Origin of the sequence: Streptococcus jiangjianxini (assembly GCF_040225085.1) — a bacterium.
Classification (GTDB): Bacteria; Bacillota; Bacilli; order Lactobacillales; family Streptococcaceae; genus Streptococcus; species Streptococcus jiangjianxini.
In genome coordinates this window covers 1-50,719 of the sequence record NZ_JBEHGL010000017.1, presented here as the reverse complement: position 1 = coordinate 50,719, position 50,719 = coordinate 1, and the positions used below count along the sequence as shown (strand labels likewise).

The window sequence follows — 50,719 nt, the reverse complement described above, 5'->3', positions numbered from 1 at the left end:
GTTCCAGAAGGTTATGAATTGAACAGCTACCGTACAGCAGCATTTGACCTAGCTAATACAGATCATCACGAAGACTTTATCGCTGTTGATAAAGTTCAAAAATCTGACAAGCCAGGTGAAGATCAACCAAAAGAGGAAAAACCAGAAGCACCAAAAGCAGATGATACTCAAAAAGAAGAACAAGGTAAAGATGGTTCTAATGCTTCAGATAAGGGAGCTAAAAAAGCTGCTGATAAATCAGAAGTAAAAGCATCAGCTGCTAAAGCAACAGCTTCTTCTGAAAAAGCAGAAGCATCAAAAGCTGCGAATAACGATCAATTGCCAAGTACTGGTGAAAAATCATCATCAACAGCAGTTGTAGCAGGTTCAGCTATTGCACTTGCTTCACTAGGTTTTGCAGCATCACGTCGTCGTAAAAAAACTAAAGACTTTTAACCCTGTCTTATAGAAAATTATTTCAGTCTCCATTTTATACAGACACGGGAAAGCTAATAGCTCTCTCGTGTTTTTGGTAAATGAAAAAGATAGGGGAGGTGAGAGACTACGAAGCGACCATATATAATTCATACCTAGAAAATAGAAAGGTTGTGATGGTATAGATAAAAAAAGAAAAAATTTAAAAAAAGAGAGCATATTAATTGTTTTATCGACATAATAGTGTATAATAACAATATAAATTAAATGAAATGTGGTCAGTTTTAGAAATGCTATTACAAAAGCATAGAGAACGTTTTCTTTGTTTGAGTGATGCCGCTAAAAAAGTAATTTACACACTCACTTAATTTATAAGTGGTCACTTTGACCATTTCTCGAGAAAGTTGTTGTTTTGTTAATATGATACTTTTAATAGTATCTTGCTTAATTCCCACAGGGAAGTGAATAGAAAGGTTTTATATTATGTCATTATTATGGTCACTTATCGTCGGAGCGCTTATTGGTGCGATTGCTGGAGCCCTTACTAAAAAAGGTGGCTCAATGGGTTGGATTGCTAATATTTTAGCTGGTATTGCCGGTTCTTGGGTTGGTCAAGCCTTATTTGGTTCTTGGGGTCCTAGCTTGGCTGGTATGGCACTTGTCCCATCAATCCTTGGAGCAGTGATTGTTGTTATCGTTGTATCATTCGTACTTTCAAAAACTAAATAATCATTCATAAAGGAGGAGTCATGGCAAAAGGATGGAAAATTCTATATAGCCTTGTCGGGATTGTGCTTCTTACGGTGTTGGGAAATGTTATTTTTCTTAATCAGCGTATCTTGCGCCTTCCAGCTCTATCTTGGGTACCTGTAAACTTTCGTGCACATAGCATTTGGAGAGAGTTCTTGGCGCAGTATTTCTTATGGGCTGCGATTGTACTCTTTATCCTGGTGCTTATTGGGATTGTAGTCATAATCTTTTTCCCTCGTCGTTACAGTGAAGTAGAACTTGCCGACGATAAAGGAAAATTGAAACTCAAGAAGTCAGCAATTGAAGGTTATGTTAAGAGTCTCGTCGAATCAGAAGGCTTAATGAAAAATCCTAAGGTGACAGCAAGTCTTTACAAGAAAAAATTCAAGGTGGATGTCAGAGGTCAGGTTGTTCCTCGTTCAAATGTCATTACGAATACAGAAAAACTTAAGAAAGATTTGGAAGTTGGACTTAAAGCATTCTTTGGCGTGGAACATGATGTTGATTTTAGTGTCAAAGTCAAAGATGTTATCGAAGAGAAGACAATCAAAAGTGGTCGTGTAGAGTAGGAGTGAAGCATGGAAATATTTGAAAAGTACAAATACCCCATCATTGGTGGAGGGGCAGCTTTCTTCTTAGCACTTCTACTAGTGACATTCGGATTTTTTAAAACATTATTCATTTTAATTCTGGTTGCGGCAGGTAGCTTTGCTGGTTACTTTGCACAAGAAACAGGACTAATCGACCGTTTCTTAGAAAATTTTAAATAATAACAAAGTCATTATTCTTTTAAATAGAGAGAGGTATATTATGGTAGAAAATCATTCAATTAACAACAATCCAGTGGATCCAAAAGCTATTCGTGGTCAGCTAACTTATGAAGATAAAGTTATTGAAAAAATTGTAGGCCTTGCTGTTGAACACGTGAATGGCTTGCTTGCTATCAATGGTGGTTTCTTCTCAAACATCAAAGAAAAATTAGTCAACACTAATAATGTGACAGATGGTGTCAATGTTGAAGTTGGTACAAAACAAGTTGCTGTTGACTTAGATGCTGTTGTTGAGTATCAGCAACACGTGCCAACTATTTTTGATCAAATCAAAAGAGTTGTTGAAGAAGAAATTACTAAAATGACTGACCTTGAAGTTGTTGAAGTTAACGTTAACGTTGTAGACATTAAAACACGTGCACAATTTGAAGCTGATTCAGTAAGCCTTCAAGATCGTGTTTCAAGTGGCGCACAAGCAACTAGTCAGTTTGTTTCAAACCAATACGACAACGCTAAAGGTGCTGTAAGCAATGGTGTTGATCGTGTTCAAGAACAAACTGAGCCACGTGTAAAATAATAAAAGATAACTCTAGGATAATATTAGGAGGAAAGAAGATGTCTGAAGAAAAATTTGATGCTAAAGTAGATAAAGTTTCTGGTGGAGTTAAAGAAGGTCTTGGAAAAGTGACCGGAGATAAACGTACAGAATCTGAAGGTAAAGTCGAAAAAGCAGCTGGTGAGATCAAAGAAAAAATCGCTGATGCTAAAGATACTGTAAAAGGTGCTATTGACGGCCTTAAATCAAAAAATAACAAGTAGGAATAGGTAGTATTATGACTGAAATTAAAAGTACAGTAACTTATGATGAAAAAGTAATTCAAAAAATTATTGGTCATGCTCTTGAAAACATCGATGGATTGTTATCTGTTAGCGGAGGATTCTTCTCAAACGTCAAAGATAAGTTAGTTAATTCTGAAGATGTAACAACTGGCGTTAATGTTGAAGTTGGTAAAGAAGAAGTAGCTACTGATCTTGATGTTATCGTTGAATACGGCAAAGACATTCCGGCTATTGCGGATGGTATTAAAGAGATTATCTCTCAAAATGTTGAAGTGATGACTCATTTGAAAGTTATTGAAGTTAACATCAATGTTGTTGACATTATGACTCGCGAGGAGTTTGAAGAAGCTTCTGTGACTGTTCAAGATCGTGTTGAAGCTGGTTATGCTAAGACCAAGGAAGCAACAGCAGCTGGTTATGAACGTGCTAAAGAAGCTACTGCTGCAGGTTACGAACGTACTAAGGAAGCTGCTCAAAGTGCAGGTGAATACATTTCAGAAAAATCTGTTGAAGCACGCGATTATGCGTCAGAAAAAGCTACTCAAGCTAAAGAATTTACTGCTGAAAAGACGGCTGAAGCTAAACAATACGCTTCAGAGCAAGCAGGAAAAGCTAAAGAAGCAATGTCAACTGAGCCTGAAGGGGTTACTTACACGGCTTCAGTGGATAGCGACGTTGTTGTTGCAGACTAATAACAAAAGAATAACTAATTTGACTTAACATTAAATTGGTGGCGGAAGGTTGGGAGAAATCCTGATCTTTTGTTTTGTATTGTGAAGTGATAAGCGAAGTCATAGATTGATGGATATGGTAAGTTACAGTATTTCCAGAAAATGGTAAGATCGTAGATTTATCCCTATTGTCAAGACTTGTATAAGGTGGTAAAATCAAGTCGGAGGTATCATGATGAGGAGAGTCAGTTCAGAAGTAAGGAGTTCCAAGTATCAGCAAGTTGCCGTTGCCGTTGCTAAACGAATTGCGGATGGTGATTATGAAGTTGGTGAGAAATTAAAATCAAGGTCTACATTAGCAAGTACCTTTAATGTCTCTCCAGAAACTGCACGTAAGGGTTTAAATATTTTAGCTGATATGCATATTGTCAGTTTAAAACATGGTAGTGGTGCGATCGTCTTATCGAAAGAGAAGGCTGAAGACTTCTTGAAAAATTATGAAACGACGCATTCTATCGCGATGATAAAAAATAAAATCCGTGAAAACATTAAAAAGCAAGTAGATGAATTAGAGGATCTTGCTGACCTGGTTGATGAATACTTGTTACAAAGCCAATCCGTCAGTCGTAAATATCCCTTTACACCATATGAGATCATCTTAACTGAAGAAGCTAGTCATTTGGGTGAATCTATTCGCGATTTAAATATTTGGCACCAAACTGGTGCAACTATTGTTGGTATTGAACAGCACGGAACCCTCGTATTATCACCAAGTCCTTACGCTGTTTTAGAAGCAGGAGATCATATCTTTTTTGTCGGAGATGATCTTGCTTATTCGCGTTTGAAAAATTTATTTAATATAAACGTCGGATTATAGATTACCCTTAAAACCAGATTTATCTGGTTTTTTACTTGCTTTCGTATCCTAGTTGTATTAAAATACTAATATCAACAGAAGGAGAGATTTTCCGGTTATGGAAACATTTAAATCAAATAATCATTCCCTTTTAAAAGATATTGCTAGTATTTTTAAAGGAAGAGCGGTCTCTTCAAAAGCTGAGGGAGAACGTATTGCGGTTATCAATATCGTTGATATAAATGATGGCCTTGTTGATTATACTAATTTGAAAACATACGATGAGGATGAGCGTTTAGTTTCTAAATACTATTTAAAGGCAGGAGATGTTTTGGTTTCTTCAAAAGGTACTCAGCTGAAACTTGCTGTATTTGACCAACAATCTGGCCCAGTTGTAGCTTCATCTAATTTCACCATTATCAGACCATCAGCTAAAGTTAGAGGATACTATCTCAAATTATTCTTTGAAACAGCTGCTGGTCAAGAATTATTAAAAGCAACTGACCGCGGGAAAGCTGTCATGAATCTATCAACCAAGGAAATTGGAGATATCCTTATCCCCTTGTTGCCCATTGTCAAACAGGATTATGCTATTGGTCGCTATTTACGAGGGCAAGCTGATTTTCAACGTAAGTTTGAGCGTGCTAATCAAGAATGGCAATATATTCAAGAAGAAGTGAAGCGCACACTATTTCCCTAATAAATAAGAAAGCACTGAATATCATTGCTTTTTTTGTTATAATAGGACCAAATGATTGAGGAGTTTGAGATGAACGAAATAAAATGTCCCCATTGTCAAACGGTGTTTACCATAAATGAAACAGAGTATAGTCAATTATTAGAGCAGGTAAGAACTAAAGAATTTGAACATGACCTTCTAGAAAGACTTGCGTCAGAAAGACAATTGATTGAAGAACAGTCTAAAAATGCATTACAATCTGAGTTAGGAAAAAAAGAAAGAGAAATTGCGACTTTAGAGCATAGACTAGAGACATTCGAAAGCCAGCAAGCTGTCGAATTGCAGAATGTAATGACTCAGAAGAATGACGAGATCAATAATTTAAAACAAAAAATCGATAAACTAGTAGCCGATAACGCTCTGACCTTGGCTCAAGCCTTATCACAAAAAGATAAAGAAAATCAAGAGTTACAATCAAAAATCGACCTTCTTGGTTTGGAAAAAGACAAGGAAAAACAAGAAGCCTTAACTAAACTCCAACAAGAAAAAGACCAGATTACTAACCAACTCTTACTTCAGGAACAAAAGCAGGAGTTGGCTAAACAATCTTTGCTAAGCCGTCATCAAACAGAACTAGCACAAAAGGATGAACTTATCGCCTACTACAAAGACTTTAAAGCAAAACAATCAACTAAGATGATTGGAGAAAGCTTGGAGCAACATTGTGAGTATGAGTTTAACCGTCTTCGTATGACAGCCTTTCCAAATGCACAATTTGGAAAAGACAATGATGCTAAAACAGGATCAAAAGGTGATTATATTTACCGGGAATTCGATGACAATGGTATTGAGATCATTTCGATCATGTTTGAGATGAAAAACGAGGGTGATGAAACAGCCTCTAAAAAGAAAAATGACCACTTCTTTAAGGAATTGAACAAAGATCGACAAGAAAAAAATTGTGAATACGCTATTTTGGTTTCGCTTTTAGAAATGGATAACGATCTTTACAACAATGGTATCGTGGACGTTTCCTACGAGTATCCTAAAATGTATGTTGTTCGTCCACAATTTTTTATTCCGATCATTACCTTACTGCGTAATGCAGCACTCAATTCGTTACAGTATAAGCAAGAATTAGCCTTAGTAAAAGAACAACATATTGATATCACCCATTTTGAAGAAGACTTAGATGTCTTTAAAAATGCTTTTGCTAAGAATTACCAATCAGCCAGTAAGAATTTCCAAAAGGCTATTGATGAAATTGACAAATCCATCAAACGAATGGAAGCCGTTAAGGCAGCTTTAACGACAAGTGAGAATCAGTTGCGATTAGCGAATAATAAATTGGAAGATGTTTCTGTCAAAAAATTAACGCGGAAAAATCCAACGATGCGAAAGCAATTTGACGAATTTAAAAAAGATAATATTTGAATACTAAAAAGAGGTTTGCGGTGCACAATACAATAGACTTAAAAAAAACAGTTGCTGACATCATAAAAGATCACCCAGAACTTCAGGAGATTCTAGTAGAACTAGGTTTTAAACCTCTGGCAAATCCTGCGATGTTGAACACTGTTGGTAAGGTAACAAGTTTAAAATCTGGAGCAAAATTAGCTCATATCCCGATTGAAAAGATTAAAGAAACATTACTGATGCATGGGTATGATATAGAGGAATAACGTATGGACAATAATCGTATTGAGATACTAAAAGAAATTTTACTTGAACTTCATCAGGGTGCCAGTGCTGAATCCGTTCAGGAGCGTTTTAACGAGCATTTTACAGGAGTTTCAGCTTTAGAAATTTCAATGATGGAGCATGAGCTAATGTCTTCTGATACAGGGATAACGTTTGAGGATATTATGGGCTTATGTAACGTCCATGCTAACCTTTTTAAAGGTGCTGTCCAAGATGTGGAAGTAGCAGATGCTGACCAAGAGGGGCACCCTGTCTATGTTTTTAAACAGGAAAACCTAGCTCTGCGAGCTGCGATGCTTCGCATCCGCCGTATCTTGGATCATTTAACGAAACCTGAGCATGCAAAACTTTTTGATCAATTATCTAAGGGTTTAAAGCACCAGATGAGACTCCTAGGTCAATTTGATAGGCATTATACTCGGAAAGAAGAACTTTTTTTCCCAATTATGGAGCGATATGGTCATGATGCCCCACCTAAGGTAATGTGGGGGGTTGATGATGATATTCGAGACTTGTTTGCAGAAGCCAAGAATGCCGCTGACTCTTTACCAGAGGCGTCCATTGAACTGATTAAAGAAAAATTTGAAGCATTTGCAAGTGAATTCGAAGAAATGATTTTCAAAGAAGAATCTATCTTATTGATGATTCTATTGGAGACTTTTACGCAAGATGATTGGCTGGCTATTGCTAAAGATAGCGACAAGTATGGTTATGCTATTATTAAGCCAACCCAAGAATGGCAACCGCACCGTGAGGAATTTCTACAAACAAGCAAGCAGACCACAGATGATACGAATACTGAAAACCTTCCTGAGTATTCAGATACTAAAATTATAGAAACTGATACTGGCGTCTTCTCAATCACCTTTACACCAAAGAAAGAAAAAACGAAGGTTGATAGAACGACACCGCAGGCTTTTGGGAATGGCTATTTATCGGTTGACCAAGCTAATCTAATACTTAATCATTTACCTATGGAAATCACTTTTGTCAATAAAGAGGATATTTTCCAATATTATAATGATTATGCGTCAGCTGAAGATATGATATTTAAACGCAATCCTAGTCAAATTGGTCGTCATGTTGAACTGTGCCATCCTCCTAGAGTTTTGGAAAAAGTAAAAAAAGTTATGGAACTTCTCAAGTCTGGGCAAAAAGATAAAGTAACCATGTGGTTTAAGTCTGACAAAAGAGATATTTTTGTACATATTACCTATGCGGCCGTACGTAACGCTCATGGAGAATTCGAGGGTATTTTAGAATATGTTCAAGAGATCCAAGATTTCAGAGCCATAGATACAGATTTTAACAGAGATATTTTATAACTAAAGGCAATAAGGGTGAGAGCAAGTCGTTCTATTAATTAGCGGTTCTTGTGTCTCACTCTTTTTTTGCTTTATGATATAATAGCTATTATGATTAACGGAATTATCAACTTAAAGAAAGAGGCTGGAATGACCAGTCACGATGCAGTTTTTAAACTTCGTAAACTATTGCATGAAAAAAAGATAGGTCATGGTGGAACCTTGGATCCTGATGTCACAGGAGTTTTACCAATAGCGGTAGGAAAGGCAACCCGTGTGATTGAATTCATGACCGAAGCAGGAAAGGTCTATGAAGGTGACATAACATTTGGCTTCTCCACAACGACAGAAGATGCCAGTGGGGAAATGGTTGAGCGAACACCAATCACTAAGGATCTAACGGAAGAAGCTATTGATGCTGCGATGCGAACTTTGACTGGATCGATAACTCAAGTTCCTCCTATGTACTCAGCTGTAAAGGTTAATGGCAAAAAATTATATGAGTATGCTAGAGCGGGTGAAACGGTTGATCGCCCTGAACGCCATGTTGTGATTAAAGAATTTGTGAGAACTTCTCCTTTAGAGTTTGATGACGAATGGGTCAGATTTTCTTTCAAAGTTGCTTGTAGTAAAGGAACTTATGTGAGAACTCTTGCAGTTGATCTTGGAAAACGCCTCGGCTTTGCTAGTCACATGTCGCGACTAGAACGTACAGCATCTGCTGGTTTGAAACTCTCTGAAGCATACTGTTTAAAAGATATTCAAGAAATGATTGAGAAAGAAGATTTGAGCTTTCTGTTACCGATTGAATATGGGGTATCTGATTTACCTTCAGTCGAATTAAGCGATGATGATGTTGCTAATATTCGGTTTGGCAGGTTTATCAAGTTAGACAGTCAAGAGGCGACACTGGCAGCTTATTATAATGCCAAGGTTGTAGCTATTTTAGAAAAACGAGAAGATTTGTACAAACCAAGAAAAGTACTACTATCATGAAAATAAAAACGATACATTCTTATCAAGAAATTAATGAAGCTAAAAAAACAGTGCTTGTTTTAGGATATTTCGATGGCCTACATCAAGGGCACAAAGCACTGTTTGAACAGGCTAAAAAAATTGCTAATCAAAAAGACCTAAAGGTAATCGTATTAACTTTTGTTGAGTCTCCTAAATTGGCTTTTAGTCGATACACTCCTGATTTGTTGCTCCATATTACCTCGCCCCAAAAACGTTATGAAAAATTTGAAGAGTATGGTGTTGACACCTTATATTTAACTGATTTTACGAGTGATTTCGCCAAAGTAACCTCTGATCAATTTATTGATACTTATATTAGGCAGTTAAATCCAGATTCTATTGTTGTTGGCTTTGATTATCATTTTGGTCATAATCGAACAAATGCTGATTACCTTTCTAGAAATTTTGAAGGTAATGTCGTGACGGTAGCAGAAGTAACAGATGGTAAGCAGAAAATTAGTTCTACACTGATTCGAGAATTAATTCAAGAAGGTAATGTCCGTGAGGCCAATAAATTGCTTGGATATGAGTTTTCGACCAGAGGAATTGTTGTTCATGGTGACGCTCGTGGTCGAACGATTGGCTTTCCGACTGCTAATCTAGCACCTACCGATAGAACCCATATCCCGTCTGATGGTGTCTATGTGACAGATGTCTTAGTCAAGGGGAAACGATACCGCTCGATGACCAGTATTGGAAAAAATGTAACCTTTGGTGGGACGGAGATGCGCTTAGAAGTCAATATTTTTGATTTTTCAGGTGATATATACGGCGAAGAAATTGAAATATTCTGGTTGGAAAAGATTCGTGAAATGGAAAAATTCAATGGCATCGATGATTTAGTTGACCAATTGAAAAGTGATCAAGAAATTGCGATAAATTGGCAAAAAGCATAGCCAATCTACTTATTTTTTTGTATAATAAAAAATAAGTAGATTGATTAATGAGGCAGTATATGATTACTTTATTTTTATCACCAAGTTGTACCAGTTGTCGTAAAGCACGCGCTTGGTTAGAAAAGCATGACGTTGAATACGAAGAACACAACATTATCACAAGTCCTCTGACTCAAGACGGATTAATGTCTATTTTGTCATTCACTGAAAATGGCACAGAAGATATTATTTCAACGCGATCCAAAGTCTTTCAAAAATTAGATGTCGATGTGGATGACTTATCCGTTTCAGAATTGATTGATCTTATTGCTTCAAATCCTAGTCTGTTACGTCGACCAATTATCATGGATGCCAAACGCATGCAGATTGGTTTTAACGAGGATGAAATCCGTGCGTTTCTCCCTCGGGACTATCGCAAGCAAGAACTTCGCCAAGCGACTATTCGTGCTGAAATCGAGGGACAACATGCGCAATAACAATTATTCATACCCGCTTGATTTATCCTGGAGTACTGAAGAAATGACTTCAGTACTTCATTTTTTTAATCAAGTTGAAAAAGCGTACGAGAGTAAGGTCAGTGTGACAGTCTTACTAGAAGCTTATAAAGAGTTTAAAAAGGTTGTTCCTTCAAAAGGTGAGGAGAAACGTTTAGATAAAGATTTTGAGCAAGTCAGTGGCTACTCAACGTATCGAGCTGTGCAGGCAGCAAAATCGCAGACTGAAGGGTGGTTGAAGCTTGGAAAGTAAATTTTTATTTGCAAAATCCCTAATTAAGGAAGCTGGGTTATTTATTAAAGAAGCAATGCATCAGGATTTTGATATAGAAGAGAAGGCTGATGAGACTGATTTGGTCACCAGTTTAGATAAGCAATGTCAGGAACTAATGATTAAGGCTATCCTAAGAGCCTATCCAGATGATCATTTTCTTGCAGAAGAAGACGATGTTACTCATCCGATTTCTGACGGCAACGTTTGGGTTCTTGATCCAATTGATGGCACTGTTAATTTTATCGCCCAACAAGACCATTTTGCCATTATGATTGCCTATTATGAGAAGGGCATTGGTCAGTTTGGTCTGATTTTAGATGTCATGAAAGATGTTCTTTACTCAGGTGGCGGTCAATTTGATGTTTATGCGAATGATGTTAAGCTTGAAACCTATCACCATCGTTCTTTTAAGAGAAGTCTAGTTGGTGTGAATGCTCAAATGTATTTAGAAAACACGAATGGTCTCCGAGAATTCACTAAAACTGCTCTTGGTGTACGTGTTTACGGTGGCGCTGGCATCAGTATGGCTCAAGTGATGTCTGGAAAATTGCTAGCTTATTTCTCTCACATTGCTCCTTGGGATTACGCAGCGGCATCCATTATGGGCGAGAAACTAGGTTATTGTTTGTTGACAGTGACTGGGCAGAAAGCCGACTTTAAAAATCGACAGAAGGTCATGTTCGTCCCAAAAGAAGAATTGTCAGCCATTCAAAAATTGGTACATTAAATTAGATTAAGAAGAAGAGCCTCCAAAGGCTTTTTTTATAGGGCAATAGTTAGGAATTTGTTATAATATGACTATGGAATTACCAAAAGAATTTATCAAAAAATACCAAGAACTGCTCGGACATGAAGCTCAGCCTTTTTTAGAATCATTTGACAAAACGGCTATCTCAGCTTTTCGGACGAATCCCTTAAAGGAAGAGCAGATTGTGTTTGATGCCCCCATACCTGACACCCCATGGGGGCATTATGGAAAAATATCTGGAAAATCTGTTGAGCATGTGACAGGCCTAGTATACTCACAAGAGCCGGCTGCTCAAATGGTTGGCCAAGTTGCCAGTCCTAAATCAGATATGAAAGTTTTGGATTTAGCAGCCGCTCCAGGGGGAAAGACAACTCATTTGCTAAGTTATTTAAATAATACTGGACTTTTAGTCAGCAATGAAATAAGCACTAAACGAAGCAAAATTCTGGCTGAGAATGTGGAGCGATTTGGTGCCAGAAATGTCATTGTGACTAATGAATCGGCCGAACGATTAGCGAAGGTTTTTCCAAGTTATTTTGACTTAATTGTTTTTGATGGGCCTTGCTCTGGTGAAGGCATGTTCCGAAAAGATCCTGATGCGATGACTTATTGGCATGCTGGTTACCCAAATGAATTAGCTAATTTGCAAAAATCCATTTTAGCTGAGGCTATAACAATGCTGGCACCAGGAGGTGAGTTGGTTTATTCAACTTGCACATGGGCGCCAGAGGAAAACGAAGGTGTTGTTTCTTGGCTTTTAGAGAGTTTTGACAATTTGGAATTAACTCCGATTAAGCCAATAAACGGGATGACTAATAGTGAAATCATCCCAGGGACAGTTCGTATGTATCCTCATCGCTTTAAAGGAGAAGGGCAATTTATCGCTAAATTTAAAAATCTACGAAGCGAACCCAATAAGCCAAAAACAAAAAGTAAGAAACTATCAAAAACAACCTCAAGCGCTTTAACGAAAACACAAGTTGACCTTTGGAATCGCTTTTCAAGCGAGCACTTAACGACTGAGCTGGTTGGCTCTTACGAAACATTTGGTGATAATCTTTATCTGTTACCAGAAGGTTTACCAGACCTATCAAAGGTAAGAATTGCCAGAAATGGTCTTCATTTAGGAACATTTAAGAAGAATAGATTTGAGCCATCTTTTGCTTTAGGCGTGGCCTTAAAACCATCTGAGGTAGTACAGAATATAGAAATTAATATAGAACAGTTTAAGATTTATGTTTCTGGAAATCAGGTGCTTTTAGATCAAAACTACATTAATGGATGGTACCAAGTCGTTATAAATGGGAATGGTTTAGGATTTGCCAAAGTTGTTGGAAATCAGTTGAAAAACTATTACCCGAAAGGTTTACGGTTTCAATACTAACTGTTATTGAATACAATTTGATTCAAAAAGAAAGTCAGTTGATGGACTTCTTGATATAATAAATTTGTGCTATAGAGTTATCTGACAATATTAGAAAGATGCTTTTAGTACACCTTAAATTGATTTCGTTCTTCGGAGGAAAAAAAATGAAAAAGAAAAAGCTACTCACACTTGTGGGAATGCTTGCTGTAGTATTATTGTTCCTTTCTGGTTGTGCTAAGTGGATTGATAAAGGGGAAACGTCAACAGCAGTTGGCTCAACCGCCCTACAGCCACTTGTAGAGGCAGCGTCAGATGAGTTTAGTAAGCAAAATATTGGTAAGACCATCAATGTTCAAGGTGGGGGCTCTGGTACAGGACTTTCCCAGGTTCAATCAGGTGCCGTTCAAATTGGTAACAGTGACTTGTTTGCTGAGGAGAAAGATGGCATTGATGCCTCTAAGCTTGTAGATCATCGTGTAGCGGTTGCTGGCCTCGCTGTTATTGTTAATAAAGAAGTGTCAGTTGATAATTTGACAACAGAACAGTTACGTGATATTTTTTCCGGAAAGATTTCCAACTGGAGTGAAGTAGGTGGAAAAGATTTAAATATTTCTATTATTAACCGTGCAGCCAGTTCGGGATCACGTGCCACCTTTGATAGTGTTATCATGGGTGATGCTACTGCCAAGAAAAGTCAAGAACAGGACTCAAATGGTATGGTAAAATCCATTGTTTCTCAAACGCCCGGAGCCATTTCATACCTGGCCTTTGCCTATCTAGATGATAGTGTTAAAACAATGAAACTTAATGGATTTGAACCGTCTGCTAAAAATGTGGCTTCTAATGACTGGCCAATTTGGTCATATGAACACATGTATACAAAAGGTGAGCCGAAGGCTCTAACGAAAGAATTTTTAGACTTCATGTTGTCTGAAGAGGTTCAAGCCAATATCGTTACCGGAATGGGATACATTTCTATGAACGATATGAAAGTTGAGAAAACAGCTGATGGTAAAGTCTCACCAAAATAAAGGAGTAGAAATGAAGAATCAGGAATTGGCTAAGAAATTAGTCGCACCTTCAAAAAACTCTCGTCTTGAGAAGTTTGGTAAGACCATTACTTTTCTATGTCTTGCTTTAATTGTTTTTATCGTTGCGATGATTTTGATTTTTGTCGCTCAAAAAGGACTTTCAACATTCTTTGTTGATCGCATTAATGTCTTCAAATTTTTATTTGGTTCAGATTGGCAACCTAGTGTAAAGGGTCCAGATGGTAAACCTCTCATGGGAGCTCTGCCGATGATTATGGGATCTTTTATCGTAACCATTTTGTCAGCCTTGATTGCAACACCTTTTGCCATTGGAGCAGCAGTCTTTATGACAGAGGTTTCTCCTAAGTATGGTAGAAAAATCCTTCAACCAGCTGTTGAATTATTGGTTGGTATTCCATCTGTGGTTTATGGATTTATTGGTTTGCAAATCGTTGTACCATTTGTTCGTTCCATTTTTGGAGGAACAGGGTTTGGTATCTTGTCAGGGGTCTTTGTTCTTTTTGTTATGATTCTCCCAACGGTGACCTTTATGACAACTGACAGTCTTCGAGCTGTCCCTCGTCATTATCGTGAAGCTAGTATGGCTATGGGAGCCACACGTTGGCAAACCATTTGGCGTGTTGTTTTAAATGCCGCCCGCCCAGGTATTTTTACGGCTGTAATCTTCGGAATGGCACGCGCCTTTGGTGAAGCATTAGCTATCCAAATGGTTGTTGGTAACTCTGCTGTTATTCCAACGTCATTGACAACACCAGCAGCCACTCTAACATCAGTTTTAACAATGGGAATCGGTAATACTGTCATGGGAACAGTTCAAAATAACGTTCTCTGGTCGCTTGCCTTGGTCTTGCTCTTGATGAGTCTTGCCTTCAACACCCTCGTTAAATTCATTACAAGAGAGAGAAAGAGAAACTATGAACGCTAAAAAAATGGATAAATTAGCAACTGGTGTTCTCTACACCATTGCAGCGATTATCGTCGCAATCTTGGCATCGCTCATCCTCTTTATTTTGGTTCGCGGTCTGCCTCATATCAGTTGGTCCTTCTTGACTGGTAAATCTTCTTCATACGAAGCAGGTGGTGGTATTGGGATTCAATTATACAACTCCTTGTTCCTACTTGTGACCACCTTGATTATTTCAGTTCCTTTGTCAATGGGGGCAGGAATCTATCTTTCAGAATATGCTAAAAAAGGTCGGTTGACGAATTTCATTCGCACCTGTATCGAAATTTTATCTTCATTGCCATCAGTGGTTGTTGGTTTGTTTGGCTACTTGATCTTTGTTGTACAGTTTGAATATGGTTTTTCAATCATTTCTGGTGCCCTTGCCTTGACAGTCTTCAATCTTCCCCAAATGACGCGTACGGTTGAAGATAGTTTGCGTACGGTTCATCATACACAACGTGAGGCTGGTCTAGCGCTAGGCTTATCACGCTGGGAAACTGTTTTGCATGTTGTTGTCCCAGAAGCACTACCAGGGATTGTAACAGGGATTGTTTTGGCTTCAGGACGTATTTTTGGAGAAGCAGCAGCCTTGATCTACACAGCTGGTCAATCAGCTCCAGCCCTTGACTGGTCAAACTGGAATCCTCTAAGTGTAACCAGCCCGATCTCACCTTTCCGTCAGTCTGAAACATTAGCTGTTCATATTTGGAAAGTTAACAGTGAAGGAACCATTCCTGATGCTACTCTTGTATCAGCAGGATCAGCAGCAGTTTTATTAATCTTTATTTTGATTTTCAACCTGTCTGCTCGCTTTATTGGTAAGAAATTACACGAAAAACTAACATCAGCAACCTAATAAGGAGTTTATATGCCTGAGTATAATTGGGATGAAAGACATATCATCACTTTTCCTGAAGATAACCTCATTTTATCTACCAATGACTTGCATGTTTATTATGGTAAAAATGAAGCTATCAAAGGAATTGATATGCAATTCGAAAAAAATAAAATTACAGCTTTGATTGGCCCATCAGGATGTGGCAAGTCTACCTTTTTGCGTAGTTTAAATCGTATGAATGATACCATTGATATTGCTAAAGTGACAGGTGAAATCATGTATCAAGGCATTGATGTCAACGCACCTGAAATCAATGTCTATGAAATGCGTAAGCACATTGGGATGGTTTTCCAACGTCCAAATCCATTTGCAAAATCAATTTATAATAACATCACTTTTGCTCATGAACGTGCTGGTATTCGAGATAAAAAAGTGTTGGATGAAATTGTTGAAACCTCTCTAAAACAAGTTGGTCTATGGGATAAGGTAAAAGATGATCTTCATAAATCAGCTTTTACACTGTCAGGTGGACAGCAACAGCGTTTGTGTATTGCTCGCGCGATTTCTGTAAAACCTGAAATCCTTTTGATGGATGAGCCGGCATCAAATTTGGACCCAATTGCAACCATGCAACTGGAAGAAACTATGTTTGAGTTGAAGAAAAATTACTCTATCATTATCGTAACACACAACATGCAACAAGCTGCACGTGCTAGTGATTACACAGCTTTTTTCTATCTAGGTGATTTGATTGAATATGACAAAACCAAAACCATTTTCCAAAATGCTAAGTTACAGTCAACCAGCGATTATGTTTCAGGACGTTTTGGGTAGGAAGGAGAACGAATGACAAAACCAATTTTACAAGTCCGCGATTTGTCGGTATATTATGGTAAAAAGAAAGCTTTGAATAATGTGTCACTCGATATTTTTCCAAATGAAATCACAACCCTGATTGGTCCATCTGGCTCAGGTAAGTCCACTCTTCTTAGAGCCATTAACCGTATGGGAGATTTGAATCCAGAGTGGTCTTTAACAGGTTCTATTAGCTATGATGGTCAAAATATCTATAGTCCTAGAACAGATACTGTAGATTTGCGCAAAGAGATTGGGATGGTATTCCAACAACCGAATCCATTTCCAATGTCAATTTATGAAAACGTTGTTTATGGTTTACGTATCAAGGGTGTCAAAGATAAAGCGATTCTTGATGAAGCCGTGGAAAAATCTTTGATAGGTGCCTCTATCTGGAATGAAGTTAAAGATCGTCTTAATGATTCTGCGCTTGGTTTGTCTGGTGGTCAACAGCAGCGTGTTTGTGTAGCACGTGTCTTAGCAACTAGCCCACGCATTATTCTCTTAGATGAGCCAACATCGGCCTTGGATCCTATTTCCGCAGGGAAAATTGAAGAGACCTTGTATGGACTAAAAAGAGACTATACGATGGTTGTTGTGACACGTTCCATGCAGCAAGCATCACGAATTTCAGACCGTACCGGTTTCTTCCTTGATGGTCATTTAATTGAGTTTGAAAATACTAAAACCATGTTTATGAAGCCAAAACATAAAGAAACAGAAGACTATATTACTGGTAAATTTGGATAATCCAAATCAAAGAAAGAGGTAGCCTATGTTACGCACACAATTTGAAGAAGAATTAGATAAACTGCACAATCAATTTTATGCTATGGGAACAGAAGTCTTGGCGCAGATTAACAAAAGTGTCCGCGCCTTTGTTAGCCATGACCGTGACTTAGCTCAAGAAGTGATTGATGAAGATGAAGTGGTTAATAATTACGAAACCAAACTTGAAAAAAAATCACTTGAAATTATCGCTCTGCAACAACCAGTTTCACAAGATTTGCGAACAGTTATTACTGTTTTAAAAGCTTCTAACGACGTTGAGCGCATGGGCGATCATGCTTCTGCTATTGCAAAAGCAACGATTCGAATGAAGGGCGAGGAGCGCGTTCCTCACGTAGAAGCAGAAATTAGTAAGATGGGGAAAGCTGTTAAACGCATGTTAGAAGATGCCTTTAACGCTTATATCAATGGTGATGAAGCTGCTGCTCGCGAAGTTGCTGCTAAAGACGAAGAAATTGATGAATACTTCAGAACAATCCAGCATCAAGCAGTGGAAGGTATCAGAGAAAATCCTGAAGCAGCTTTTGCTGGCAAAGAGTATTTTCAAGTTCTCATGTATTTAGAACGTATTGGTGACTATGCTCGTAATATTTGCGAGTGGGTAGTCTATCTTAAAACTGGCAAGATTATCGAATTATAAGTCACTTTATGATATAATTAGGGGTGTTGGATTCAGCATCCTTTTCTTATTTTTTGGTTTTTACAACTAGTCTTAAGAGACAATCAAACCAATTAACACTCTTTGAAGATCAAAAGCAGACGTTGCTGACTTGATGAACGTCAGTTCTATCTCCGTCGGCGGCGCCTAGTCTAATTTCGATTTTCATTGAGTATAAAAAGTACTTAGGGAAATTCCCAGCTAATATTAAGGAGTATTATGAAAGTAGTTAAACACTTGATTGAAACGTTTATTCCAGAAAACTATAATCTTTTTCTTGATTTGAATCGTCAGGAAAAACAATTTTCAGGTAATGTTGCTATCACAGGAGAAGCGCTAGATAATCAGATTGCCTTGCATCAAAAAGGATTGCACATCGAATCTGTAAAACTAGATAATGAAACACTTACTTTTGAGATTGACCACGATAACGAATGTGTTCGTATTGATTCACCTGATACAGGTATGATGACACTTGTCATTGAATTTTCGGGCAAAATCACTGATAATATGACTGGTATTTACCCTTCTTATTACACTGAAGGTGGTGTCAAAAAAGAAGTTATTTCGACGCAGTTTGAAAGTCACTTTGCTCGAGAAGCTTTTCCGTGTATTGATGAACCTGAGGCAAAAGCGACATTTGATCTCTCCTTAAAATTTGATCAAGAAGAAGGAGAGAGAGCTCTCTCTAATATGCCTGAATCAAATCCTGAACTTCGTCAAGAAACAGGTGTCTGGAGCTTTGAAACCACACCAAGAATGTCTTCTTATTTGTTGGCTTTCGGTTTTGGAGACCTTCAAGGAAAAACACAAAAATCTAAAAATGGCACTGAAGTTGGAGTCTTCTCAACCAAGGCTCATCCTTTAAAATCACTTGATTTTGCGCTAGATATTGCGGTTCGTGTCATTGATTTCTATGAAGATTATTTTGGTGTTTCTTACCCAATCCCATTGTCATACCATCTAGCCCTTCCTGATTTTTCTGCGGGAGCTATGGAGAACTGGGGACTTGTTACTTACCGTGAAGTTTATCTTTTGGTGGATGAAAATTCTACGGCATCAAGTCGTCAACAAGTTGCGCTTGTTGTTGCTCATGAGTTAGCTCACCAATGGTTCGGAAATCTTGTAACGATGAAATGGTGGGATGATCTATGGTTAAACGAAAGTTTTGCCAATATGATGGAATACGTTTCTATCGATGCTATCGAACCTTCATGGAATATTTTTGAAGATTTCCAAACATCTGGTGTTCCACATGCCCTCAAACGCGATGCGACTGATGGGGTACAGTCAGTACATATTGAAGTAAAACATCCTGATGAAATTAATACCTTGTTTGATTCAGCTATTGTTTATGCCAAAGGAAGTCGTCTCATGCATATGTTGCGTCGTTGGCTTGGTGACGATGCCTTTGCTGCTGGATTGAAAGCTTACTTTAACAAACACCAATATCAAAACACAGTAGGATACGACTTATGGAGAGCCCTAGCAGATGCTTCTGGTAAGGATGTTGCTGGCTTTATGAATTCTTGGCTAGAGCAACCAGGTTATCCAGTTGTGACGGTGACTGTTGAAGATGATAACTTGGTTATTAGCCAAGAACAATTCTTTATTGGCGATGGGGAAAAAGTTGGTCGCTTGTGGCAGGTTCCACTTAATAGCAATTGGGTTGGTCTTCCAGATACCCTAACGGAAGAAAGTCTCGTTATTCCTAATTACAGCCAACTCGCTGCACAAAATAAGGGAGCCCTTCGCTTAAACACTGAGAATACAGCCCATTATATTTCAAATTATAAGGGTCAAGTTTTAGAGGCAATCCTTAACGATTTGGATAGTTTAGACGCAACGAGCCAACTGCAAGTAACCGAAGAACGTCGTTTATTGGCTGAAGGTGGAAAAATTTCTTACGCGGAGCTAGTTCCTCTGATCGAGCGATTAGCAAAAGCAGATTCATATATGGTTGTATCTGCCATCGTTTCTGTATTGAATGGTCTTGAGAAGTTTATTGATGAGAATAGTGAAGAAGAAGCTGCCAAACACGACTTGATTCGTCGTATTTTCTATGAGAAGTTTGAACGCTTAGGATTTCTTCCGAAACCAGGGGAGTCTGATGAAGATGAAATGGTTCGTCAATTAGTTTTGACTCAGTTAATTGAAGCGCGTGATGTCAATGTAACAACAGAAGCTAGTCAATTATTTAAACAGTATCACGATGATTTAGAGAAAATTCCTGCTTCCATTCGTACGGTACTCTTGGTCAATGAATTTAAATCTTCTGAAACAGCTGACCTTTTAAAAGAATACATTGACTACTATGTCACGACTAATGACGGCACCTTCAAACGCCAATTGTCTCAGGCTATTGCCAATACAAAGACAGAAAGCAATCTTTCAATAATTTTAGGCTTCCTAAAAGATAAAGATATCGTTAAACCACAGGACTTATCCTCTTGGTATGGAGCTCTTTTAAGTCACAGATTTAGTCAAGCTACCGTATGGAACTGGTCAAAAGATAACTGGGACTGGATAAAAGAAGTTCTTGGCGGTGATATGAGTTTTGATGCTTTCGTTATCATACCTTCTCGCTTATTTAAAACAGCAAAAGCATTTGAAGAATATAAAACTTTCTTCGAACCTCAATTGGATGATATGGCAATTAGCCGTAATATTGCTATGGGGATAAAAGAAATTTCAGCTCGACTTGAATTAATCAACCAAGAAAAAGATGCCGTTTCAAAAGCCCTTTTGAAATAAGGTAACATCAGCCTATCTCATAAAAAAACGAGTCCACCACAGTAACATTCTGAGATTGGACTCGTTTTTTATCCCCATAAATTGGATAAATACAGAGACTTTAGCTTTAGTTAAGCCTGCTGAATTACAATAATAGAAATCTTAAATAACAAAAATACTCTTGTAAGGACTGAAACAAGTGGCTTAGCTAAGCATAATTAGGTATAATGTAAGAACAAAGGAGAAATGTTTTATGATAAAATTGCTCTTGGTTGAAGATGATTTGAGTTTATCCAATTCAGTATTTGATTTTCTAGATGATTTTGCAGATGTGATGCAGGTTTTCGATGGTGAAGAAGGTCTGTATGAAGCTGAATCCGGTGTTTATGATCTTATTTTGTTAGATCTTATGCTTCCTGAAAAAAATGGCTTCCAGGTGTTGAAAGAATTACGAGAAAAAGGAATCACGACACCAGTTCTTATCATGACAGCCAAAGAAAGCTTAGATGATAAAGGTCATGGTTTTGAACTGGGGGCTGATGATTATTTAACAAAACCATTTTACCTTGAAGAACTAAAAATGCGTATTCAGGCGCTGTTGAAACGCTCTGGCAAACTAACCAATAATACCATTATTTACGGAGATCTTAAGGTTGATACTTCGATCAATAGTGTTACGGTCAATGGTAACAATGTAGAACTTTTGGGGAAAGAATTTGAATTGTTGTTGTATTTCCTACAAAACCAAAATGTTATTTTGCCTAAAACCCAGATTTTTGATCGACTTTGGGGTTTTGACAGTGATACGACGATCTCAGTCGTTGAAGTTTACGTTTCAAAAATTCGTAAAAAACTAAAGGGCACAAGTTTTGCAGAAAACTTACAAACCTTAAGAAGCGTTGGCTACATTTTAAAAGATGCATAAATACATACAACAAAAGATACATTCGGACAACTTTAATCCATTTATTCACTTCGCGGCCGTTTTCACAGCTATTTTCTTTGTCATGACCATTATAATCCTTCAAATTATGCGGTTAGGTTTGTACTCATCGACAGATAGTAGCCTGAAGCAGGCTAGAGGTGTTATTTCAACCTATATTGATATGACCATGTCACGAACCTACTCTTGGAAGTCCGTTGAAAATGGTATCAATATTACTATTGAGCCAAGCAAAATTAACCCTGATGATAATTTAGTCGCAGCGTTAGATGTTATTGTTTATGACAAGCATGGGAATATCCTTAATACGCTGGATGCCTATTCTGAGTTTTCACGAGTGCGTTTGAAAAAATCACAGTTAAATACTATTGTAAAACGAAGGCTTTTAAATGCTTATGGTCACTCTGAAAACTACCGTAGTGTCACCTTGGAAGTCTCAGATCCTGCCTATCCTCAAGCAAAATACATCAGTTTTTTAGCTAGTACCAGACAATTAGATGAAGCCTATGATCGCTATGTCAAAGTAGTAGTAACAATCATGATGATATTTTGGTTCATATCTGTTATCACCAGTGTTTATTTAGCAAAATGGAGCCGTAAACCTATCATTGCTAGTTATGAGAAACAAAAACGTTTTGTTGAAAACGCTAGTCATGAATTAAGAACGCCACTAACAGTTCTACAAAATCGCTTGGAAACCCTATTTAGAAAACCAAATGATACGATTTTAGAACATAGCGAAAACATAGCGGCTAGTCTTGATGAAGTCAGAAACATGAGGCTATTAACAACAAATCTTTTGAATTTAGCAAGAAGAGATGACGGTATTCATCCCAAAATAGAAGAATTAGCACCTTCCTTTTTCGATGATATTTTTGATAATTATCAATTGATCGCAGAAGAAAACGGGAAACAACTGCTATTGACAAATCAGATCAGTCGCCCACTGAAATCTGATAAGACATTGATGAAGCAGTTGGTGACAATCTTATTTGATAATGCTCTAAAATATACTGGTGATTCCGGTATCATAGCGATTTCAGTAGAAAACAAGGGCCGTCGATTCTTACTAAAAGTATCTGATAATGGCCCTGGTATATCTAATGATGATAAACAGAAAATTTTTGATCGATTTTATCGGGTAGATAAGGCGAGAACAAGACAAACCGGAGGCTTCGGGTTGGGTTTATCATTAGCTAAACAGATTGTTGATGCTTTTGGAGGGGAAATCTCTGTTAAAGATAACGAACCTAGTGGAACTGTTTTTGAAGTTCTGATATAGCGACAACTTAAAAGCTAAGTGCTATCCAGGCGCTTAGCTTTTTTATAAACAATTGAAATAAAAACAGTACAGACAGGAAACAAATACAGGCACAGCATTCTTGCTAGATTTTCTGAGGGGCGATATGTTCTATCCTTGTTTCAGTTAACTGTTTTGGAACAGAACTTTTGAGTAAAGAAAAAGAGCCATCATCTGACGACTCGATTTTTAGATTGATTAGCCAAGTTTTGTAGCAAGACGCGCTTTATCACGGCTAGCTTTGTTTGCGTGGATCAAACCTTTTGATTTTGCTTTATCGATGCTTGAAGAAGCAGCTCGGAAAAGCTCTTCAGTTGGGTTAGCTTCAAAAGCTTTAATCGCAGAACGCATAGCTGATTTTTGTGCTGAGTTTTTTTCGTTACGTTTAACGTTAAGTTCAGCGCGTTTGATAGCTGATTTAATATTTGCCAAAGTATTCACCTCCATATTTACTAACTCTATTATTATATAAGAAAATGATGGCTTTGACAAGTCTTTCTCACTTTTTGAGGTAAATTTCATCGATTTTATGGTTGTGAGATTTATGTAAGATAATATCCGCACGATTACGTGATGGTTCGATGTAATGTTTTAGATTGAGAAGATTGATGTTTTTCCATGTGGTCTTCGCAATATCTAAAGCTTCATGCTGACTTAATTGTGTAAAACGATAGTAATAGTTATCTTTATCTTCCTTTGCAATTATAAGCAATTTGGCAAAACGTTCCAAATACCACTCTTCAATATGTTCGACATTTGCATCAATGTAAATGGAAAAATCAAAGTAGTCGGCCATGTAAAGGCGTTCATTTTGAGGATTTTGAAAGACATTGATGCCTTCAACGATTAGGAAATCTGGCGCTGCCAGAGACATCATCTGATTAGGAATAATATCATAAATTTCATGAGAATAAATGGGAATATCAACGGTTCCACCATTTTTGATACTATCTAAAAAGTGAAGCAGTCGTGGCATGTCGTAGGATTCAGGAAAACCTTTTCGATTAAGAATTCCTTTATCAATCAAAGTTTGGTTAGGAAATAAAAAACCATCAGTCGTAACCAATTCCACTTGGCTTTCTGGGTATGTTCGACTTAATAGTAATTGTAGCAACCGACTTGTTGTGGATTTGCCAACAGCCACAGATCCAGAGACTCCAATGATAAAGGGGCGTTGATTGGGTTCATCCTTTAAGAAGAGGCTTTTAGAGAAAGCTAAGTCGTCAATGCTTTTTTTGTAAATTTTAATGAGATTGATCAGTGGAAGATAGATATCTTTAACATCCCCTAAATCAATTTTATCGTTCAAACTTCTGAGTGCTTCAAGCTCTTCAGAAGTAAGTAGTGCGGGTGTATGACGATGAAGTTGTTGCCAATCCTGTCTAGACATACTTTTAAAATTAATTAAATCGTGAATCATAATGTAAACTCCTGACCAACATTATAACAATAAAAAAGAAAAATGAAAACAGTTTCAAAAAAACTAGTACAAAAGGCAAAATTATGATAAAATAATACCACAAAAGCAAGTAGAAAAGAGATAAGATGGCTAACATGTACTACGAGGAAAATCCTAATAGCAGTCATGATATTCAAGAGTTGAAAGTGACACTTTTGGGTGAGAGTTTCCGGTTTAAGACGGATGCAGGTGTCTTTTCAAAAAAAATGATTGATTTTGGAAGTCAAGTGTTATTAAACACATTAACCTTTGACTCTGATGATAGTGTGCTAGATGTGGGTTGTGGATATGGTCCACTTGGAATTTCTTTGGCCAAAGTTCAAGGCGTGAAAGCTACAATGGTAGATATTAATAATCGTGCGCTTGATTTAGCAAAAGAAAATGCTAAATCCAACAAGGTAGAAGTCGAGATTTACCAATCTAATATTTATGAGAAAGTTACTGGAAAGTTTGACCATATTATTTCTAATCCCCCCATTCGTGCTGGTAAAGAGATTGTTCATACAATATTGGAAGAATCTTTTCATTATCTCAATGAGGGTGGGGATTTAACAATCGTCATTCAAAAGAAACAGGGTGCTCCAAGTGCCAAGACTAAAATGGAAGAAGTTTTTGGCAATGTTGACACTCTGAAAAAAGATAAAGGCTATTACATTTTAAGGAGTGTTAAAGAATGAGAGCAGTAGATTTAATTCAAAAAAAACGCGATGGCTATGAGCTTACAACAGAGGAAATCAACTGGTTAATCGATGGTTACGTATCTGGCCAAGTTCCAGATTACCAAATGGCAGCATGGGCAATGGCTGTCTACTTTAAAGGAATGTCAACTCGTGAAACCAGCGATTTAACAATGGCTATGGTGGCTACTGGGGAGCAGATTGATCTTTCTGCTATTGAAGGCATCAAGACGGATAAACATTCAACTGGCGGTGTCGGAGATAAAGTGACCTTGATTTTAGCACCATTAGTAGCTAGTTTTGGAGTACCTGTTGCTAAAATGAGTGGTCGTGGATTGGGACACACTGGAGGAACCCTTGATAAACTAGAATCTATTAAAGGCTATCAAATTGAAAGAACTCAAGAAGAGTTTATCAAACAAGTTCAAGAGATTGGCATATCAGTCATTGGACAATCTGACCAATTGGTTCGTGCGGATAAATTACTCTATGCCCTTAGGGACGTGACGGCTACCGTAGATATTATTCCTTTGATTGCAAGTTCTGTTATGAGCAAGAAAATCGCTGCAGGCTCAGATGCAATCTTACTTGATGTTACAGTCGGCGAAGGTGCTTTTATGAAGACAATTGAGGAAGCAGAAGTATTGGCTGAAACAATGGTGGCTTTAGGAAAGGCTGTTGGTCGTAAAACGGTTGCGGTTATTACTGATATGAGTCAACCAGTTGGGCAAGCCATTGGAAATCGTTTGGAAGTTCTGGAAGCTCTTGAAATTATGAAAGGGCAAGGCCGTGATGATGTGACACATTTCATTTGTGAACTTGCTCAAATCATGCTCAGCTTAGCTGGGAAAGACGTTGATTTGGAAACTATCCACGACCACTTAGTCAATGGTAAAGCACTGGCAAAATTTGAAGAAATGGTAGTGGCGCAAGGAGGTGATTTAACAGATTTACATCGTCAATCATCAGCCGAATTTATTACTGATATCAAAGCAGACAAGGATGGTTTTATCGAAGCATTACCTGCATTAGACTTTGGACTATTCGCCATGAGATTAGGAGCAGGGCGTGCTGTAAAAACCGATTCTCTAGATTATGAAAGCGGTATAGTGTTCGTGAAAAAGATTGGTGATAGTGTTAACAAGGATGAAATCGTCGCAAAAATCTACTCAAACCAAAAATTAACTGAAAATCTACTTACAGAATTCAAAAAAAATGTTAAAATAGGTATGACTAAAAATCAACCTAAAGAAATTGTAAAAATCATATCTTAGGAGATAGCTAAAATGAAATTTAACCGTTTGATTGATCATACTTTGTTAAAGCCGGAAAGCACACAAGAACAAGTTGACAAGCTTATTGCAGAAGCAAAAGAGTATGAATTTGCCAGTGTTTGTGTTAACCCAACTTGGGTTGAGTATGCTAGTGAAAAATTAGCAGATACTCCCGTGAAAGTTTGTACGGTAATTGGCTTCCCTCTGGGAGCAAACACTAGTGCTACCAAGGCTTTTGAAACTAAAAATGCCATTGAAAATGGTGCTGATGAGATTGATATGGTTATCAATATTGGCGCAGTTAAGGATGGCAATTTTGACCTAGTCGAGGCAGATATTGCAGCGGTCGTCAATGCAAGTGGTGATAAGCTTGTCAAAGTTATCATTGAAACTTGTCTCTTAACAGATGATGAAAAAGTTAAAGCTTGTAAAGCTGCCGTATCAGCAGGAGCTGATTTCGTCAAAACATCAACTGGCTTTTCAATTGGTGGCGCAAATGTACATGACGTTGCTCTAATGCGCGAAACAGTGGGACCAGATATTGGTGTTAAAGCTTCAGGTGGCGCGCGTTCTCTTGAAGATGTTAAACAGTTTGTTGAAGCTGGGGCTACTCGAATTGGAACATCATCTGGTGTTGCCATTGTTCAAGGAGAGTTAGCTGATGGAAACTATTGATCTCATCACTTTAGCTAAAGAAGCTAGCCAAAACGCATACGTGCCCTATTCTCACTTTCCAATTGGTGCTGCTGTTTTAACAAAAACTGGCCAAGTTTTTCAAGGCTGTAATATTGAAAATATCAGTTTTGGCTTATGTAATTGCGGGGAACGTACAGCAATATTCAAAGCAGTCTCTGAAGGCTATCGCGAGCTGGAAACAATAGCTGTCTATGGTGCAACAAAGGAGCCAGTTTCGCCCTGTGGCGCTTGTCGTCAAGTGATGGTTGAGTTTTTCGAACCAACCTCTAAAGTTATCTTAATTTCGCAAAATGGTAAGACAGTCGAGATGACAGTCGAAGAGTTACTTCCATACTCTTTCACAGATTTAGATTAATCTGTTTGTTGTTGACCTTTTTGGTTATGAGCTCGCAACCTAGTTGCAATATTTTTTAGGAGGATTCATTACGATGAACAAAAAGATTGTTGGTGTTGGTCTTGCATCAGTAGCTGTGCTTACTCTTGCTGCATGTGGAAACCGTGGTGGTTCAAAATCAGATAATGGCGATTCTGGACTTAAAGTTGCAATGGTAACTGATACTGGTGGTGTTGATGACAAATCATTTAACCAATCAGCTTGGGAAGGACTTCAAGCTTGGGGTAAAGAGAATGGCTTGAAGAAAGGTAAAGGATTCGATTATTTCCAATCAACAAGTGAATCTGATTATGCTAATAACCTAGATACAGCTATTTCAAGTGGTTATAAACTTGTTTTTGGTATTGGATTTGCGCTTCATGACGCTATCGAAAAAGTTGCTCAAGATAATACAGATACAAACTTTGTCATCATCGATGATGTTATCGAAGGAAAAGATAACGTTGCAAGTGCAACATTTGCTGATAATGAAGCAGCTTACTTAGCTGGTATCGCTGCTGCTAAAACAACTAAGACTAAAAAAGTTGGTTTTGTAGGTGGTATGGAATCAGATGTTATCACTCGTTTTGAAAAAGGATTTGAAGCAGGTGTTAAATCTGTTGACGATTCTATTGAAATTAAAGTAGATTACGCTGGTTCATTTGGTGATGCTGCTAAAGGTAAAACGATTGCTGCAGCACAATACGCTAGTGGTGCAGACATTGTCTACCAAGTTGCTGGAGGAACTGGTGTTGGTGTCTTCAGCGAAGCAAAATCACTTAACGAAGGCAAAAAAGAATCAGAAAAGGTTTGGGTTATCGGGGTTGACCGTGACCAAAAAGATGAAGGTAAATATACCTCAAAAGATGGCAAAGAGTCTAACTTTGTTTTAGCTTCTACACTTAAAGAAGTTGGTAAAACAGTTGAACTTATTTCAGGTCAAGCTAAAGATAACAAATTCCCTGGTGGTGATGTAACTGTCTATGGTCTCAAAGATGGTGGTGTTGACATCGCTACAACAAATGTTGATGAGGCAACTGTTAAAGAAATTAACAAAGCCAAAGAACAAATTAAATCAGGTGAAATTAAAGTACCTAAAAAATAAGTCTTGAAAAGGGCGACCTTGGTCGGTCGCCTTTTTTTGAACTGAGATTTTATATCTCAGTAAAGTCTATCACCATTAGTTTGGTTGATTTTAGTGAAATATAACTTCCATCGAAAGGAAACTCCTTATGACACAGAATGTCATCGAAATGAGAGAAATTACCAAAATTTTTGGTGATTTTGTCGCAAATGATAAGATTAATCTGAATTTGCAAAAAGGCGAAATTCATGCTCTTTTGGGAGAAAACGGAGCAGGTAAGTCAACATTGATGAACATGTTGGCGGGTCTGTTAGAGCCAACGAGCGGTGAAATTGTTGTTAATGGTCAATCTGTATCTATCGATTCGCCGTCAAAATCATCACATCTTGGTATAGGAATGGTTCACCAACACTTTATGCTTGTTGAAGCATTTACTGTTGCTGAAAATATTATTTTGGGAAATGAAATCACATCAGGTGCATCACTTGATATGAAGAAGGCCCATAAAGAAATTACAGAGCTATCTGAGCAGTATGGCCTTGCTGTAAATCCGAAGGCAAAGGTTGCTGATATTTCCGTTGGAGCTCAACAACGTGTTGAAATTTTAAAAACATTGTATCGCGGTGCAGATATTCTGATTTTTGATGAACCAACAGCTGTTTTAACACCTGCAGAAATTGCTGAGTTAATGGTCATCATGAAAAATCTAACGAAAGAAGGAAAATCAATTATTTTGATTACTCATAAGTTAGATGAAATACGTGCAGTGGCTGACCGTGTAACCGTTATTCGTCGAGGTAAAAGTATTGAAACAGTCGAAGTCGGTGATGCTACTTCAGAAGATTTGGCAGAAATGATGGTTGGTCGTTCAGTATCATTTACAACAGCTAAACAACCATCTGTGCCTGGTGAAGTGGTGTTATCTATTGATCATTTGGTTGTTAATGAAAACCGTGGTGTTCCGGCTGTTAAAGACCTCTCTCTTGAAGTAAGAGCAGGTGAAGTCGTTGGAATAGCTGGTATTGATGGAAATGGTCAAAGTGAGCTAATTCAAGCCATCACTGGTCTGCGTAAAGTGAAATCTGGTCGCGTTACTATTAAAGGTCAAGATGCTACTAAAATGTCTTCTCGAAAAATCACGGAACTCAGTGTTGCCCATGTTCCTGAAGATCGTCATAGAGATGGTTTAGTATTGGACATGACCTTGGCTGAAAATGTTGCTTTGCAGACCTATTACAAGGAACCATTAAGTAAAAATGGTGTATTGAATTACAACAAAATCAATGAATATGCCAAAAAATTAATGGCTGAGTTTGATGTTCGTGGTGCTAGCGAGTTGGTTCCTGCAAGAGGTTTTTCTGGGGGAAACCAACAAAAGGCAATCATTGCTCGTGAAATTGATCGTGATCCAGATCTCCTAATTGTTAGTCAACCAACTCGAGGACTTGACGTGGGGGCTATCGAATATATTCGTAAACGTATCATTGAAGAACGTACCAATGGAAAGGCTGTCCTCGTTGTTAGTTTTGAACTTGATGAAATCCTGGACTTATCAGATAGAATTGCTGTTATTCATGACGGCAAAATCCAAGGTATTGTTGCTCCAGAAAAAACAAATAAACAAGAACTTGGGGTCTTGATGGCAGGTGGAACAGTAGCAAAGGAGGAGAGTCATGTCTAATAAAAAACAAAGCATAGCCGTTCCCATTATTTCTGTTGTTTTGGGACTTGTTTTGGGGGCTATTATCATGCTCATCTTCGGTTATGATCCTATTTGGGGATATGAAGGGTTGTTCCAAATCGCTTTTGGAAGCGTGAAAAATATTGGTGAAATTTTTAGAGCTATGGGGCCTTTAATTCTCATCGCTCTAGGATTTACTGTTGCCAGTCGAGCAGGTTTTTTCAATATCGGTCTTTCAGGTCAGGCTTATGCTGGTTGGATTGCTGCTGGTTGGTTTGCCCTATCACATCCTGAGTTACCACGTCCAGTGATGATTTTGATGACCATCATTATCGCTGTTCTTGCGGGTGGTATCGTTGGTGCAATTCCTGGTTTTTTACGTGCTTATCTTGGTACTAGTGAAGTTATTGTAACTATCATGATGAACTATATCATCTTGTTTGGAGGAAATGCGGTTATCCAACGTGGCTTCTCAAAAGATATTATGAGAACAACAGATTCATCGATTTATGTGAGTCAAAATGCGACTTATCAGTCAGACTGGTTGGGGGCTTTGACTAATAATTCACGATTAAATATTGGGATTTTCTTTGCTTTAATAGCTGTTGTTGTTATTTGGTTCTTACTCAATAAAACGATTCTAGGTTTTGAAATTCGTTCAGTAGGGCTAAATCCTCATGCAAGCGAATATGCCGGAATGTCGGCTAAACGAACTATTATCTTGTCGATGATCATTTCAGGAGCTTTAGCAGGACTTGGAGGAGTAGTTGAAGGTTTAGGGACTTTTGAGAATGTCTATGTTCAAAGTACCTCATTAGCAATTGGTTTTGATGGAATGGCTGTTAGTCTTTTAGCTTCAAATCATCCCATTGGTATCATTTTTGCGGCCTTCTTATTTGCTGTTCTTAACGTTGGTGCTCCTGGTATGAATACTGCCGGTATTCCTCCGGAACTCGTTAAGGTAGTAACAGCATCAATTATCTTCTTTGTAGGTGCTCATTACCTTATTGAACAATTTATTAAACCCAAAAAACAAGTGAAAGGTGGTAACTAATAATGAGTTTAATGACAATTTTATCCTTGTTGGTTAGTTCAATGTTGATTTACGCAACACCTCTCATTTTGACAAGTATCGGTGGAACTTTCTCTGAACGTTCTGGCGTTGTCAATGTTGGTTTGGAAGGTATCATGGTAATGGGTGCTTTCTCTGGTATTGTATTTAATTTAGGATTTGCCGATGTCTTTGGAAAAGCAACTCCTTGGGTCGCAACAATTATAGGTGGTCTAGTTGGGATTTTATTCTCATTGATTCATGCGGTTGCAACTGTTCATTTCCGAGCTGACCATATTGTTAGCGGTACGGTGCTTAATTTAATGGCTCCAGCCTTATCAGTTTTCCTTGTCAAAGTATTTTATGGTAAAGGTCAAACAGACAATATCGCACAAGCGTTCGGTAAATTTGACTTTCCAGTTTTAGCTCATTTGCCTATCATTGGAGAAATCTTTTTCAAACGAACAAGTCTTGTTGCGTATGTTGCGATCGTGATATCATTGATTTCATGGTACATTCTTTACAAAACAAAGTTTGGACTGCGTTTGCGTTCAGTAGGGGAACATCCTCAAGCAGCAGATACCTTAGGAATTAATGTATACCGAATGAAATACTACGGAGTCATGATTTCAGGCTTTCTTGGGGGAATGGGGGGAGCTGTATATGCTCAATCTATTTCGGTCAACTTCGCTGGAACAACAATTCTTGGCCCAGGTTTTATCGCTCTAGCAGCTATGATTTTTGGTAAATGGAATCCAATAGGGGCCATGTTATCAAGTCTCTTCTTTGGCGTTTCTCAAAGTTTAGCTGTTATTGGTAACCAGTTACCGTTCTTATCAAAAATTCCGACTGTTTACCTTCAAATTGCGCCATATGTTCTTACCATTATTGTTTTAGCAGCCTTCTTCGGACAAGCAGTTGGTCCGAAAGCTGGTGGTAAAAACTACATTAAGTCAAAATAAAGTAACTAAGAGAGAAAGATTTCTCTGTCAGGTTGAAGAAAAAGTCTATTTTGGAGTATTTTCTTCAACTTTTTTTATTGGAGTTTATTATCAACTGTAATGGTGGAAATGAAATGTTCTCAAAAAGAGGACTAAATCAGTATCGCGAGTGGTTTGTTTTACTGGTATTCAATTCTTACCTTTTCAATGTATTTAGGGTTCAGAGGATAGTCTACAATTTGAAGATTTTTATTTTGTCACTATTTTTAATTTGATAGTCGAGAGTAGTCAAAAACAGTATTTTTTGGTAAAATAGTAACCGTTATCATACAAGTAGTTATATGCTTTCTGTGTGATTTAACGAGCAAATAAATTGGTGTATAACGCGCTTTGTGTTATACTTAACAAGTAAAAAAATGTATTGGAGATTTTTATATGTCTAAAATTGTTGTTGTAGGTACTAACCACGCTGGTACGGCTGCCATTAAAACAATGTTGTCAAACTATGGTTCTGAAAATGAAATCGTAACCTTTGACCAAAACTCAAACATTTCTTTCCTAGGATGTGGGATGGCTTTATGGATTGGTGAACAAATTGATGGTCCTGAAGGTCTTTTCTACTCTGACAAGGAAGAACTTGAAAGTATGGGCGCAACTGTGTACATGGAATCACCTGTCACTCATATTGATTATGCTAAAAAAGAAGTGACAGCCATCGTTGATGGTAAAGAACATGTTGAATCTTATGATAAATTACTTTTAGCAACTGGTTCTCAACCAATCGTGCCACCAATCAAAGGTGTCGAAATTAAAGAAGGTTCAACTGATTTTGAAGCAACGCTTGAAAATCTTCAATTTGTTAAACTTTATCAAAATGCTGAAGACGTTATTAACCGACTTGAAAAACCTGAAATCAATCGAGTAGCAGTTGTTGGTGGTGGCTACATTGGTGTCGAACTTGCTGAGAGTTTCAAACGCAAAGGTAAAGAAGTTGTTCTTGTCGATATTGCAGAAACTGTTATGGGTGCTTACTATGACCGTGACTTTACTGCAATGATGAATCAAAACCTTGAGGAAAATGGTATTAAACTTGCCCTTGGTCAAGCTGTTCAAGCAGTTGAAGGTGATGGAAAAGTTGAACGCCTTGTAACGGATAAAGAAACATTTGACGTTGATATGGTTATCATGTGTGTTGGTTTCCGTCCTAACACAGCGCTTGGAAATGGTGAACTTGAAACTTTCCGTAACGGTGCTTGGTTGGTCAATAAAAAACAAGAAACTAGCATAAAAGACGTGTATGCTATCGGTGACTGTGCAACTATCTATGATAATGCTCGCGATGATAACAGTTATATCGCCTTAGCATCAAATGCTGTTCGTACAGGTATTGTGGCTGCTCATAATCTTGCAGGGCATGAACTTGAAGGGGTTGGTGTACAAGGTTCAAATGGTATTTCCATCTTTGGACTTAACATGGTTTCAACTGGCTTGACTGAAGAACGCGCCAAAGAAGCAGGCTTCAATGCTGCGGTGGCATCTTTCAACGATAAACAAAAACCTGAATTTATCAAACATAACAATCATGATGTAGCCATTAAGATTGTATATGATAAAGATACGCGCGTAGTTCTTGGTTGCCAAATGGTTTCACGTGAAGATATGTCAATGGGTATCCATATGTTCTCACTTGCTATCATGAAACACGTGACGATTGAAGAATTATCACTCATGGATATCTTCTTCTTGCCACACTTTAATAAACCATACAACTACATTACAATGGCTGCTCTTGGTGCAGAATAATCATCAAAAATCGAGGATTGTGATAATCTTCGATTTTTTCTTGGTTAATTTAACTTGACAAAAGATGAAATCCCTTGCATAATAAATGTAAGCAATGAAAATACATTGAAAGGGGACCTCTTTATGCAAATTATCAAACGTGATGGACAAGTTGCAGAATTTGATCCTGAGAAAATTTACCAAGCTATTGTAAAAGCAGCTCAAACGGTTTATGTCATCGATGAAACTTGGCGGTCAAATCTCGCCCAAGTGACAAAGAAAGTCGTTCTTGATTTAGAAGAAGCGCAGGTTGAGCGTCCAACGATTAATATGATTCAATCTTTGGTAGAAAATCGTCTAATGGATGCAGGCTTTATTAACATTGCAGAGCATTATATCGCTTATCGTTTACAACGTGATTTGGAGCGTAACGGCTATGACGATAGGATTATTGTACACCTTCATTTCGAGCAAATTAAATAACTATCAAAAAAAGTTGGAATGATTTCCAACTTTTTTTAATAAAGGCTTTGATACTTGGGTTTTAACCCCTGTGAAATGGCGATACGATGATCTTGTGTTATAATAATCCCTTCAATATCAGGGGTTGACTCAATTATCATCATGGCTTCAACTATTGGAAGTCCAAAGAGCTTTGTTGTCCAAATTTCGCAATCAACAGATAAGTTAGCGACGATGGTTATGCTGGCCATTTCAGTCTTAATGGGGTAACCGGTATTAGAATCAAAAATATGATGATAGGTACGGCCATTATGAACTAGTTTTCGTTCATAAATACCAGAGGTTACGACTGACTGGTTTTCAATTTTGATAATACCGAGATTCTCTCCTCGTTTTAATTCTGGATTTTGAATGCCAATATACCATTTAGCATCCGGTCTTTTTTGATTTGGACCATAAACCAAGACATTGCCTCCAAGATTAATCATAGCAGAAGTAACCCCTTGTGATTTTAGGTAATCTATAATCCGGTCTGCAATGTAGCCTTTAGCTATCGCGCCTAAATCGATCCGCATACCTTTTTTAACCAAGAATACAGTGCCTTTCTGAGGATTAATTTGGATGTGATGAGGATCAATTAAACCTAAAGCATTTTGAATGGTAGAGGGTTCTGGAACATGGGCATCAGAAAAGCCAATTCTCCAAGTATTAACGAGAGGACCGATGGCAATATTGAGATGGCTAGGTTGCGTTAAACTATGTTTTTTACCTAAAGTGATTAAATCAAGTAACTCAGGATGTAGCTTCGTAGGTTTAATACCGGCATTTAAGTTAAGAGCCATCAGCTCAGAGGTATCATCGTTGGCGCTAAATCTCTTATTATAGAGGTGTAGAAGGTCAACACAGTCATTAATAAGCTTTTCAGCATTGTCGCTATCAATAAGAAGATCAATCTTCGTTCCCATTAGTCGTATAGAGTGGGATTTTAAAGTCATGATAATTAGTTTTTCTTTTTGATGTCACCATAAGGAAAGTAGGTTCCTTCTGGCATATCATTAATGAAAACGTGAATAGCTTCTTTGGGAGCTTCTGCAACTCGAGAAACAACTTCTGTTACTTCACGTGCAAGTTGGGCTTTTTGTTCGTCAGAACGACCTTCAAATAAATCGATTTTTACAAATGGCATAAGATGTCTCCTTAAAATTATGTTATTAGCATAAATGACTAACTCAATTAAGAGCTTTGTTTGCCAATATTCTAGCATAAATATGGATCATTGTCAGATTTTTAAGGATGTTTTTTAGTATATCCTGAGTCGCCATAGCCTTTGTTTTGTGGTAAAATAGATAAGATATTGAAGGAAGAGGTCGGTATTTTTGGCACAGTTATATTATCGCTATGGCACTATGAATTCGGGGAAATCCATTGAGATTTTAAAGGTTGCCTATAACTACGAAGAGCAAGGAAAACCCATTGTTCTAATGACTAGCTCTCTTGATAATCGTGATGGATTTGGTTTCGTTTCAAGCCGTATTGGGGTGAAACGACAAGCAGAAGTGATTACTCCCGAGACTGATATATACGGCTTCATTCAAAAACAGGCTATTAAACCTTATTGTGTGCTAATTGATGAATGTCAATTTTTAACTAAAGCTAATGTGTATGATTTGGCACGAGTCGTTGATGAATTGGATATTCCAGTCATGGCTTTTGGGTTAAAAAATGATTTTCGAAATGAATTATTTGAAGGATCAAAATATTTTCTGTTATTAGCAGATAAGATTGATGAAATCAAAACTATTTGCCACTATTGTTCCAAAAAAGCCACAATGGTTTTACGGATGGAAGATGGTAAGCCTGTTTACGACGGGGATCAAATTCAAATTGGTGGAAATGAAACCTATACCTCAGTTTGTCGAAAACATTACTTTAATCCCAATTTAAATCAATAAGAAGCATAGCTATTTAACAAAGGAGAAAGAAAATCAATGAATATCTATGATCAATTACAAGCCGTTGAAGATCGATATGAAGAATTAGGCGAACTTCTCTCAGACCCAGCTGTGGTGTCTGATACCAAGCGTTTTATGGAATTGTCAAAAGAAGAGGCTAGTACACGTGACACAGTAGCTGTTTATCGGGAATATAAACAAATCATTCAAAACATTTCTGACGCAGAAGAAATGATTAAGGATGCTGCTGGGGACGCTGACTTGGAAGAAATGGCAAAAGAAGAATTAAAAGAGTCCAAGGCTTCCAAAGAAGAATATGAAGAAAAATTGAAAATCTTGCTCTTACCCAAAGATCCTAATGATGATAAAAATATCATCTTGGAAATCCGTGGTGCAGCTGGTGGTGATGAGGCAGCCCTCTTTGCTGGAGACCTATTACAGATGTACCAAAAATACGCTGAGACTCAAGGCTGGCGATTTGAAGTCATGGAGGCTTCTTATAATGGTGTTGGGGGTATCAAAGAAGTGGTTGCCATGGTTTCTGGGCAATCTGTTTACTCTAAATTAAAATACGAATCTGGTGCTCACCGTGTGCAGCGTGTGCCTGTAACCGAAAGTCAAGGACGTGTCCACACCTCAACAGCGACCGTCTTAGTTATGCCTGAAGTAGAAGAAGTGGAATACGAGATTGATCAAAAAGATCTCCGTGTTGATATTTACCACGCTTCTGGTGCTGGCGGTCAGAACGTCAATAAGGTTGCGACTGCTGTTCGTATGGTTCACATTCCAACGGGAATCAAAGTTGAAATGCAGGAAGAACGTACTCAGCAAAAAAATCGAGACAAGGCTATGAAGATTGTCCGTGCGCGTGTAGCAGACCATTTTGCTCAAATTGCCCAAGATGAGCAGGATGCTGAACGTAAGTCAACTGTTGGTACAGGTGATCGTTCAGAACGTATTCGTACCTATAACTTCCCACAAAACCGGGTGACAGACCATCGTATCGGATTGACACTCCAAAAATTAGATACTATCTTGTCAGGAAAAATGGATGAGGTAATAGACGCTTTGATTATGTATGATCAAACCCAAAAACTGGAAGCCTTAAATAACTAATGACTTATAGACAGTTGATTAATGAGCTTGGCGATATCCTTGACCAGCTTGGAGAAGAAAAAGACGCTTTGATTTTCGCCTTTAAGGAAAAGAAAGGTTGGTCTACAACAGATTTTGCCTTAAAGCAAGCTAGAGAAGTCATGCTAGAAGATCAAACACTCTTAGAGGACATTTTTGAACACTTAAAAGCACACAAACCTGTCCAACATTATCTTGGTTATGCGTACTTTAAAGAGTTGACTTTGGCAGTTTCTTCAAATGTTCTGATTCCGCGGCCAGAAACAGAAGAACTAGTGGACCTTATCCTATCTGAAAATGATTCTCAACCTTTGAGAGTGTTGGACATCGGAACAGGTAGTGGTGCCATTGCTTTAGCGCTCAAAGCCGAACGCCCTGATTGGGATGTCACGGGAGTTGATATTTCAGAAGCAGCTTTAGAGATTGCTCGATCTAATGGCAAAAAACTAGGACTCTCCATTGAATGGCTTCACTCTGACGTATTCAGTCAGGTTTCAGGAAAATTCGATATTATCGTCTCAAATCCGCCATATATTTCTGAGAAGGACAGTCATGAAGTGGGGATTAACGTTCTTTCACATGAACCGCATCAGGCTCTTTTTGCGAATGATGATGGTTATGCTATTTATCAGCAAATTATTCAAAAGGCGCCAGATTTTCTTGTTGAAACGGGACAAATATACTTTGAAATCGGTTATAAACAAGGAAAAAAAGTCAAAGAAATGTTGAAGAAAGCATTTCCCGAGCGTCAAGCATCTGTCTTAAAAGATATTTTTGGTAAAGATAGAATGGTGGTATTAGGTAAATGACGAGTATAGAAAAGCTGTCGCAACAATTGAATAAAGGAAAAGCTGTGGTTCTGCCAACAGAAACTGTTTATGGTCTTTTTGCTAAAGCTTTAGAAAAGCCATCGGTAGATTTGGTTTATGACTTAAAAAATCGTCCAAGTGACAAGGCTATGAATCTTAATGTAACTTCTTATGAAGATATTTTGAATTTTTCAAAAAATCAGCCTGTCTATCTCGAAAAATTAGTTAACCATTTCTTGCCGGGACCTCTAACCATCATTTTACAAGCTAATGAAAAAGTACCAACTTGGATTAATTCTGGACTCGATAGTGTGGGGTTTCGCTTACCTTATCATCCTGTCACACAGAAATTGATTGCAACACATGGGCCACTTATTGGGCCTTCTGCGAATAAATCCGGAGAAGAAAGTGGAAAATCTTTCAAGACTATAATGCAATCGTTCGATAACCAAGTTTTGGGATATGAAGATGATTCTTTCTTGACTGGGATGGATTCCACTATTCTTGATTTATCATCTGACAGGGCTGATATTCTAAGGCAAGGAGCTATTTCAAAAGAAGACTTACTAGCAAAAGTTCCTGAACTTAACTTTTAAAAGGAGAATGTCTATGATTCGAACTTTGACTTTGTCAGACATGCCAGCAATTTGTGAGATTAATGCTATATCATTGGGCTATCCAGTGACATTAGAATTGACACAAAAGCAATTTAAAAAAATTTCAAAGAATCCTGAACATCTTTTGATTGGTTTTGAAGACCATTTGTCGCATCAACTTGTTGGTTATGTACATGCTGAAGTTTATGAGAGTCTGTATTCTAAAGCTGGGCTAAATATTTTGGCTTTAGCTGTATTACCAGATTTTCAGGGACAAGGAATCGGCAAAACGTTAATATTGGCATTAGAAAAACAGGCTAAAGAAGCAGCTTTTTCTTTTATTCGTTTAAATTCAGCTAGTCATCGAGAAGACGCCCATGCGTTTTACCGTAAAATGGATTACAAGGGTGATAAGACCCAATTACGCTTTATTAAAGAATTGTGAGGTAATAATATGATATTTGATCAAAAGGATTTTAAGGCATACGATGCTGAGTTATGGGAGGCTATCCAAGCTGAAGCTGATCGTCAGCAAAATAATATTGAACTAATTGCTTCTGAGAACGTGGTTTCAAAAGCTGTTATGGCTGCGCAAGGATCCTTATTGACCAACAAGTATGCTGAAGGTTATCCTGGAAACCGTTATTATGGCGGAACGCAGGCGGTTGATGTGGTTGAAAATTTAGCCATTGGACGCGCTAAAGAGTTATTTGGAGCCAAGTTTGCTAATGTTCAACCCCATTCTGGAAGTCAGGCTAATGCAGCTGCCTATATGGCCTTGCTTGAATCGGGTGATACTGTTTTGGGGATGGACTTGTCAGCTGGAGGACACTTGACGCATGGTTCCCCAGTTAACTTCTCTGGTAAGACTTATCGCTTCGAAGCTTATGGACTTGATGCTGACACAGAAGAATTGGATTACGAGGCTATTTTAGAAAAGGCTAAAGCAGTAAAGCCTCAGTTAATTGTAGCAGGAGCGTCAGCCTATTCAAAGCTTATTGACTTTAAGAAATTTCGTGACATTGCTGATCAAGTTGGTGCTAAACTCATGGTTGATATGGCACATATCGCTGGTTTAGTGGCAAGTGGACTTCACGATAATCCTGTGGCTTACGCTGATGTCGTAACCTCAACAACCCATAAAACACTCCGTGGACCACGTGGTGGCTTGATTCTAACGAATGATGACGCTTTGGCTAAAAAAATTAATGCAGCTGTTTTTCCTGGACTTCAAGGGGGACCTTTAGAGCATGTTATTGCTGCGAAAGCTATTGCTTTTAAAGAAGCACTTGACCCAGCCTTCAAAGAGTATAGTCAACAGGTCATTGCTAATGCTAAAGCAATGGTGGCTGTTTTTCAAGAAGATACAGACTTTCGTGTCATCTCAGGAGGCACAGATAATCACCTCTTTTTAGTGGATGTGACAAAAGTTGTTGAAAATGGTAAAGTAGCGCAAAATCTATTGGACGACGTCAATATCACTCTTAACAAAAACGCCATTCCAAACGAACAATTATCTCCGTTTAAAACATCTGGTATTCGTATTGGAACCCCTGCCATTACCAGCCGTGGTATGAAAGAAGAAGAGGCAAGAACGATTGCTGAATTGATTATCAAAGCCCTAAAAAATACTGATAATGAGGCTGTTTTAGATGAGATTAGAAATGATGTCAAAGCATTGACAGATGCTTTTCCTCTATATGAGAAGTAGCAATCATGTTAGATTTATATTTAAAACAAATAGTTATTCATCAGTTCAGCCCCAATGACACTGAACTGGTTTTGGCGAATGCTCCCATTCAATTTACACCGCGTCTAGATGAGTATTTTCGTAAGAAAATTTCTAAAGTTTTCTCAGATGATGCTAAACGAGGACAATTTACTGAAGACCATCCTTTTTTAAACAATCTGAACGATGATTTATTAGAATCATCCATCAAAATTGCACAGCTTTGGAAGGAAGAATTTGTCATTTCTGAGGATCAAAAGACTAATGACCTTGTTTTTATTGAGTTTGATAGGGATGGTCAAGCCCATTTTGCTTTCCTAAGAATTACTCTCCGTGAGAATTTGGCACACTTGGCTGATGGAGACACACCGATTTCTTTGACGCAGAACAACCTACCAAGTGCTGCTCAGACTCCTGATGAAGCTTTGATTATCAATCGAGAAAGTTATCGTTATTATCTGATTGAAAAGCGAATTAAGCATAATGGTTCATTTGCCAATTATTTCTCAGAAAATCTCCTTCAAATTGAACCTGAACAATCGGTTAAAAAATCTATCAAAATGATGGAAAATACAGCTCAAAAGATTGCAGAACAGTTTAATAAAGATGATTTCCAATTTCAATCAAAAATGAAGGCAGCTATTCATAAAAATATTGAAGAAGAGCAGCAGCTATCACCGGAAAAATTGGCAGATCAGCTTTTTGATGATAATCTAACAGCTCGTTTAACTTTTGTTGATCGATTAAAAGAAACAGTGCCAGAACCGATTTCGGTAGCCGATATTGACCACAGTCGTCAGTCTAAGAAATTAGAGACTCAAAAATTATCTTTGTCTAACGGCATCGAACTGTTAGTACCAAATCATGTTTATCAGGATGCTGAATCGGTTGAATTCATCCAAAATCCAGATGGAACTTACTCAATCTTAATCAAAAATATTCAGGATATTATCAATAAATAATGTTTAAATTTATTAAGAGAGCGATTATAATCATTGTAGTTCTCATTCTTTCCTTTCAACTTTTTAAAATCCATCGGGACGTTTCTCATGTCCTTTCCTACCGTCCAATGATTGAGGAAATTTTGGCTGAACACGACTCGACAACAAATGAGGATTTGATTTTAGCCATGATTTATACCGAAACCAAGGGTCAAGAGGTCGATGTAATGCAGTCCAGCGAAAGTTCAACAGGGGTTGCTAATTCTATCACAGATAGTCGAGAGAGCGTTAGACAAGGCGTTACTGTCTTGTCTGAGAATTTAGAAAAGGCTTATGATTATGATACGGATGCCTGGACGGCTGTGCAGGCTTATAATTTCGGGAATTCCTATATTCATTATGTTGCCAAACATGGAGGGAAAAACTCCATCGATTTAGCCAAGAACTATTCTAAATCAATAGTAGCGCCAAGTCTTGGAAATGAATCAGGTGAAACGTATCGCTATTATAATCCTGTTGCCCTTTTTTATGGCGGCGGCGAATTGTACAAAGACGGTGGTAATATTTATTACGCTAAACAAGTTCAATTTAACTTGTTCTTGATTAAACTTATGAGTCAATTCTAGAAAGAGTATTATGTCGGCCTTATTTCATTATTTTAAAGGGTATCTTAAAGAGACCATATTGGGACCCTTATTCAAATTATTAGAAGCTTCTTTTGAATTACTAATCCCCCTCATTATCGCCCAAATTGTTGATCATATTATCCCACAAAGCAATGAAAATCATCTCCTTATGATGATTTTTCTGCTATTTGGGCTTGCTTTTGTAGGAGTAGCCGTGGCTGTCTCGGCTCAGTATTTTTCGTCAAAAGCAGCTATTGGATACACACAATCACTGTCTGATGATCTTTTTGAAAAGATTATGAGTTTACCCAAGGAGAGACGAGACAAACTTGGAACCTCTAGCTTGGTCACACGAATGATCAGTGATACTTACCAAATGCAAACAGGAATTAATCAATTTCTTCGGCTTTTTTTGAGATCACCATTTATCGTTTTTGGGGCTGTTATAATGGCGTTTATGATCAGTCCAAAGCTAACGAATTTTTTTCTAATAATGGTTGCAGCTCTATTTTTGGTGGTTTTTGTCATGAGTCGCCTGCTTAATCCTATTTATGGAAAAATCCGCCGCTCTATCGATCACCTCGTTGATCTAACGAGAGAGCAATTAGAGGGTATTCGTGTTATTAGGGCCTTTGGTAGGGTAGATAGCGAAGTGAGATCTTTTCAGGATGAAAATTTACAATACAAGCACCATCAATTATCGGCCAGTGTTTTGTCAAGCTTAGTTGGTCCTTTAACCTTTATCATCGTTAATCTAACCTTGATTGCAGTTATTTGGCAAGGAATTTTTTTGATTAATGACTCTATTTTGACTCAGGGGATGTTGGTTGCCTTGATCAATTATCTTTTACAAATTTTAACAGAATTGCTGAAACTGACCATGTTGCTTACCTCACTTAACCAGAGTTTTATCAGTGCCAAACGGGTTCAAGAAGTTTTTGATCAAGTTAGTGAACCGTTAGAAGAATCTTTTGAACCTGCCGCAATAAAAAGCCAAGGAAAAGTGTCCATCCTAGCTGAAAATCTTACCTTTACCTATCCCAATGCTGCTAAGCCTGCTTTGGAAAATATTTCCTTTACTCTGCAAAAAGGAGAATTTTTAGGGATCATCGGTGGAACAGGCTCTGGAAAATCAACTTTGGTCAACCTCCTGGCTAACCTTTATCAAGCGCAATCAGGACGATTAGTTATTTATGATAACGGGAAAACTCCCAAGCATTTAAAAGAATGGCGTGATTGGACAGCAGTTGTTCCACAAAAAGCTCAACTGTTTAAAGGAAGTATTCGCAGTAATTTAAACCTTGGTAGTAACAATCAATATACTGATGAAGATTTAAAAGAAGCTTTGAACATTGCTCAGGCCAGTGAATTTGTCGAGAACAAAGAGGGACAGTTGGATGCTGAAGTCGAACCTTTCGGTGGCAATTTTTCTGGCGGTCAACGTCAGCGCTTGACGATTGCACGTGGGCTGGTTAAGAAAGCACCGTTTCTCATTCTGGATGATTCTAGTTCAGCTTTAGATTTCCTAACGGAAAGTCGCCTTCTAGCCGCCCTCCATGAAGAACGCCGTAGAAACAATGGGCAATTAATTATGGTTTCTCAGAGGACGCGCAGTTTAACATCTGCTGATAAAATTTTGGTTTTGGATCAAGGTCACCTGATTGCCCAAGGGAAGCATGAAGAGCTGCTTGAAACTTGCCAACTCTATCGCGATATTCACTATTCTCAAGAAAATCAGGAGGCCAAATGAAAGCAAAAAACCAGCAAACAACTCGCCAACGTTTAGTCTCAGATATGCTAGAATATCACTGGCTGTTAATCATTATTTTTCTTGGTACGATTCTACAAGTTGGGCTGACGGTCTATCTGCCTGTTCTTATCGGTCAAGCAGTGGATGGGGTTATTGACTCTCAGCGTCTAAGTATTATCCCACCAATTTTGGCTCAAATGGCTTTTATTATTGTTTTAAATGCCTTAGTTCAATGGTTAAATCCCCTTTTAACCAATCGTTTGATTTTTTCTTACATTACTGACTTACGTGAAGCAGTGAGTCAGCATCTGAACCAGCTGTCTATTTCAAATATAGAGTTTTTTGGTGTCGGAGATTTAGTGAGTCGAATGACGGCTGATTCTGAGCAGCTAACTAATGGATTACTGATGGTTTTCAATCAATTTTTAGTTGGCATCTTAACCATTATTGTAACAATTTTAACCATGGCTAAACTGGATTTACTAATGGTTCTTATCGTTTTACTATTAACACCTCTATCCCTCTTAGTAGCTCGATTTATTGCCAAAAAAAGCTATACTTTTTTTCAAGAACAAACTAAAGCTCGCGGAGCACAAACTCAATTTGTCGAAGAAGCTTTTAATCAAGAAACGTTAGTTCAGGTATTTAATGCGCAGTCTCAGATGATTGATAGCTTCAAAAGTCTCAATCAACATTATGCTCAAGTTTCTCAAAAGGCTGTCTTTTATTCTTCAACTGTCAATCCAATAACTCGTTTTGTGAATGCCCTCATTTATGCCTTGCTGACAGGAGTAGGAGCTTTTCGGATCATCAATGGTAATTTTACTGTTGGACAATTAGTAACGTTTTTGAATTATGTTAACCAATATACTAAACCTTTCAATGATATTTCTTCAGTGATGTCAGAATTACAAAGTGCCTTAGCCTGTGCTGAGAGGCTTTATACCATTTTAGAGCTTCCAGTTCAAGAGGAAAATCCGAAACAATCCCTTCATGTTCAACTGGCTGGTCAAGTGAGTTTTACACATGTTGCCTTTGGCTATGAGCCAGGTAAACCCCTGATCAAAGATTTAAATTTAAAGGTTGAAGCTGGTAATCAGATTGCCATTGTTGGTCCAACAGGTGCTGGCAAATCAACCCTCATCAATCTTCTGATGCGCTTTTATGATATTGATAAGGGAGAAATTGCTATTGATGGCATTCCTATTTCTCAGGTCACACGCCAAGAATTACGTAACCAGATTGGTATGGTGCTTCAAGAAACCTGGTTAAAAACAGCTACTGTTCATGATAATATCGCCTATGGAAAACCAGACTCCTCAAGGGAAGAAGTGATTGCTGCAGCTAAGGCCGCCAATGCTCATTTCTTTATCGAACAATTGCCTAAGGGCTATGACACTTATCTGACGGATGGCGGTTCTTCTTTATCTCAAGGACAACGACAATTATTGACTATTGCTCGTGTCTTCTTGAAAGATCCTAAATTATTAATTTTAGATGAAGCAACCTCATCCATTGATACAAGGACTGAGTTGCTGGTACAGGATGCTTTTGCTAGTTTGATGGAGGGGAAAACTAGCTTTATCATTGCCCATCGTTTATCAACCATTCGCAATGCCGATGTGATTTTGGTGATGGTTCAGGGAGATATTGTCGAATACGGTAACCATGAAGCATTAATGGCTAAAAAAGGGTTCTATTATCAAATGCAGACAGCGCAAGAATAATATAAAACCAGCAATTCGGGACTTTGAATTGCTGGTTTTATGATTGTTGTTCTTGTTGCAAAACACCTTTAAACTATTTCATCATAAAATTTCTTTTTTATATCCTTGCATAAATCAAAAATGTGTTAGTAATAGAACTTTAAAAATAGAATGAGTCATGACAAATAGGAGCGTTTTTGATAAAAATATACAAAATAAACATTGAAAGCACGAGATAATATTGGTAAAAGGACCAAGGTACCTAAATTTGACCAAAAATGATTAAATGGATAAGATTCATTAGAAGTCATATGGAACTTTTTGACACCGAAAAAGCCCTAGAACCTCTGCGGGTGCGTTACCCACTACAGAAATGATAGGGCTAGAAATTCGAATTTCTTCGCTTTATTGTGACCTTATTTTACAAAGTCATTAATTTCTTTTTCGATGTTAGCAACTTTTTCGTTTGCTTCATCTAAAGTCTCACCAACAGTTGCGATATAGAATTTGATTTTTGGTTCTGTTCCTGAAGGACGGACTGCAAACCATGAATCATCTGTCAAAGTATATTTAAGAACATCTGAAGGAGGAGTTGTTAGATTCGTTGTTGTGCCATCAAGTGCAATAGCTTTTTGTTCTGAGAAATCTTCAAAGAGAGCAATATCCGTTTTATTGAACTGTTTAGGAGCATTGTCACGGAATTTAGACATAATGGCTTTAATCTGTTCAGCACCATCCTTGCCAGACAAAGTGACAGAAATGGTTTTCTCTGCAAAGTAGCCGTATTCTTTGAAAATCTCATCAATACCATCAGCGAGGGTCAAACCACGAGAGCGATAGTAGGCAGCGATTTCAGCAACCATAAGAACGGCTTGAATAGCATCCTTATCACGCACGAATGGCTTAATTAGGTAACCAAAGCTTTCTTCAAAACCAAACATATAAGTATGGTTGCCAGTTTCCTCAAACTCTTGGATTTTTTCAGCGATAAATTTGAAACCTGTCAAGACGTTAAACATGGTTGCACCGTAACTTTCGGCGATTTTAGTGACCAATTCTGTTGATACGATTGACTTAGCAAGGGCAGCATTGGCAGGAAGTGTACCAGCCGTTTTGTGAGCTTCAAGCACATACTTGGCTATTAGCGCGCCAATTTGATTTCCAGAAAGATTCCAATAAGAACCGTCAGCTTGACGCACTTCAACACCAACGCGGTCAGCATCTGGGTCTGTCGCAAGAAGAACGTCAGCATCAATGTCGCGACCTAATTCTTCAGCAAGTGCAAAGGCTGCTTGGCTTTCTGGATTTGGGGAAGCAACCGTTGAGAAATCAGGATCTACAGTTGCTTGTTTTTCGACGATTTGAACAGATTCAAAGCCAGCTTCAGCTAAGGAACGACGAGCTAGCATTTCTCCAGTTCCATGAAGTGGTGTGTAGACGATTTTCATGTCCTTACCATATTGTTCAATCAAGTCATGGTTGATATTAATGGTTTTTAACTCATCAAGGTAGAGACGATCTGTCTCTTCCCCAAGAACAGTGATAAGGCCAGAAGCCTTGCTTTCTTCTAAATCCGCTAATTCAACTGAGAAAGGATCTTCGATACCACGGATGTAGTCTGTCAGTGCAGAGGCATCTGCTGGTGGCATTTGACCGCCATCTTCGCCATAAACTTTATAGCCGTTAAATTCTTTAGGGTTGTGGCTAGCAGTTACCATGATACCAGCGATGGCATTGTAGTGGCGCACAGCAAAAGATAGCTCTGGTGTTGGACGGAGACTTTCAAAAACGTATGCCTTGATACCATGAGCCGCCAAAACCTGTGCAGACTCAAAGGCAAACTCTGGTGAAAAATGACGGGTATCGTAAGCGATAGCTACACCGCGTTTTTTAGCTTCGTCACCTTTGGATTCGACCAATTTGGCTAGGCCTTCTGTTGCTTGACGAACAACAAAGATATTTATACGATTAATACCGGCACCGATATAGCCCCGCATACCTGCTGTACCGAATTCCAAATTTGTATAGAAAGCATCTTCCTTAGTCGCTTCATCCATCCCTTCCAGTTCTTGGCGAAGGTAATCAGGAAGCTGGTCAGAAGCTAGCCATTTGTTGTAAGTGTCTTGATATGTCATAAGCAACTCCTTTTAAAGTTCTTTAAGTCGTTTGAAATTTGTTCTAAACGCTTTCAATTATACCATGTTTACAGAAAAAAAACCATGAGATTTACATGGTTCTATCTATTTTTTAAATCGTTCCAATCTAGGAACCATAACAGAAACGAGAACTGCAGAGATAATCATTTCAGCGATAGCATTTGACGAGACAATGGCGGCAAGTAGTGCCTGAATATTGCCGCCGTAGATGGTTGAGAAAAAGACAAAAATTCCTGAAAGGACGAATACGGTATTGGTTAAGGAACCGATAAGTCCTGAGAGTGCTAAACCAATTCGATTGTTGAGCCATTTATAAACGAAGAAGGGCGTAATGCCGATTAAAACACGGGGAACAAGTGCTATGATAGCAGACGCTAAATTTCCATTTTCGACAAAGGGCGAGAAGAGATAACTAGTAGGTAGTATGACGATACTATTTGTAATAAGACTCATTAATCCCATTAAAAATCCTAAACTAGCTCCAACTTTGGGGCCGTACAAGATAGCAGCGATAATGACAGGAATCTGTACAAGTGTTGGCTTGATAGGAATAGGCCAAATACTAAAAATCATATTACTTAGCAGTTGAATAATAAGCATGACTGCGAAGAAAATAGCAATCGTTGCTGTTTGGCGAGCTTTATTTGTTTTCACAGAGTGTCTCCTCAATGGTTTTTATAATAATATCGATATCAGCAAGAGCACCGCGTCCAATATCACCACAAGCAAGAACGGCTGATTTTGGTTCTATCTCACGATAACCATAAGATTTCAACCGTTCGATATTGGCTTGTGTTGCAGGATGATCATACATCTTGGTATTCATAGCAGGTGCAAACAGTTTTGGAGTGGAAGAGGGTAAGGCTAAAGCCGTTGAGGTTACCATATTATTTGCCATCCCGTTTGCTAATTGAGCAATCGTATTAGCAGAAGCCGGAGCAAGAATGAACAAATCAGCTTCCTTGCCAAGGTCAATATGGTTAATGCGATCAGCTATTTTTTCCTCCATAACATCCATATGCACAGGATTTTTAGAAAGAACTTGCAGGGTTAAAGGGGTTATAAATGCAGTGGCAGCTTCGGTCATAAGAATATGGACCTTGTATCCTAGTTTTCCCAATTGACTAGTTATATCAGCTGCTTTGTAAGCCGATATAGAACCTGAAACTGCTAATAAAATGGTTTTAGTCATCTTTGGTCACCTCTTTATAGATTAATTGAGCAATTTCCCTTTTAGTTTTAGCTTCTTGAATAGTATCATAGCCAACCAGCCAAGCTTGGTGAGTATCAGGCGTAATCTGACTCAAATCATTAGCTACGATCAAGTCTGCCCTATTTTTTCTAAGACTCTCATGCGCAACTGATACTAATTCTTCCTTAGAAACATCCACTAATAGCTTAAAACCAATCAACTGAATAGTTGGATTCCACTGTTTAACCTGCGAAATCAGTTTGGGTGTTTTTTTCAAGAATAACACCTGATAGTCAGATTTTGAAGAGATTTTGGTTTCAGTATTGTTTTTTTCTAACAATTGATCAATATTGGATGTCTGCTTCAATTCCTCTAGGTCGGTCATATAAACTGGCGTATAATCAGATACAGCCATAGCATGAATTAGCACCTGATGCTTAGGGACCAATCTTTCTAAAACCTCCTGTAAGCTAGCAACAGAAGAAATGATCTTAAGTGATAAATGAGGATGGTTATCAGGCTTTAAGGCCTGTTTGGTTGTCATCAAGGTTACTTCGTGACCTTGATTTAGGAACGTTTCGGCAATGACTTTTCCCAATCTTCCAGTTGAATGATTGGTAATGCCACGAACAGAATCGATAGCTTCAGTTGTTCCACCAGATGTAATCAAAATTTTCATAAGCATATTGTACTAAAAAAGCCTTAATTGGTAAACTTTTTGATCAGTTCGCAGATGATAATTTGTTGAGTTCTTCAATAACTTGATGTATCATAGATAAGATTAGGAATCTAGAAAAGGAGTCAAACAGTGTCCAAGTCTTTAGAATTGCTCAGCCCACTGAAGCTAAATGTTTTTGGTCTTTATGAAGATCCCAGTAAACAAACAATCCAACCTTTTGCTTGGGCAGACACTTTTTTACGTCACATTAGTCAGCAACCTGAAAGTATGATTCTACACTTTTGGCCAATGGAAAACATTGTAATTTTGGGAATGCTTGATCGACAAGTCCCCCATTTTGAAGACGGTTTACAAGCAATTAAGACTCTTGGGTATCAACCAATTATTCGAAATATTGGTGGGCTAGGGGTGATTTCAGATGATGGTGTTTTGAATTTTTCTTTGATTTTACCCAATGCCAATCAATTATCTATAAACGATGCCTACCTTCTTATGGTAGAGTTGGTTCGAGACATGTTTAGTGATTTTGAAGCGGTTATTGAACATTTTGAAGTGCCGCAATCTTATTGTCCGGGAACTTTTGATTTGAGTATTATGGGGAAAAAATTTGCAGGGATTGCTCAAAGACGAATTAAAGATGCCGTGGTTATTTCGATTTACCTCAGTGTCTATGGGGACCAGGAGTTTCGTGGTCGTTTGGTGAAATCCTTCTATGAAAGTGGGATTCAACAAGAGCAGACGACAACTAAATATCCTGATATCGATCCAGAGTGTATGGCTAATCTCTCAGAACTACTTAATACTTCATTTACGATTGAGGATATTCAAAACAGGGCTATTCAAAGTTTTGAAAAATTGGGCATGATAAAACACCATCTGCATTTAAATCAAGGCTTACTGACGACTTATGAAAAATATTTAAAGCAACATTTAAATCGTAACATAAGCCACGACAAACGCATGAAGAAACCATCGTTTTCAGATAACAGTTTCATAAAATAAGTTTGACCCCTTTGCTATACTAAAGATAGTGGAGGATTTTGTTATGAATGAGATACTAGATTTCTTGATAGAT

55 protein-coding genes and 1 pseudogene are annotated in these 50,719 nt (G+C 38.0%); 48 read left to right on the top strand and 8 right to left on the bottom strand.

The annotated features are described in order from the left end of the window. The 27 genes and pseudogenes from ABP870_RS08125 to ABP870_RS07995 all read left to right on the top strand — a co-directional run. The coding region (locus tag ABP870_RS08125; RefSeq protein ID WP_350014950.1) for an LPXTG cell wall anchor domain-containing protein at positions 1-435 on the top strand (435 nt) is incomplete at its 5' end. Positions 436-897: 462 nt separating this feature from the next. Then, positions 898-1,143 carry a GlsB/YeaQ/YmgE family stress response membrane protein gene (locus tag ABP870_RS08120; protein ID WP_062708402.1) on the top strand — a complete coding sequence of 82 codons (246 nt, stop codon included), beginning with the start codon at positions 898-900 and terminating at the stop codon, positions 1,141-1,143. Positions 1,144-1,163: 20 nt separating this feature from the next. Further along, the gene (amaP, locus tag ABP870_RS08115) at positions 1,164-1,733 is read left to right on the top strand and encodes an alkaline shock response membrane anchor protein AmaP (RefSeq protein ID WP_350014949.1); all 570 of its coding nucleotides are present in this window, start codon (positions 1,164-1,166) and stop codon (positions 1,731-1,733) included. A 9-nt stretch (positions 1,734-1,742) separates the two neighbouring features. Continuing rightward, positions 1,743-1,934: a DUF2273 domain-containing protein gene (locus ABP870_RS08110; RefSeq protein WP_062708408.1), complete on the top strand. Its 192-nt coding sequence runs from the start codon at positions 1,743-1,745 to the stop codon at positions 1,932-1,934. 40 nt (positions 1,935-1,974) lie between these two features. Further along, the gene (locus tag ABP870_RS08105) at positions 1,975-2,511 is read left to right on the top strand and encodes an Asp23/Gls24 family envelope stress response protein (RefSeq protein WP_350014948.1); all 537 of its coding nucleotides are present in this window, start codon (positions 1,975-1,977) and stop codon (positions 2,509-2,511) included. A gap of 38 nt (positions 2,512-2,549) precedes the next feature. Beyond that, complete coding sequence (locus tag ABP870_RS08100; protein WP_350014947.1) at positions 2,550-2,753, top strand: CsbD family protein; 204 nt, start codon at positions 2,550-2,552, stop codon at positions 2,751-2,753. 14 nt (positions 2,754-2,767) lie between these two features. Continuing rightward, positions 2,768-3,292, top strand: a pseudogene (locus ABP870_RS08095) (Asp23/Gls24 family envelope stress response protein); the annotation flags it as partial. 388 nt (positions 3,293-3,680) lie between these two features. Then, positions 3,681-4,322 carry a TrkA C-terminal domain-containing protein gene (locus tag ABP870_RS08090; protein WP_350014952.1) on the top strand — a complete coding sequence of 214 codons (642 nt, stop codon included), beginning with the start codon at positions 3,681-3,683 and terminating at the stop codon, positions 4,320-4,322. A gap of 97 nt (positions 4,323-4,419) precedes the next feature. After that, entirely contained in the window at positions 4,420-5,001 is a 582-nt protein-coding gene (locus tag ABP870_RS08085; protein ID WP_350014946.1) for a restriction endonuclease subunit S, read from the top strand. 69 nt (positions 5,002-5,070) lie between these two features. Further along, a complete protein-coding gene (locus ABP870_RS08080) occupies positions 5,071-6,414 on the top strand; it encodes a DUF2130 domain-containing protein (RefSeq protein ID WP_350014945.1) in 1,344 nt (447 codons plus the stop codon). 20 nt (positions 6,415-6,434) lie between these two features. Continuing rightward, on the top strand, positions 6,435-6,662 hold the full coding sequence (locus ABP870_RS08075) for a DUF1858 domain-containing protein (RefSeq protein ID WP_350014944.1): 228 nt from the start codon (positions 6,435-6,437) through the stop codon (positions 6,660-6,662). A gap of 3 nt (positions 6,663-6,665) precedes the next feature. Further along, positions 6,666-8,006, top strand: coding sequence for a DUF438 domain-containing protein (locus ABP870_RS08070; RefSeq protein ID WP_350014943.1), 1,341 nt, complete (start codon positions 6,666-6,668; stop codon positions 8,004-8,006). A gap of 90 nt (positions 8,007-8,096) precedes the next feature. Next, positions 8,097-8,981: a tRNA pseudouridine(55) synthase TruB gene (gene truB / locus ABP870_RS08065; RefSeq protein WP_350014942.1), complete on the top strand. Its 885-nt coding sequence runs from the start codon at positions 8,097-8,099 to the stop codon at positions 8,979-8,981. Next, complete coding sequence (locus ABP870_RS08060; RefSeq protein ID WP_350014940.1) at positions 8,978-9,898, top strand: bifunctional riboflavin kinase/FAD synthetase; 921 nt, start codon at positions 8,978-8,980, stop codon at positions 9,896-9,898. The genes truB and ABP870_RS08060 overlap by 4 nt, the downstream gene beginning before the upstream one ends. 59 nt (positions 9,899-9,957) lie before the next feature. Next, a complete protein-coding gene (locus tag ABP870_RS08055) occupies positions 9,958-10,374 on the top strand; it encodes a Spx/MgsR family RNA polymerase-binding regulatory protein (RefSeq protein WP_062708438.1) in 417 nt (138 codons plus the stop codon). Further along, positions 10,364-10,645, top strand: coding sequence for a UPF0223 family protein (locus ABP870_RS08050; protein ID WP_350014939.1), 282 nt, complete (start codon positions 10,364-10,366; stop codon positions 10,643-10,645). Before ABP870_RS08055 ends, ABP870_RS08050 begins: the two co-directional genes overlap by 11 nt. Further along, positions 10,635-11,393: an inositol monophosphatase family protein gene (locus ABP870_RS08045; RefSeq protein ID WP_350014938.1), complete on the top strand. Its 759-nt coding sequence runs from the start codon at positions 10,635-10,637 to the stop codon at positions 11,391-11,393. Before ABP870_RS08050 ends, ABP870_RS08045 begins: the two co-directional genes overlap by 11 nt. Before the next feature lie 73 nt (positions 11,394-11,466). After that, a complete protein-coding gene (locus ABP870_RS08040) occupies positions 11,467-12,798 on the top strand; it encodes an RsmF rRNA methyltransferase first C-terminal domain-containing protein (RefSeq protein WP_350014951.1) in 1,332 nt (443 codons plus the stop codon). Between the two features lie 146 nt (positions 12,799-12,944). Beyond that, positions 12,945-13,811: a phosphate ABC transporter substrate-binding protein PstS gene (locus tag ABP870_RS08035; RefSeq protein WP_350014937.1), complete on the top strand. Its 867-nt coding sequence runs from the start codon at positions 12,945-12,947 to the stop codon at positions 13,809-13,811. A 10-nt stretch (positions 13,812-13,821) separates the two neighbouring features. After that, positions 13,822-14,757: a phosphate ABC transporter permease subunit PstC gene (pstC, locus tag ABP870_RS08030; RefSeq protein ID WP_350014936.1), complete on the top strand. Its 936-nt coding sequence runs from the start codon at positions 13,822-13,824 to the stop codon at positions 14,755-14,757. After that, positions 14,747-15,634, top strand: a complete 888-nt coding sequence (gene pstA, locus ABP870_RS08025) for a phosphate ABC transporter permease PstA (protein WP_350014935.1) — start codon at positions 14,747-14,749, stop codon at positions 15,632-15,634. Before pstC ends, pstA begins: the two co-directional genes overlap by 11 nt. A 12-nt stretch (positions 15,635-15,646) precedes the next feature. Beyond that, on the top strand, positions 15,647-16,450 hold the full coding sequence (pstB, locus tag ABP870_RS08020) for a phosphate ABC transporter ATP-binding protein PstB (protein ID WP_350014934.1): 804 nt from the start codon (positions 15,647-15,649) through the stop codon (positions 16,448-16,450). Between the two features lie 12 nt (positions 16,451-16,462). Beyond that, positions 16,463-17,221, top strand: a complete 759-nt coding sequence (pstB, locus tag ABP870_RS08015; protein ID WP_350014933.1) for a phosphate ABC transporter ATP-binding protein PstB — start codon at positions 16,463-16,465, stop codon at positions 17,219-17,221. Between the two features lie 25 nt (positions 17,222-17,246). Further along, the gene (phoU, locus tag ABP870_RS08010; RefSeq protein WP_350014932.1) at positions 17,247-17,900 is read left to right on the top strand and encodes a phosphate signaling complex protein PhoU; all 654 of its coding nucleotides are present in this window, start codon (positions 17,247-17,249) and stop codon (positions 17,898-17,900) included. Positions 17,901-18,137: 237 nt separating this feature from the next. After that, on the top strand, positions 18,138-20,672 hold the full coding sequence (locus ABP870_RS08005) for a M1 family metallopeptidase (protein WP_350014931.1): 2,535 nt from the start codon (positions 18,138-18,140) through the stop codon (positions 20,670-20,672). Positions 20,673-20,904: 232 nt separating this feature from the next. Continuing rightward, positions 20,905-21,576 (top strand): response regulator transcription factor, encoded by a 672-nt coding sequence (locus ABP870_RS08000; RefSeq protein WP_350014930.1) that lies wholly within the window; start codon positions 20,905-20,907, stop codon positions 21,574-21,576. Further along, positions 21,569-22,876 (top strand): sensor histidine kinase, encoded by a 1,308-nt coding sequence (locus ABP870_RS07995; RefSeq protein WP_350014929.1) that lies wholly within the window; start codon positions 21,569-21,571, stop codon positions 22,874-22,876. The genes ABP870_RS08000 and ABP870_RS07995 overlap by 8 nt, the downstream gene beginning before the upstream one ends. A gap of 216 nt (positions 22,877-23,092) precedes the next feature. Here ABP870_RS07995 and rpsT read toward each other — a convergent pair whose 3' ends face one another. Together rpsT and coaA are read right to left on the bottom strand one after the other, a co-directional pair. Then, the gene (gene rpsT / locus ABP870_RS07990) at positions 23,093-23,341 is read right to left on the bottom strand and encodes a 30S ribosomal protein S20 (RefSeq protein WP_062708474.1); all 249 of its coding nucleotides are present in this window, start codon (positions 23,339-23,341) and stop codon (positions 23,093-23,095) included. A 52-nt stretch (positions 23,342-23,393) separates the two neighbouring features. Next, positions 23,394-24,314 (bottom strand): type I pantothenate kinase, encoded by a 921-nt coding sequence (gene coaA / locus ABP870_RS07985; RefSeq protein WP_350014928.1) that lies wholly within the window; start codon positions 24,312-24,314, stop codon positions 23,394-23,396. 125 nt (positions 24,315-24,439) lie between these two features. Between coaA and ABP870_RS07980 the strand changes: the two genes are divergently transcribed. The 10 genes from ABP870_RS07980 (at position 24,440) to ABP870_RS07935 (ending at position 34,395) form a co-directional block, all read left to right on the top strand. Then, on the top strand, positions 24,440-25,030 hold the full coding sequence (locus ABP870_RS07980) for a class I SAM-dependent methyltransferase (protein WP_350014927.1): 591 nt from the start codon (positions 24,440-24,442) through the stop codon (positions 25,028-25,030). Further along, positions 25,027-26,304 (top strand): pyrimidine-nucleoside phosphorylase, encoded by a 1,278-nt coding sequence (locus ABP870_RS07975; RefSeq protein ID WP_350014926.1) that lies wholly within the window; start codon positions 25,027-25,029, stop codon positions 26,302-26,304. Before ABP870_RS07980 ends, ABP870_RS07975 begins: the two co-directional genes overlap by 4 nt. Before the next feature lie 12 nt (positions 26,305-26,316). Continuing rightward, the gene (gene deoC / locus ABP870_RS07970; protein ID WP_350014925.1) at positions 26,317-26,979 is read left to right on the top strand and encodes a deoxyribose-phosphate aldolase; all 663 of its coding nucleotides are present in this window, start codon (positions 26,317-26,319) and stop codon (positions 26,977-26,979) included. Continuing rightward, entirely contained in the window at positions 26,966-27,355 is a 390-nt protein-coding gene (locus ABP870_RS07965) for a cytidine deaminase (protein ID WP_350014924.1), read from the top strand. Before deoC ends, ABP870_RS07965 begins: the two co-directional genes overlap by 14 nt. A gap of 73 nt (positions 27,356-27,428) precedes the next feature. Further along, entirely contained in the window at positions 27,429-28,478 is a 1,050-nt protein-coding gene (locus ABP870_RS07960) for a BMP family lipoprotein (protein WP_350014923.1), read from the top strand. Positions 28,479-28,605: 127 nt separating this feature from the next. Continuing rightward, the gene (locus tag ABP870_RS07955; protein ID WP_350014922.1) at positions 28,606-30,138 is read left to right on the top strand and encodes an ABC transporter ATP-binding protein; all 1,533 of its coding nucleotides are present in this window, start codon (positions 28,606-28,608) and stop codon (positions 30,136-30,138) included. Further along, positions 30,131-31,192, top strand: coding sequence for an ABC transporter permease (locus tag ABP870_RS07950; RefSeq protein ID WP_350014921.1), 1,062 nt, complete (start codon positions 30,131-30,133; stop codon positions 31,190-31,192). Before ABP870_RS07955 ends, ABP870_RS07950 begins: the two co-directional genes overlap by 8 nt. A 2-nt stretch (positions 31,193-31,194) precedes the next feature. Beyond that, entirely contained in the window at positions 31,195-32,151 is a 957-nt protein-coding gene (locus tag ABP870_RS07945) for an ABC transporter permease (RefSeq protein ID WP_350014920.1), read from the top strand. 414 nt (positions 32,152-32,565) lie between these two features. After that, positions 32,566-33,933, top strand: coding sequence for a H2O-forming NADH oxidase (gene nox, locus ABP870_RS07940; RefSeq protein ID WP_350014919.1), 1,368 nt, complete (start codon positions 32,566-32,568; stop codon positions 33,931-33,933). A gap of 123 nt (positions 33,934-34,056) precedes the next feature. Beyond that, positions 34,057-34,395 (top strand): ATP cone domain-containing protein, encoded by a 339-nt coding sequence (locus tag ABP870_RS07935; protein WP_350014918.1) that lies wholly within the window; start codon positions 34,057-34,059, stop codon positions 34,393-34,395. Positions 34,396-34,430: 35 nt separating this feature from the next. Here ABP870_RS07935 and ABP870_RS07930 read toward each other — a convergent pair whose 3' ends face one another. Continuing rightward, positions 34,431-35,369 carry an FAD:protein FMN transferase gene (locus ABP870_RS07930; RefSeq protein WP_350014917.1) on the bottom strand — a complete coding sequence of 313 codons (939 nt, stop codon included), beginning with the start codon at positions 35,367-35,369 and terminating at the stop codon, positions 34,431-34,433. A gap of 5 nt (positions 35,370-35,374) precedes the next feature. Beyond that, on the bottom strand, positions 35,375-35,560 hold the full coding sequence (locus ABP870_RS07925; protein WP_350014916.1) for a 4-oxalocrotonate tautomerase: 186 nt from the start codon (positions 35,558-35,560) through the stop codon (positions 35,375-35,377). A 190-nt stretch (positions 35,561-35,750) separates the two neighbouring features. Between ABP870_RS07925 and ABP870_RS07920 the strand changes: the two genes are divergently transcribed. From ABP870_RS07920 to ABP870_RS07875, 10 genes are read left to right on the top strand one after another with little or no spacing between them, the layout of a single operon-like run. After that, entirely contained in the window at positions 35,751-36,326 is a 576-nt protein-coding gene (locus tag ABP870_RS07920; RefSeq protein WP_350014915.1) for a thymidine kinase, read from the top strand. A 36-nt stretch (positions 36,327-36,362) separates the two neighbouring features. Beyond that, positions 36,363-37,442: a peptide chain release factor 1 gene (gene prfA / locus ABP870_RS07915; RefSeq protein WP_350014914.1), complete on the top strand. Its 1,080-nt coding sequence runs from the start codon at positions 36,363-36,365 to the stop codon at positions 37,440-37,442. Further along, on the top strand, positions 37,442-38,269 hold the full coding sequence (prmC, locus tag ABP870_RS07910) for a peptide chain release factor N(5)-glutamine methyltransferase (protein WP_350014913.1): 828 nt from the start codon (positions 37,442-37,444) through the stop codon (positions 38,267-38,269). The genes prfA and prmC overlap by 1 nt, the downstream gene beginning before the upstream one ends. Continuing rightward, positions 38,266-38,865, top strand: coding sequence for an L-threonylcarbamoyladenylate synthase (locus ABP870_RS07905; RefSeq protein WP_350014912.1), 600 nt, complete (start codon positions 38,266-38,268; stop codon positions 38,863-38,865). Before prmC ends, ABP870_RS07905 begins: the two co-directional genes overlap by 4 nt. Positions 38,866-38,878: 13 nt before the next feature. Next, complete coding sequence (locus ABP870_RS07900; RefSeq protein WP_350014911.1) at positions 38,879-39,310, top strand: GNAT family N-acetyltransferase; 432 nt, start codon at positions 38,879-38,881, stop codon at positions 39,308-39,310. A gap of 9 nt (positions 39,311-39,319) precedes the next feature. Beyond that, entirely contained in the window at positions 39,320-40,576 is a 1,257-nt protein-coding gene (glyA, locus tag ABP870_RS07895) for a serine hydroxymethyltransferase (RefSeq protein WP_350014910.1), read from the top strand. A gap of 5 nt (positions 40,577-40,581) precedes the next feature. Next, a complete protein-coding gene (locus ABP870_RS07890) occupies positions 40,582-41,556 on the top strand; it encodes a nucleoid-associated protein (protein WP_350014909.1) in 975 nt (324 codons plus the stop codon). Continuing rightward, a complete protein-coding gene (locus ABP870_RS07885) occupies positions 41,556-42,161 on the top strand; it encodes a lysozyme family protein (RefSeq protein ID WP_350014908.1) in 606 nt (201 codons plus the stop codon). The genes ABP870_RS07890 and ABP870_RS07885 overlap by 1 nt, the downstream gene beginning before the upstream one ends. 10 nt (positions 42,162-42,171) lie before the next feature. Continuing rightward, a complete protein-coding gene (locus ABP870_RS07880; protein WP_350014907.1) occupies positions 42,172-43,911 on the top strand; it encodes an ABC transporter ATP-binding protein in 1,740 nt (579 codons plus the stop codon). Then, positions 43,908-45,638, top strand: coding sequence for an ABC transporter ATP-binding protein (locus tag ABP870_RS07875; RefSeq protein ID WP_350014906.1), 1,731 nt, complete (start codon positions 43,908-43,910; stop codon positions 45,636-45,638). The genes ABP870_RS07880 and ABP870_RS07875 overlap by 4 nt, the downstream gene beginning before the upstream one ends. A gap of 395 nt (positions 45,639-46,033) precedes the next feature. Here the strand turns inward: ABP870_RS07875 and ABP870_RS07870 are convergent, their stop codons facing one another. The 4 genes from ABP870_RS07870 to ABP870_RS07855 all read right to left on the bottom strand — a co-directional run bounded on the left by ABP870_RS07870 (position 46,034) and on the right by ABP870_RS07855 (position 49,644). Further along, a complete protein-coding gene (locus ABP870_RS07870) occupies positions 46,034-47,752 on the bottom strand; it encodes a phospho-sugar mutase (RefSeq protein ID WP_350014905.1) in 1,719 nt (572 codons plus the stop codon). Positions 47,753-47,857: 105 nt separating this feature from the next. Continuing rightward, a complete protein-coding gene (locus tag ABP870_RS07865) occupies positions 47,858-48,427 on the bottom strand; it encodes an ECF transporter S component (protein ID WP_350014904.1) in 570 nt (189 codons plus the stop codon). Continuing rightward, positions 48,414-48,965 carry a phosphopantothenoylcysteine decarboxylase gene (gene coaC / locus ABP870_RS07860; protein ID WP_350014903.1) on the bottom strand — a complete coding sequence of 184 codons (552 nt, stop codon included), beginning with the start codon at positions 48,963-48,965 and terminating at the stop codon, positions 48,414-48,416. Before coaC ends, ABP870_RS07865 begins: the two co-directional genes overlap by 14 nt. Continuing rightward, the gene (locus ABP870_RS07855) at positions 48,958-49,644 is read right to left on the bottom strand and encodes a phosphopantothenate--cysteine ligase (RefSeq protein ID WP_350014902.1); all 687 of its coding nucleotides are present in this window, start codon (positions 49,642-49,644) and stop codon (positions 48,958-48,960) included. The genes coaC and ABP870_RS07855 overlap by 8 nt, the downstream gene beginning before the upstream one ends. A 129-nt stretch (positions 49,645-49,773) precedes the next feature. Here ABP870_RS07855 and ABP870_RS07850 point away from each other — a divergent pair, with 129 nt between their 5' ends. Then, complete coding sequence (locus tag ABP870_RS07850; protein WP_350014901.1) at positions 49,774-50,646, top strand: lipoate--protein ligase family protein; 873 nt, start codon at positions 49,774-49,776, stop codon at positions 50,644-50,646. Positions 50,647-50,719: the final 73 nt, after the last annotated feature.

Coding starts and splice junctions, on each gene's coding strand:
- ABP870_RS08120 (WP_062708402.1), top strand. CDS start 898: ATGTCATTATTATGGTCACTTATCGTCGGAGCGCTTATTGGTGCGATT.
- amaP (WP_350014949.1), top strand. CDS start 1,164: ATGGCAAAAGGATGGAAAATTCTATATAGCCTTGTCGGGATTGTGCTT.
- ABP870_RS08110 (WP_062708408.1), top strand. CDS start 1,743: ATGGAAATATTTGAAAAGTACAAATACCCCATCATTGGTGGAGGGGCA.
- ABP870_RS08105 (WP_350014948.1), top strand. CDS start 1,975: ATGGTAGAAAATCATTCAATTAACAACAATCCAGTGGATCCAAAAGCT.
- ABP870_RS08100 (WP_350014947.1), top strand. CDS start 2,550: ATGTCTGAAGAAAAATTTGATGCTAAAGTAGATAAAGTTTCTGGTGGA.
- ABP870_RS08090 (WP_350014952.1), top strand. CDS start 3,681: ATGAGGAGAGTCAGTTCAGAAGTAAGGAGTTCCAAGTATCAGCAAGTT.
- ABP870_RS08085 (WP_350014946.1), top strand. CDS start 4,420: ATGGAAACATTTAAATCAAATAATCATTCCCTTTTAAAAGATATTGCT.
- ABP870_RS08080 (WP_350014945.1), top strand. CDS start 5,071: ATGAACGAAATAAAATGTCCCCATTGTCAAACGGTGTTTACCATAAAT.
- ABP870_RS08070 (WP_350014943.1), top strand. CDS start 6,666: ATGGACAATAATCGTATTGAGATACTAAAAGAAATTTTACTTGAACTT.
- truB (WP_350014942.1), top strand. CDS start 8,097: ATGATTAACGGAATTATCAACTTAAAGAAAGAGGCTGGAATGACCAGT.
- ABP870_RS08060 (WP_350014940.1), top strand. CDS start 8,978: ATGAAAATAAAAACGATACATTCTTATCAAGAAATTAATGAAGCTAAA.
- ABP870_RS08055 (WP_062708438.1), top strand. CDS start 9,958: ATGATTACTTTATTTTTATCACCAAGTTGTACCAGTTGTCGTAAAGCA.
- ABP870_RS08050 (WP_350014939.1), top strand. CDS start 10,364: ATGCGCAATAACAATTATTCATACCCGCTTGATTTATCCTGGAGTACT.
- ABP870_RS08040 (WP_350014951.1), top strand. CDS start 11,467: ATGGAATTACCAAAAGAATTTATCAAAAAATACCAAGAACTGCTCGGA.
- ABP870_RS08035 (WP_350014937.1), top strand. CDS start 12,945: ATGAAAAAGAAAAAGCTACTCACACTTGTGGGAATGCTTGCTGTAGTA.
- pstC (WP_350014936.1), top strand. CDS start 13,822: ATGAAGAATCAGGAATTGGCTAAGAAATTAGTCGCACCTTCAAAAAAC.
- pstA (WP_350014935.1), top strand. CDS start 14,747: ATGAACGCTAAAAAAATGGATAAATTAGCAACTGGTGTTCTCTACACC.
- pstB (WP_350014934.1), top strand. CDS start 15,647: ATGCCTGAGTATAATTGGGATGAAAGACATATCATCACTTTTCCTGAA.
- pstB (WP_350014933.1), top strand. CDS start 16,463: ATGACAAAACCAATTTTACAAGTCCGCGATTTGTCGGTATATTATGGT.
- phoU (WP_350014932.1), top strand. CDS start 17,247: ATGTTACGCACACAATTTGAAGAAGAATTAGATAAACTGCACAATCAA.
- ABP870_RS08005 (WP_350014931.1), top strand. CDS start 18,138: ATGAAAGTAGTTAAACACTTGATTGAAACGTTTATTCCAGAAAACTAT.
- ABP870_RS08000 (WP_350014930.1), top strand. CDS start 20,905: ATGATAAAATTGCTCTTGGTTGAAGATGATTTGAGTTTATCCAATTCA.
- ABP870_RS07995 (WP_350014929.1), top strand. CDS start 21,569: ATGCATAAATACATACAACAAAAGATACATTCGGACAACTTTAATCCA.
- rpsT (WP_062708474.1), bottom strand. CDS start 23,341: ATGGAGGTGAATACTTTGGCAAATATTAAATCAGCTATCAAACGCGCT.
- coaA (WP_350014928.1), bottom strand. CDS start 24,314: ATGATTCACGATTTAATTAATTTTAAAAGTATGTCTAGACAGGATTGG.
- ABP870_RS07980 (WP_350014927.1), top strand. CDS start 24,440: ATGGCTAACATGTACTACGAGGAAAATCCTAATAGCAGTCATGATATT.
- ABP870_RS07975 (WP_350014926.1), top strand. CDS start 25,027: ATGAGAGCAGTAGATTTAATTCAAAAAAAACGCGATGGCTATGAGCTT.
- deoC (WP_350014925.1), top strand. CDS start 26,317: ATGAAATTTAACCGTTTGATTGATCATACTTTGTTAAAGCCGGAAAGC.
- ABP870_RS07965 (WP_350014924.1), top strand. CDS start 26,966: ATGGAAACTATTGATCTCATCACTTTAGCTAAAGAAGCTAGCCAAAAC.
- ABP870_RS07960 (WP_350014923.1), top strand. CDS start 27,429: ATGAACAAAAAGATTGTTGGTGTTGGTCTTGCATCAGTAGCTGTGCTT.
- ABP870_RS07955 (WP_350014922.1), top strand. CDS start 28,606: ATGACACAGAATGTCATCGAAATGAGAGAAATTACCAAAATTTTTGGT.
- ABP870_RS07950 (WP_350014921.1), top strand. CDS start 30,131: ATGTCTAATAAAAAACAAAGCATAGCCGTTCCCATTATTTCTGTTGTT.
- ABP870_RS07945 (WP_350014920.1), top strand. CDS start 31,195: ATGAGTTTAATGACAATTTTATCCTTGTTGGTTAGTTCAATGTTGATT.
- nox (WP_350014919.1), top strand. CDS start 32,566: ATGTCTAAAATTGTTGTTGTAGGTACTAACCACGCTGGTACGGCTGCC.
- ABP870_RS07935 (WP_350014918.1), top strand. CDS start 34,057: ATGCAAATTATCAAACGTGATGGACAAGTTGCAGAATTTGATCCTGAG.
- ABP870_RS07930 (WP_350014917.1), bottom strand. CDS start 35,369: ATGACTTTAAAATCCCACTCTATACGACTAATGGGAACGAAGATTGAT.
- ABP870_RS07925 (WP_350014916.1), bottom strand. CDS start 35,560: ATGCCATTTGTAAAAATCGATTTATTTGAAGGTCGTTCTGACGAACAA.
- prfA (WP_350014914.1), top strand. CDS start 36,363: ATGAATATCTATGATCAATTACAAGCCGTTGAAGATCGATATGAAGAA.
- prmC (WP_350014913.1), top strand. CDS start 37,442: ATGACTTATAGACAGTTGATTAATGAGCTTGGCGATATCCTTGACCAG.
- ABP870_RS07905 (WP_350014912.1), top strand. CDS start 38,266: ATGACGAGTATAGAAAAGCTGTCGCAACAATTGAATAAAGGAAAAGCT.
- ABP870_RS07900 (WP_350014911.1), top strand. CDS start 38,879: ATGATTCGAACTTTGACTTTGTCAGACATGCCAGCAATTTGTGAGATT.
- glyA (WP_350014910.1), top strand. CDS start 39,320: ATGATATTTGATCAAAAGGATTTTAAGGCATACGATGCTGAGTTATGG.
- ABP870_RS07890 (WP_350014909.1), top strand. CDS start 40,582: ATGTTAGATTTATATTTAAAACAAATAGTTATTCATCAGTTCAGCCCC.
- ABP870_RS07885 (WP_350014908.1), top strand. CDS start 41,556: ATGTTTAAATTTATTAAGAGAGCGATTATAATCATTGTAGTTCTCATT.
- ABP870_RS07880 (WP_350014907.1), top strand. CDS start 42,172: ATGTCGGCCTTATTTCATTATTTTAAAGGGTATCTTAAAGAGACCATA.
- ABP870_RS07875 (WP_350014906.1), top strand. CDS start 43,908: ATGAAAGCAAAAAACCAGCAAACAACTCGCCAACGTTTAGTCTCAGAT.
- ABP870_RS07870 (WP_350014905.1), bottom strand. CDS start 47,752: ATGACATATCAAGACACTTACAACAAATGGCTAGCTTCTGACCAGCTT.
- coaC (WP_350014903.1), bottom strand. CDS start 48,965: ATGACTAAAACCATTTTATTAGCAGTTTCAGGTTCTATATCGGCTTAC.
- ABP870_RS07855 (WP_350014902.1), bottom strand. CDS start 49,644: ATGAAAATTTTGATTACATCTGGTGGAACAACTGAAGCTATCGATTCT.